41 protein-coding genes and 1 tRNA gene are annotated in these 43567 nt (G+C 59.6%); 23 read left to right on the top strand and 19 right to left on the bottom strand.

Annotation, left to right across the window (positions count from 1 at the left end; translation table 11 throughout):
* Nucleotides 1-52: 52 nt before the first annotated feature.
* From CWI66_RS12125 to CWI66_RS12075, 11 genes are all read right to left on the bottom strand, one after another.
* Nucleotides 53-2389 (bottom strand): hypothetical protein, encoded by a 2337-nt coding sequence (locus CWI66_RS12125; RefSeq protein WP_232710887.1) that lies wholly within the window; start codon nt 2387-2389, stop codon nt 53-55.
* Between the two features lie 429 nt (nt 2390-2818).
* Nucleotides 2819-4255, bottom strand: coding sequence for a hypothetical protein (locus CWI66_RS12120; protein ID WP_100731814.1), 1437 nt, complete (start codon nt 4253-4255; stop codon nt 2819-2821).
* Entirely contained in the window at nt 4252-5544 is a 1293-nt protein-coding gene (locus CWI66_RS12115; protein ID WP_100731813.1) for a tyrosine-protein kinase family protein, read from the bottom strand. Before CWI66_RS12115 ends, CWI66_RS12120 begins: the two co-directional genes overlap by 4 nt.
* Nucleotides 5541-5957 (bottom strand): SAM-dependent methyltransferase, encoded by a 417-nt coding sequence (locus CWI66_RS12110; RefSeq protein WP_100731812.1) that lies wholly within the window; start codon nt 5955-5957, stop codon nt 5541-5543. Before CWI66_RS12110 ends, CWI66_RS12115 begins: the two co-directional genes overlap by 4 nt.
* 512 nt (nt 5958-6469) lie before the next feature.
* Nucleotides 6470-6556, bottom strand: a tRNA-Leu gene (locus tag CWI66_RS12105).
* 75 nt (nt 6557-6631) lie between these two features.
* Entirely contained in the window at nt 6632-7801 is a 1170-nt protein-coding gene (locus CWI66_RS12100; RefSeq protein WP_100731811.1) for a M20 aminoacylase family protein, read from the bottom strand.
* A gap of 34 nt (nt 7802-7835) precedes the next feature.
* The gene (locus CWI66_RS12095; protein ID WP_232710885.1) at nt 7836-9509 is read right to left on the bottom strand and encodes an ABC transporter ATP-binding protein; all 1674 of its coding nucleotides are present in this window, start codon (nt 9507-9509) and stop codon (nt 7836-7838) included.
* The gene (locus CWI66_RS12090) at nt 9506-10399 is read right to left on the bottom strand and encodes an ABC transporter permease (protein WP_084812742.1); all 894 of its coding nucleotides are present in this window, start codon (nt 10397-10399) and stop codon (nt 9506-9508) included. The genes CWI66_RS12095 and CWI66_RS12090 overlap by 4 nt, the downstream gene beginning before the upstream one ends.
* Nucleotides 10399-11340, bottom strand: a complete 942-nt coding sequence (locus CWI66_RS12085) for an ABC transporter permease (protein ID WP_058579874.1) — start codon at nt 11338-11340, stop codon at nt 10399-10401. Before CWI66_RS12085 ends, CWI66_RS12090 begins: the two co-directional genes overlap by 1 nt.
* A 99-nt stretch (nt 11341-11439) precedes the next feature.
* Complete coding sequence (locus CWI66_RS12080; RefSeq protein WP_198517567.1) at nt 11440-13050, bottom strand: ABC transporter substrate-binding protein; 1611 nt, start codon at nt 13048-13050, stop codon at nt 11440-11442.
* A 30-nt stretch (nt 13051-13080) separates the two neighbouring features.
* Entirely contained in the window at nt 13081-14607 is a 1527-nt protein-coding gene (locus tag CWI66_RS12075) for a M81 family metallopeptidase (RefSeq protein ID WP_100731809.1), read from the bottom strand.
* A 147-nt stretch (nt 14608-14754) separates the two neighbouring features.
* Between CWI66_RS12075 and CWI66_RS12070 the strand changes: the two genes are divergently transcribed.
* From CWI66_RS12070 to secF, 6 genes are all read left to right on the top strand, one after another.
* Entirely contained in the window at nt 14755-15696 is a 942-nt protein-coding gene (locus CWI66_RS12070; protein ID WP_084812743.1) for a LysR family transcriptional regulator, read from the top strand.
* Nucleotides 15697-15810: 114 nt separating this feature from the next.
* Complete coding sequence (gene queA / locus CWI66_RS12065; protein WP_100731808.1) at nt 15811-16842, top strand: tRNA preQ1(34) S-adenosylmethionine ribosyltransferase-isomerase QueA; 1032 nt, start codon at nt 15811-15813, stop codon at nt 16840-16842.
* A gap of 53 nt (nt 16843-16895) precedes the next feature.
* On the top strand, nt 16896-18023 hold the full coding sequence (gene tgt, locus CWI66_RS12060; protein WP_100731807.1) for a tRNA guanosine(34) transglycosylase Tgt: 1128 nt from the start codon (nt 16896-16898) through the stop codon (nt 18021-18023).
* Nucleotides 18024-18097: 74 nt separating this feature from the next.
* Nucleotides 18098-18424 (top strand): preprotein translocase subunit YajC, encoded by a 327-nt coding sequence (gene yajC / locus CWI66_RS12055; protein ID WP_016914910.1) that lies wholly within the window; start codon nt 18098-18100, stop codon nt 18422-18424.
* Nucleotides 18425-18558: 134 nt separating this feature from the next.
* The gene (secD, locus tag CWI66_RS12050) at nt 18559-20412 is read left to right on the top strand and encodes a protein translocase subunit SecD (protein WP_016914911.1); all 1854 of its coding nucleotides are present in this window, start codon (nt 18559-18561) and stop codon (nt 20410-20412) included.
* A gap of 48 nt (nt 20413-20460) precedes the next feature.
* Nucleotides 20461-21387 carry a protein translocase subunit SecF gene (gene secF / locus CWI66_RS12045; protein WP_100731806.1) on the top strand — a complete coding sequence of 309 codons (927 nt, stop codon included), beginning with the start codon at nt 20461-20463 and terminating at the stop codon, nt 21385-21387.
* A gap of 83 nt (nt 21388-21470) precedes the next feature.
* Here secF and CWI66_RS12040 read toward each other — a convergent pair whose 3' ends face one another.
* Nucleotides 21471-22265, bottom strand: a complete 795-nt coding sequence (locus CWI66_RS12040; RefSeq protein ID WP_100731805.1) for an inositol monophosphatase family protein — start codon at nt 22263-22265, stop codon at nt 21471-21473.
* A gap of 140 nt (nt 22266-22405) precedes the next feature.
* On the opposite strand from CWI66_RS12040, the gene trmJ reads away from it, so the two are divergent.
* The 15 genes from trmJ to CWI66_RS11965 all read left to right on the top strand — a co-directional run bounded on the left by trmJ (nt 22406) and on the right by CWI66_RS11965 (nt 36540).
* Nucleotides 22406-23161 carry a tRNA (cytosine(32)/uridine(32)-2'-O)-methyltransferase TrmJ gene (trmJ, locus tag CWI66_RS12035; protein ID WP_100731804.1) on the top strand — a complete coding sequence of 252 codons (756 nt, stop codon included), beginning with the start codon at nt 22406-22408 and terminating at the stop codon, nt 23159-23161.
* A 118-nt stretch (nt 23162-23279) separates the two neighbouring features.
* The gene (cysE, locus tag CWI66_RS12030) at nt 23280-24143 is read left to right on the top strand and encodes a serine O-acetyltransferase (protein WP_100731803.1); all 864 of its coding nucleotides are present in this window, start codon (nt 23280-23282) and stop codon (nt 24141-24143) included.
* A 76-nt stretch (nt 24144-24219) separates the two neighbouring features.
* Nucleotides 24220-24687 carry a Fe-S cluster assembly transcriptional regulator IscR gene (gene iscR / locus CWI66_RS12025; RefSeq protein WP_100731802.1) on the top strand — a complete coding sequence of 156 codons (468 nt, stop codon included), beginning with the start codon at nt 24220-24222 and terminating at the stop codon, nt 24685-24687.
* A 31-nt stretch (nt 24688-24718) separates the two neighbouring features.
* Entirely contained in the window at nt 24719-25909 is a 1191-nt protein-coding gene (locus CWI66_RS12020) for an aminotransferase class V-fold PLP-dependent enzyme (RefSeq protein WP_100731801.1), read from the top strand.
* A 28-nt stretch (nt 25910-25937) separates the two neighbouring features.
* Complete coding sequence (locus tag CWI66_RS12015) at nt 25938-26264, top strand: HesB/IscA family protein (RefSeq protein ID WP_016914918.1); 327 nt, start codon at nt 25938-25940, stop codon at nt 26262-26264.
* A 168-nt stretch (nt 26265-26432) separates the two neighbouring features.
* Nucleotides 26433-26858 carry a nucleoside-diphosphate kinase gene (gene ndk, locus CWI66_RS12010; RefSeq protein WP_016914919.1) on the top strand — a complete coding sequence of 142 codons (426 nt, stop codon included), beginning with the start codon at nt 26433-26435 and terminating at the stop codon, nt 26856-26858.
* A gap of 81 nt (nt 26859-26939) precedes the next feature.
* Nucleotides 26940-28118 carry a 23S rRNA (adenine(2503)-C(2))-methyltransferase RlmN gene (gene rlmN, locus CWI66_RS12005; protein ID WP_026001827.1) on the top strand — a complete coding sequence of 393 codons (1179 nt, stop codon included), beginning with the start codon at nt 26940-26942 and terminating at the stop codon, nt 28116-28118.
* 101 nt (nt 28119-28219) lie between these two features.
* Nucleotides 28220-28951 (top strand): type IV pilus biogenesis/stability protein PilW, encoded by a 732-nt coding sequence (gene pilW / locus CWI66_RS12000; RefSeq protein ID WP_081195250.1) that lies wholly within the window; start codon nt 28220-28222, stop codon nt 28949-28951.
* Nucleotides 28952-28991: 40 nt separating this feature from the next.
* Nucleotides 28992-29909 (top strand): RodZ domain-containing protein, encoded by a 918-nt coding sequence (locus CWI66_RS11995; RefSeq protein ID WP_081195248.1) that lies wholly within the window; start codon nt 28992-28994, stop codon nt 29907-29909.
* Nucleotides 29910-29917: 8 nt separating this feature from the next.
* On the top strand, nt 29918-31033 hold the full coding sequence (gene ispG, locus CWI66_RS11990) for a flavodoxin-dependent (E)-4-hydroxy-3-methylbut-2-enyl-diphosphate synthase (protein ID WP_081195246.1): 1116 nt from the start codon (nt 29918-29920) through the stop codon (nt 31031-31033).
* A 68-nt stretch (nt 31034-31101) separates the two neighbouring features.
* Complete coding sequence (gene hisS / locus CWI66_RS11985) at nt 31102-32418, top strand: histidine--tRNA ligase (RefSeq protein ID WP_100731800.1); 1317 nt, start codon at nt 31102-31104, stop codon at nt 32416-32418.
* An 83-nt stretch (nt 32419-32501) separates the two neighbouring features.
* Nucleotides 32502-33161 (top strand): YfgM family protein, encoded by a 660-nt coding sequence (locus tag CWI66_RS11980; RefSeq protein WP_100731799.1) that lies wholly within the window; start codon nt 32502-32504, stop codon nt 33159-33161.
* Nucleotides 33161-34342, top strand: coding sequence for an outer membrane protein assembly factor BamB (gene bamB / locus CWI66_RS11975; protein ID WP_100731798.1), 1182 nt, complete (start codon nt 33161-33163; stop codon nt 34340-34342). Before CWI66_RS11980 ends, bamB begins: the two co-directional genes overlap by 1 nt.
* Nucleotides 34339-35742, top strand: coding sequence for a ribosome biogenesis GTPase Der (gene der / locus CWI66_RS11970; protein ID WP_081195238.1), 1404 nt, complete (start codon nt 34339-34341; stop codon nt 35740-35742). The genes bamB and der overlap by 4 nt, the downstream gene beginning before the upstream one ends.
* Nucleotides 35743-35919: 177 nt before the next feature.
* Entirely contained in the window at nt 35920-36540 is a 621-nt protein-coding gene (locus CWI66_RS11965) for a hypothetical protein (protein ID WP_100731797.1), read from the top strand.
* Here the strand turns inward: CWI66_RS11965 and CWI66_RS11960 are convergent.
* Entirely contained in the window at nt 36531-37418 is an 888-nt protein-coding gene (locus CWI66_RS11960; RefSeq protein WP_100731796.1) for an ATP-binding protein, read from the bottom strand. The genes CWI66_RS11965 and CWI66_RS11960 overlap by 10 nt on opposite strands.
* Before the next feature lie 98 nt (nt 37419-37516).
* Between CWI66_RS11960 and CWI66_RS11955 the strand changes: the two genes are divergently transcribed.
* Together CWI66_RS11955 and CWI66_RS11950 are read left to right on the top strand one after the other, a co-directional pair.
* Entirely contained in the window at nt 37517-38320 is an 804-nt protein-coding gene (locus CWI66_RS11955; protein WP_100731795.1) for a M48 family metallopeptidase, read from the top strand.
* Between the two features lie 26 nt (nt 38321-38346).
* Nucleotides 38347-38604 (top strand): hypothetical protein, encoded by a 258-nt coding sequence (locus CWI66_RS11950; protein ID WP_100731794.1) that lies wholly within the window; start codon nt 38347-38349, stop codon nt 38602-38604.
* Here the strand turns inward: CWI66_RS11950 and aroE are convergent.
* From aroE to CWI66_RS11920, 6 genes are all read right to left on the bottom strand, one after another.
* Entirely contained in the window at nt 38601-39422 is an 822-nt protein-coding gene (aroE, locus tag CWI66_RS11945) for a shikimate dehydrogenase (protein WP_100731793.1), read from the bottom strand. The genes CWI66_RS11950 and aroE overlap by 4 nt on opposite strands.
* Complete coding sequence (gene hemF / locus CWI66_RS11940) at nt 39419-40396, bottom strand: oxygen-dependent coproporphyrinogen oxidase (protein WP_100731792.1); 978 nt, start codon at nt 40394-40396, stop codon at nt 39419-39421. Before hemF ends, aroE begins: the two co-directional genes overlap by 4 nt.
* A gap of 92 nt (nt 40397-40488) precedes the next feature.
* A complete protein-coding gene (locus CWI66_RS11935; protein ID WP_100731791.1) occupies nt 40489-41046 on the bottom strand; it encodes an L-threonylcarbamoyladenylate synthase in 558 nt (185 codons plus the stop codon).
* Between the two features lie 47 nt (nt 41047-41093).
* The gene (gene dprA, locus CWI66_RS11930) at nt 41094-42290 is read right to left on the bottom strand and encodes a DNA-processing protein DprA (protein ID WP_100731790.1); all 1197 of its coding nucleotides are present in this window, start codon (nt 42288-42290) and stop codon (nt 41094-41096) included.
* Between the two features lie 112 nt (nt 42291-42402).
* Nucleotides 42403-43281 (bottom strand): peptidoglycan-binding protein, encoded by an 879-nt coding sequence (locus tag CWI66_RS11925; RefSeq protein ID WP_100731789.1) that lies wholly within the window; start codon nt 43279-43281, stop codon nt 42403-42405.
* Nucleotides 43282-43402: 121 nt separating this feature from the next.
* On the bottom strand, nt 43403-43567 hold a 165-nt coding region (locus CWI66_RS11920; protein ID WP_198517565.1), incomplete at its 5' end, for a transposase.

The following is a 43567-nucleotide window of genomic DNA, read 5'->3' as shown; positions in this document are numbered from 1 at the left end:
CGAGGCATAGATCACCGAAAAATGCTGATATTCTAAATCAGCCCGATCTCCATCAGCAATTGTTAACGCACCCTAGGTCAAAATTATCAAGCCTGCTCAGCTGTGAAAATTGAGCCGGTGTAATTATGGATTCGGTCACACTCACACGCCCCGCCTCATTCAACTGAGGATCAGCACTGGACGCGCTAATAACGTTTTGGAAGCTATCCAAAACAGTCCAGTCAAGCAGCATCTCTCGCGTCAAACCATCTTCTTCGGCATTAACTGCACGGTCTATCAGCAAACGTGTTGCATCAATCAACTCCGCTGCTTCGCGAAGCGTCAAGTCGTTTTTGAGCAGTAGAGTATCTGGGTCAAGAGTATAATTCGCAGGCATTTCAGATGTATTAAGCGCCTGCTCCAAACGATAAGGCACTATCGTGTTGCCCAACACAAAGTTATCCAGCGTGTTTAAATCTGCAAACTGGTCAGGCCTAATGGTGTCGTTGGTTACCATGACACGTGTGGCACCCAATACCGCTGGGCGCTCAAGACCACCTGTCACCAATACATCTTCTACACGTGCGCGAATAGCCCACGTATATATATCTTCAAGCGCGATGGGGGCACTATCAGCATCGTAGTCACCTTCCAGAATTTGCTGCACAAGCACCAAGCGGTCAGCTGCCACCGTTAGCCCGAGATTACCGGACGCAAAGGGCTGGTCCGGATTAAGCAAATACTGAGAGGGTAATTCGTTATTTTGTGACAGCGTAACGGCTTGCTGTAACGTCAAATAGGGTAGGTCGGCACGGGTTTCAATAGTGTCGGATAGACTGCTATCAGGATTTTGCGCATCACGCTGTGCATCGCGCAGCGGGTTACGCACACCTTCACGATAGGCCTCTACATTCAGATTTTCACCCGCCGCATCAATGGCATCCAGCGCCTGCGTCACTTGGCCTGCAATTGTCGGCAAACCCAGTAAATCGGCCATTTCCTGATTACTGAGTGGCGCATCGACATCATCAGCCTCATTAAACGCCTCAGCCAGCAGAGACAGAGCATCCTCATTACTGATACCTGCCGTCGCAGCCATGGCCAACAAACTCGAAACCTTGACACCGGCAATAAGCAAGTCTGCGTTCGGCGACGACTCAGCCAGTGGGTCAGTGTTCACCAGGTCAATACGCTGGTCGAGTCCTAACGCCGTTTTAATAGCCGTTTGGGCGTCCGCATCATTCAAATTAAACTGCTGAGCCAGTTGTACCATCATAGTGGTGAGCGGTGTAATGACGGTCGCCCCCTCAGGTGCCCGCAGCTCACCGACAAAAGGCAGACCGGTCGAGATATCGACCCCGCCAGTCGCGGTCAAGATACCGCTGCCCTGCAAGCCCTCAAAAAAGCCTTCTCGATTGGTCGTCACACTATTAGCGTCAAGCGCTCGTGTAACGGTAGCGCCTGAAATATAGCCATCAATGACATAACCGCTCACCGTTACAGGCGGCTCTGGCGTTGGTTCTGGCTCTGGTTCTGGTGCTGGCTCAGGTGCTGGCGAGCTGCCACCGCCGCCACCACCGCCTGCAGCCGCCGCACCTACCGCAATGGCACCACCACCGATATAAAGCCATGGCGGGATATCGGCAAACGAGCTGACCGGCGCACTGTTCGAGCCAGTGGTCCCCGCCGCGGCAGCGGCGCCCGATGGTGCCGACGTAAACGAGGCGCTGGGCACGAACAGTAAATTACCGAAGTCTTCTCCAGCGGCGATGCCTTGCTGCAAGGCATCGCTGGGGCTGATCAACAACAGGTCACCCTGCTCGACCACCGCCCAGCGTGGCACCACGACCTGCGACCCATCGGCCATCGTCACCAGAGCGTTCCCGTCAGGCAGCAGCTCCCAGGTTTGCACATCCGGTAGCTGACTGAGCGGCACCAGAAGACCGCTGTCATTACCGAGCTGCTGCATGAGAGCGTCCACATCGACCACGACGCGCCCGTTGGCCAGCGCCACGTCCGCCGCCATCAAGTCGATACGCTGGCCGCTGTTCATCATCAGCGTCAGGCTACCGTTGGGCTGGCGAATGACTTCTGACACTCCTTGCAGGTCATTCACTGGCACCATTTTATCGGCCAAGGCCTGCTGGGCGAGCAAGGGCAGGACGAGCGTGGCGGCCATGCCACCTTGCTTGAGAGTCTTCTGGTTCTTTTCCATCCAGCGGCGCACGAAGGCCACGCGCTCATGGGGATCTGCCGGTACTTCAATGCGCGATACGTCGCTGCGGGTGTCGGCAAGTGCTTGCCAAGCGCCCTGAGCCTCTACGCTGCTGACCCTGACACCATTGAGCAAATGACCGTTCACAACGCCGGGCTGTGTCGACTTGAGAATATCGGCTGATGACATCGCCATTGAGCACATCTCCACTGAAGGTTCGCAAGCGCTCATGGCGAATGCGTTTTCTAATTAGTTAGGCGACCGTCGCCCCGGCAGCCTCACGGAAAGGCGCCATTCAAATGGGGTCAAGTATTTCATAAAGAAGTAGGAAAGAAACCTGAAAAAAGAGGGGGTAATGCCCTATTTAAGAGCATTCATTGACTTCAAACCGCAAATGCAGTGCTGAGGGCTCCCCCGGAGTCTTGCGCAGGTTTGCCATATCTACCCTGTGCGCTTGGGTGACCGTGCCATGGCAACCAGACGGCAGTCAGCAGAAGTCAGCCCTCTCGTCCATACACGACACTCATTTGGCGGTTTCATCCTTTCACGCAATGTCGTCACGTAAGGAATTAGAGTCCACTGATAAAACCGTTAATCGAGCCGCTACGCTGCGAAACCAAACAGCTACTTCCTCGGTTTTACACCACCGCGACGCCCTAGGCCAAAGCCAACGCGGTATAAGTCAGGCATATCAATGCGGCCGTCCTTGCGTTCTTCGAACACCCCCAAGGTTAGCAAATCCTCTCGTAACCCTGGCCATCCTCTTTCCACATGCTGCGGAGGGAGCCGCCCCCCCATATTAGCTTCTTGCATTCCTCCGGGATAAGTTTCCTCCCAGCGTTGCTGGATGGACTCAAACGCAATCGGCACTGTTAAGCCTTGCAATGGGGTGAGAACCGCCTTAACCCAAGGATAATCCTCAGCAAATTCATTAACACGGATTTCGGAGGCCTTCTGCACCCCACGCTTGATACTTTCAAAATGCAAAGCATGCTGATGATCCGGATAGCGATCCAAGGTGTCTTCCGCCGCTTGGCGAATTGCTGCAATAAAGGAGCGCGGCGAGGTTCTCCCCTGCCCATCCGCCAGATGCCCCACCGTCCAAATATAGGGCACGCCTCTACGTCGGTCTTTACCCATCCAAGGGCCAGCCAATGCATCAAACAGGGCGCGTTGCGCGGGGCTCTCTCGCTTAATCTCATCGCCAGGAAAAAAGTGACTATTGTCTTTGCGTGGCTCGTTCCCTAAGGTCCTGGTGTAAATATTCCGAAGAACTTCACCGTATTCGCCTGGCCCATTCAGGAGGTATTGCCACAGAAGCCCATGCAAATCATGCCGTGCCCACGACAACTCAGCCCTGGTTGCCTGGAGTTTAGAAGCATCTGGAAAGTCCGTTACGGTGCGTTCAAGCTGATCTTCACGCAAGAAAATCTTGGCAGAGAGATGAGGATAAGGTTTTAACCAAAGTGCTACACGTAACAAGTCACGCACGATTTGGTCCATGACATGCCAGTCATTGCTTAGCCTGTCCAAGGCATCGAACAAAATGATGCCATCCCTTTTCTCCCCCCCTATTTTGTCACTGGCCAAGATCATGAACCGTGAAACTTTTTCCGGGTTATTCTTGACCCACTCAACACTTTCATCCCAGCTCTCATGAGGGATCGTTTCTTCAATGAAATCTGCAACCCACCGCATAATCACAGCACGCCAAACGGTATAAGGATCACTTCCCAGTTGCATCAAGCGCGCAAAAGTTTCTGCATCGGGGTAATGGTTGGGCTCGGGGCTTTCCGCAAAGCCTATACGGATTTCTGCCCGGTCAAGCTGCGGTATGGAAGAGCCAAGACGTTGGCGTAGCACCTGATCATGAAGTGCCGCGGTCCAAACTGATTTACCCACACCGCGGGTTCCCACTACCAGCTGACACTCTGGCCTCAGAGCCTTGAGATGGGTCGGCGGTACATATAGATGCTCCAGTGGTGGAGCACTGCCATTGTATGATGTCTCTAGTGGGAGCGCCTGTAATATGGCTTCTCGAATCGTGCCTAGTGAGGTCATTGTATGTCTCCCGAGAAGTCATTTAATCCATCAACCAATGTTCCGTAAATGGATCTTACCTCCTGACGATCTATTTGTTCCAAGCGGGTATGTAAAGACGTCAGCGCTGCAAAACCACGGTGCCATTTGATTGGCCAAGGATAGTGCGGAGCCACTTCATCACTGTCGTCAAAGTTCCATAATTCATCAGTAGTCGCTCCGGGTGGAACTTCATCGTAAAGAGCATCAGAGAACAGATCCCAGCTACGCTCTTTTAAATTCGCGAAATACTCAATCGCACTGGTTTCTGGAATCATGGCCCCCACCAGTTGCAAGCGTTCACGGATGTCTCGCACCACATCGGCCTGATGCCAATAGCTGAACAAAATTCGATAGCCGGACCAGGTTTGCTCCCCGTCAATAGCAAACAAAAGGACCAGACCGGCTCCGAGGTCGGTGACACAACTAGACGCCACCTCATCAATGCCTGAGCGGGAGTCTATCAAGATGATATCAGGCTGCCAGCGTTGCTCCAGCTGGTCCAGCAAGCGACTCAGTCGTTGTGACCAGCGCTCTTGTTTGCCCTGCTCATTTATTTTTGGCATCCAGACCCGGCCAAGCTTGGCGATATAGTCCCCCGGAGCACTACCATGGGCAGGGACCACATAAATCTCGCCATCATGAGCCAGCTCGCTGGTGGCCACCATGTCCTCAAACACGGCCCCACCATTATTGACAAGGTCTTCTACCAACCAATCGGTAATACCGTAAGCTGGCCGCTTATCAGCAGGCAACAAACCGGATGAAAGCCCCGGAGACTCCAAGTCCAGATCCAGTACCAACACCCGCTTGCCAGATTCAGCCAGCGACCAAGCCGACGCAGCCAGTGAGGTTGAACGACCTACTCCTCCTTTGATGGAAAAGAACACGACGCGAGGCACACCATCGGAAACGGGGGCAATGCTGGCCCAACGTCCTTCGCTTGCCAAGCGGTCAACCACAATAACGCCCTCAAACCCTTCCAGCGTAAATCCCGGCACGTCAGTCAGCACAGAGGTCATGTCATCCTCAAGCAGAATCATCTGCTCTGCCGGGAAGGCATGTGCACCGAGCCGCTCTGCTAACTCCTTTACGATTGAGCGGCATCCAGCCCACGTCTCCGTTTCACGCTCAACATTGGCGGACACAATCAGTCTCACGCGCCCGTTGAGATCCCGGTTTATAACGACCGGTTGGATACGGGCAATCAGCGCGGCGTGAGGAGCCAGCACCGTCTTCACGACCGGCAGGATTTGGTCAAAAGTCATCATATCAAGCCCTCTTGTTGAGCTCTCCGGATCCGTTGCCGTACCTGCTCAGCACCGCTTCGGTGAGGCTCGACATGTGCCTGATCAAAGTGACTTTGATTTGCGTAGCGTTGCGAGACCTCCCAATCTTGAAAGGGGTTATCTGCAGACAGGCCATAGCAGGCCCCCTGATGATGGCCGCTACGATAGGCCTCGTAGCGAGTCCAAATACCGTCGGCATGTCTCCGGTCTTGTCCTTGCTCCGGCCTGTTTTTATCGGTATCGAATTCCATACCAAATGCCAGCATAAGCCGTTTCAACCCACATTCGGCAGCCATACCAAACAGGTGGTCAGCATTTGCCCAGCGTCCGGCCTCAAATAGCTGCTCGGCGTCCTGCCAGTGGCGGTTGTGTGCATCCAGGAAATCGCTTTGCATCCTGCCTCCCTAAATATGGCTGCTCTCGTTCTCTCAAATTCTTGAGACGCGCACCAAGCCCTTCGGCGTCAGTGCGCCCCATTCCTTCTGAAATTTGTCTTGCCATAAATACTTGCACTTCAACAGAAAACGGGCAAATCACCATAAAGCCCAACGGGTCTAAGTGGAGCCACGAAATCGCATCTTGCAGTTTCACCTCGACCAGCTAGCGCTTCCTTACATTCATCATATCGCAGGTAAAAGAGCTAGATGTAGTGGCCAGTCAAGACTAGATAGTCACTCAAAGTCTCCTTCTGCCCCAACGGCAGCGATGCCAACATTACGCGAGCAGGGAAGAGCACTACACCATGACCATGCGTTATGCACACCTGTCGCCCGACCATTTGGCCGATGCCATCAAGTACGCGCCGCACATTCCGATGGACACAAAGTGGACAACCGAAGGAAAAGAGGACTAGAAAAACGAGGCATTCAGAGACGAAAAAAGGGGCCTAAGCCCCTGATTCTAAATATGGTGCCGGTAGCCAGACTCGAACTGGCACACCCGTAAAGGCGGCGGATTTTGAATCCGCTGCGTCTACCAATTCCGCCATACCGGCAATGGAGGCGAATTATACAGACACTATTCCTCGCGTCAATAAAAGCATGTGGTTATCAGCTAGATCCGTAAAAATTCATGCACCGGGCGACAGCCGTTTTTCAATCAGTCTTGAAAATAGGCTGGCCCCAATCGGCAGAATATCGTCGCCGAGTACGAAGGCCGGGTTATGCACCGGGATATTGCCGCTGTGGCCCACCCAGCAGTAGGCACCAGGGACAACCTTGAGCATGTCGGCGAAGTCTTCGCTGCCCATCAATGGTTTGTTATCAGTGCTGACATTCTCATGCCCGACCACTTCGCGGGCAGCCTCAGCGAGTAGCTCTGTCTGCAGGGGTGCGTTATCCAGCACGCTGAACACATCGCGAATCTCTATATTGATATCAACTTCATAGCTTGCCGCCATGCCAGCGACCAGCGTGCGCATACGCTCACGGGTTTGCTCGCGCACGCTGTCGGAAAAGGTTCTTACGGTGCCGGCAAGGGTGACCGTCTGAGGAATAACATTATAGGCCGACCCAGAGTGCACCTGAGTGATCGAGAGCACTACGGGGTCGTGGGGGTTGATATTACGGCTGACGATGCTTTGCAGCGCCTGAATCAAAGCGCCACTGACTATCACAGGGTCGCGGGAGTAGTGTGGCATCGCCCCGTGGCTGCCGCGCCCAGTTACGGTGATATCAAAGAAATCGGCACCTGCCATGGCGGGGCCAGGGCACAGCGCGACTTCGCCTGGGCCATGCAAAGGTGAGTTGTGAAGCCCATAGATTTCATCGCAGGGGAAGCGCTCAAAAAGCCCTTCTGCAATCATGCGTCGAGCGCCCCCCAACCCCTCTTCCGCTGGCTGAAAAATTAGCACGACAGTGCCAGCGAAGTTACGGGTTTCGGCAAGATAGCGGGCGGTACCCAGCAGCATGGTGGTATGCCCGTCATGGCCACATCCGTGGAAGCGTCCAGGTGTTTGTGAGCTAAACGAGAGACCACTCTCTTCCTCCATGGGCAGTGCATCCATATCGGCGCGTAGCCCGATGCGCTTACCCTGGCCAAGGCGACCGTGGATCAAGCCAACCACCCCGGTGGTGGCGATCCCGGTGTGAATTTCATCGACGCCGTACTCTTTCAGCAGGCCCGCGACGATGGAAGAGGTTCGCTGCTCTTCAAAGCCAATTTCGGGGTGGGCGTGTAGATCATGGCGGATAGCGCGTAGCTCATCGCCGTACTCTTCTATGCGAGCAATCGTAGTCATCTTGTTCTCCGTTGGGGATGACAAATCATCATTCTTAGGGTGTCTCAACTGGGCTGAGCAATGGTTTGAGCGGTGCACCGGCGGCAAAATCCCAGCTACGTCCCGGTGCGGCTTCCATTAGTTGCCGTGTGTATTCAGCCTTGGGCTGGGCAAGCACCTGGGCCGCTGGACCATATTCGATTAGTCGGCCACGCTGCATCACCAGCACGTCGTCGCAAATTTGCGCGGCCACGCGCAGATCGTGGGTAATAAACAGCACGGCAATCCCCAGCCGAAGTTGGATCTCATTAAGCAGCTTGAGTACCTGGGCTTGCACCGAAACATCCAGCGCGGAGACTGCCTCATCGGCGACGATTACCTCGGGCTCCATGGCCAATGCCCGGGCGATAGCGATACGCTGGCGCTGGCCACCCGAAAACTGGTGAGGGTAGCGGTCAATGGCATCAACCGGTAGGCCTACCAGTTCGAGCAGTTCACGCCCGCGAGCCAGCGCCTCTCGGCGTGGTGTACCGTAGTTGGTCGGCCCTTCGATCAGGCTCTGCCCCACCGTCATACGCGGGTTAAGCGAACGATTGGGATCCTGGAAGATCATCTGAATGCGCTTGCGGTGCGGCTTGAGCATCGATTTAGGCAGCTCAGTAATCTGCTTACCGCTGACCCTGATATTGCCGCCTGTTGGGGTAATAAGTCGCATCACACAGCGCGCCAGCGTCGACTTTCCAGACCCCGATTCCCCGACGATACCTAACGTTCGCCCACGTTTGAGCACAAAGCTGACATCATCCACGGCGCGGGTCGGCGCGACGGGCTTACGCAACCAACGCATCAGACCCTGGTTAGCGTTGAACACTTTCTCAAGCGACTGCACTTCCAGCACCGTTTTATTGCTGGTGGCCTCCCGCGGCGGGCGTGGTAGCAGACTAGGCACTGCGGCAAGCAGGCGTTGGGTGTAAGCCTCTTGAGGGTTACCCAGCACCTGGTCAACAGGGCCACTTTCCACCAGCTGGCCATGATGCATGACGCATACCCGGTCAGCGATATCCACCACCACGCCCATATCGTGAGTGATAAATAGCACCGCGGTGCCATGCTCGCGCTGGAGCTGTTTAATCAGCGCCAAAATCTGATGCTGAGTTGTCACATCTAAGGCGGTGGTAGGTTCGTCAGCAATCAGCAATTGAGGCTTAAGTAGCAACGCCATGGCAATCATGATGCGCTGGCGCTGGCCGCCCGAGAGCTGATGAGGGTAGCTTGTATAGATACGTTCAACGTCGGGAAGGTGGACTTGTTCAAACACCTCAAGCACTCGGGCTCGGCGCTGCGGGGCTGTTTGTGAGGTGTGCTGGCACAGCACTTCGTCCAGCTGGCGGCCTACGCTTAACACCGGGTTAAGTGCGGTCATCGGCTCCTGAAAGATCATCGCCATATGCCGCCCGCGCAGGGCTAGTAACTGGGCCGGTGTGGCGGCGAGCACATCCTCCCCGGCAAGCCGAATCTGCCCACTGCGCGCGACCAGCGCTCCGGGGGGCAGCAGTCCCATTGTGGCAAGCGAGGTGACCGATTTACCCGAACCGCTCTCCCCCACCAGGCACAGCGTCTCGCCAGCGCTAATGGCGAATGAGATAGCGTCCAGAATACGCGTAGGCTTATGCCCAGCGGTTTCGACAACCAGGTTTTCAACCTCAAGTATCGGGGTGTCCGCCATCATGACATCCTCCGTTTCATCTTCGGATCGAGTGCATCGCGTGCACTATCGCCGAGCAGATTAATCGATAGAATGCAGGCCGATAGCAGCAGCCCGGCCCAGAAGATCAGCGAAGGCTTAAGCTGAAAGTAAACCCGCCCTTCGGACATGATATTGCCCCATGAAGGTGTTTCAGTGCCGATCCCCGCGCCAAGAAAGGAGAGAATAGCTTCGGTAAGAATGGCAGAAGCACAGATATAGGTGCCCTGCACGATCAGCGGGGCCAGGGTACTCGGCATCAAGTGACGCCACAGCAGCTTCGGTGTGGAGGTGCCCATCAATATCGCAGCCTCCACAAATGCCTCTTCGCGAGTTGCCAGTACCCTCGAGCGGACCAGACGCACCACTTGGGGGATCTCGGGAACCATAATCGCGATCATCACTGTCCATAGGGAGGCGCTGGTGAGCGAGACAATGGCAATCGCCAGCAGGATGCCGGGGATTGCCATCAATCCATCCATGATGCGCATCAATATCGCGTCAAGGGTACGGAAGTAACCCGCCAACAAGCCTAGCGGTAAGCCTATAGCCACACTTGTCACGGCCACTCCTAGCCCGACAGTTAGCGACACGCGGGCGCCATAGACAATCCGTGAGTAGAGATCGCGTCCATAAGGGTCGGTGCCGAGCCAAAACTCACTCCCCATGGGCTTCAGGCGGTTAGCGGGCGATAGCGCCAGCGGGTCATGATTCGCTAGCCAAGGTGCAAACAGGGCGACAGCTACGATCAAGATCAGCACAAGGCCAGCGGCCAGGGTAACTCCCTGCGGGCGAGTCTGGCTTAGCCGCGACAGTAGGCGGCTAACGCCGCGCCCTTCGGGGGCGACGGTAAAGTGGGAGTGCGAGGCATGCATCAGTAGCGAATCCTCGGGTCGGTGATCGCGTAGGAGAGATCGATCAGTAGATTGATAATCACGTAGAGCCCGGCAGTGAGCAGAATCAACGCCTGGATCACCGGGTAGTCGCGGGCCAGTACAGCGTCCACTATCAGCCGCCCTAGGCCAGGAATATTGAACACACTCTCGGTGACCACGACCCCAGAAATCATCAGGGCAAAGCCGGTACCAATCACGGTTAGAATCGGTACCGCCGCATTACGCAAGGCATGGCGAAAGAGCACCGCACGCTCGGCAAGCCCTTTGGCGCGGGCGGTACGGATATAATCCTCGTCAAGAACTTCAAGCATACTGGCGCGGGTCATACGCGTGATAAGCGCGATATAGATCGAAGAGAGCGTTAGCGCTGGCAGCACGATGCGACTGGCAAAAGGGGCAATTCCCTCGCTAAGACTTCGAAAGCCCTGCACCGGCAGCCAGCCCAGCTCAAGGGCAAACAGCTGAATCAATAAATAGCCAATCACGAATACCGGCACCGAAAACCCCACCACCGAGGCCGACATCACCAGGTTGTCGAGAAAGCGCCCATGGCGCCAAGCGGCAATGACCCCTAGCGGAACAGAGATAACCACGGTAAACAGTATCGCTACCACCGCCAAACTGACGGTTGGCTCTAGGCGCTGCCCGATCATTGTTAATACTGGTGTCTGGGAAATCAGCGATGTCCCGAAATTGCCGCGTACCAACTCTCCAAGCCAAACAAAGAACTGGATATGCAGCGGCTGATCAAGCCCTAATGCCGCCCGAATATTGGCGAGTTGAGCGGGGCTTGCCATATCCCCAGCAATAATGGCTGCCGGATCTCCTGGCGAGAGACGCAGCAGTAGGAAGACAAACAGCGCTACCACCAACATAACGGGGATCGAGGCTAAAATACGGCGAATGAAGTAAGCGAACATGCGGTGCCTGCTATAGGTTGTGGATAGGCATGGTCGAATAACAAGGCCAGTGCGCAGGTTCACTAGCGAACGTAATGTCCCTCGCGCACTGGCAAAACCTTATTCGCTCTTAGTCAGATTCCAGAACACGGGCACAGGCCCTTTGAGCACACCGTCGAGCTGGTTGGACCAGGAGGAGACCGAGCGATAATCGCCTAGAGGCACATAGATAACCTGTTCAAGCGCATGGACTTGTATCGCCTCTGCAATACGCTCTCGCTCTTCGTCACTCTCAGCCATGGCGAAATCCAGGCGCATGGCTTCCAGCTCTTCATCCTTGGGCCAGCCGAAGAAACTACCCTCTCGCCCTTGGGCGTTGAGCATCGGGTTGACGATAGGATTCCACACTTCCGGGATAATCCAGTTGGTGAAGAACATGTTCCAACCTCCATCCGCTGGATCATTCTGGCTGGCACGTCGCGTCACCAGCGTCTGCCAGTCCATCGGCTGCATTTCGACATTAAAACCGGCCTGACGCAGTGCTTGAGCAGCCACCACCGGCTGGGGAGAGACCGTTGCCACATCAGTAGGCTGTAGCATGACTACCGGGGTGCCGTCATAACCCGCCTCTTCCAGTAGCTCGCGAGCCCGATCAAGATCGCCAGTGGCCATCCAGGTATCGGTGCCAGCATCACTGCCTAACGGCGTCGTGCAACCAAAGAAAGAGCCACATGCTTCGTAGTAATCAGCATTGCCAACCAAGGCCGCAAGCACATCCTCTTGATTCATCGCCAGCATCGCCGCCTGGCGAATACGCACATCGTCAAAGGGCGGATAGAGGAAGTTCATCCGCCCCATGGTTTGGCTGCCCATCTCGCTGAGTGTCTCAAGGATTAGGTCGTCATTGGTTTCAAGCAGCGGCGCCAGATCAAGCGGCACCTGCTCAATGAAATCGATATCTCCACTGCCCAAGGCGTTAATAGCCGTTTGTTGGTCGGGCATGGTGATCCACTCGACGCGGTCAACATTGACCACCTTGCCGCCCGCCGTCCAACTTGGCGGCTCATCACGGGGCACGTACTCCTCGAACTTGGTATATACAACCCGATTACCAGGCTGGAACTCGTCAGCAACAAAACGGAAAGGGCCAGAACCGATCTGCTCAGGAATTGCCTCTTCAGGACTTGTGCTCGCCAGGCGCTCGGGCATCATGAATGCGGGAACAGAGGAAGGCTTGGCAAGCAGCTCGAGTACATAGCTAAACGGCGAAGATAAGGTCAGGGTGATGGTGCGTTCGTCGCTGGCTTCAAGCGATTCGACATGGTTCATCAACATCAAACCACCGGAGTCGCGTTTTGCCCAGCGCTCAAGAGAGGCAACACAGTCGGCAGCGGTGACCGCCTCGCCATCGTGCCAGGTAAGTCCGTCGCGCAGCGTGAAGGTATAGACCAAGCCGTCATCAGAGATTTCCCAGTCAGCCATCTGAGGCTGTGGCTGGAACTCTTCATTCATGCCGAGCAGGGTATCGAACACCATATAACCGTGATTACGGGTGATATGCGCCGTGGTTAGGATTGGATCAATGATCCGCACCCCTGAATGCATAACTGCGTTGACGGTTTGCGCCTGGGTCTCGGCAACAAATGACATTGCACCAAAACTGAGCAGCGTCGCACTAAGCAGGCTCCGAACCATGCCAGGAGACGATTTAATCACTACTGTAGATTGCATCGTGATACCTCTTTTTTCTTGGTGATAGAACTACTCTGAGTGGCCAACCAAATTAGATTGCGAAGCCTCATCAGGAGGAACAAAAGGCTCTCCCATGGGACGAGTTCGGATACCCGGCTCCAGGTACCGCCAAGGCAGCTCGCCGGGGTCAGCCGCCATTGGGCCAGGCGATTTGGCGATCAAAATAGCCGCGGCGATCGGCTGAAAATCGGCACGAAAATGTACCGAGCTTTTGAGCACTAAAATCTTCTTTACCTCAGGCTCAATACCCACCATGCGTAGCAGGTTGCGATCTAGTAGTTGGCTCTTACGACTGGTCACTAAGATCGCCACGCCGCCTACTTTTAACTGCGCACTGGGGCCAAGATCGACCTGATTGCCGTGCATCATTGGGCCGTCGAAACGACAGCGGCCATCGCTCAGGCGCACCACCTCGAACTCGGCTTCCAGTGGTGCATCGCCAACACTTGGTTCTCCACCCAACGCAAGCAAAATCCGTGCCCCCTCACCCACGGCATGTGCTTTTGCAGCCGCCGCCGGGTCACAAATCAACCCTAAGGCGGCGTCTTGGGCATCCGCTTCCACCAGCGCACGCAACATACCGGTGGTGGTTGCATCGCCCCCGGCACCCGGGTTGTCCTGGGTATCAGCAATAACCACTGGTCGGTTTTCACCATTAGCAAGCCGCATTGCTTCAGCAACGGCCTCTTTAGGCGTCAGAAAAGGGACTTGCCAGCGCGCTTCAAGAGTGACGATCTCGTCAGCAAGCCGCGCTACGTCAGCCTCTAGCCGCTCACGGTCGGCCCCATACCCCCAAACGACTGGGCCGCATTCAGCAAAGTCCGCTGCGGGAAAGCCGGCAGCGAATGAACACACGCCGTTACTGCGCTGGTCATGTTCGCTAAGCCCGTGATAGACACTCTGAGCTGGTTCAAGAAAGGTACTGCCAGCGGAAATAGGAATAAGGAAAGGAATGCGCCGCGACGAGAGATGTAACGTCTCGCCATCGAAGATGCGTTTGAGCAGCGCCATGGTGCGGGCGCCCGTTTCAGCCATATCCACATGTGGATAAGTGCGGAAGGCCACTAAGCCAGATGCCGCTTCAAGCATGCGCTGGGTAACATTGGCGTGCAGGTCAAGACTAGCCACTATCGGTAGTTCACTGCCCACGATCTCACGCAGTCTAGCCAACAGTTCACCCTCGCCATCAGCGAGATGTTCGCAAACCATTGCGCCGTGTAGGTCGAGATAAATAGCGTCAAAAGTATCAGACGAAGCAGCGAGGGTTATTTCACCGGCAATACGCTCAAAAGCATCTTTAGTGACATGCGCCGAAGGGCTTGCTGCGGCCCATATCACGGGTAACAATTGATGCCCCTCGGCTAAGGCTGCCGTGATAAATCCACCAATCGGTATATTTACCTTTTCGAGCTCAAGTAAAGCTTCATCCCGACATAGCGCGGGAAAACCTCCCCCTTGAACAAAACTCTCGTAGACAGCTTTGGTAGGCGCGAAAGTATTGGTTTCATGCTGAAAACCCGCGATCAGAATTTTCATCCCTTCTCCTAGACTTAAGTATATGACGCAGTGCAGCAGTCACATATTTTTCACTCTAGGCGTGGCATAGACAGACAAGCAATGACCGATGCATTATGAAACTGTTGCCCTTTGAGCAACACTGCTTCCCAACCACCGGTACTTGGCATGTCATCTCACGCACCGTTGAATAATGAAGGGTTTAATTCGCGTCGAATGCGCTACGCCTTTGAGGCGATGACGCAGGGTTCTATTCGTCGCGCGGCGGACAAACTGGATATCGAAGCTTCCGTTATCAGCCGTCAAATCGCACGCCTGGAAGCGGAGCTGGGGGTAAGGCTGTTGGAGCGGCATGGGCGAGGTGTACGCGCTACAGAAGCGGGGGAGTTACTGCTTGATTTTCATCGAGAGCGCCAAGCCGCTGAATCTGCACTGCTCAGTGATTTTTCCGAGCTCGACAACCTCAGCCGAGGATCGCTTCGATTAGCAATTAGCGAGGGCTACAGCGCCACGCTTATGAGCGAAGTGGTCAATCATTTTTCCCAGCAACACCCAAAACTGCACTTTGAAGTGACCCACGCGAGCGTAAACCAGGTCGTCACGCGGGTTATGGAAGGTGATGCGCATATAGGGCTGGCCTACTCTCCACGCCTTTTACCTGGTGTTCAATCAATAGCCTCGGCTCGCCAACCGGTATGCGCAGTAATGCACCCTGACCACCCCCTGAATCAGCTGCCCTCCCCCCTCTCACTGGATGATATTCTCCAATATCCACTGGGGTTAATATCCAAGGGATACGGTCTGCGTCAATTAGTCGACACCGTGGAAATAATCGATAAACGCCACTTCACCCCAAGCCTAGTCAGCAACTCGCTAGCAACCCTCAAACAGTACGTAAGCGCTGGGCACGCAGTAACTTTTATGCCGGCGGTGGCACTCAAACATGAACTTGCACGGAGCCAGCTTGTAGCGCTACCTATCGCCCATCAGGTGTTTATCGAGGCCGAATCACACCTCATCGTGCGTCAGCATCGCCCCCTATCGCTCGCAGCCTCTCGATTAATCAAAGAAATCTGTCGGATTTACCCCTTTTCCACCACCTCAATATAAACCTATGAGTGATACGCCTGACTTCAAACAAGTAGTCGAGTATCCTGTATGGACTTTTTTTCCGGGTATAATGCTCGGCTCTCTTCACTCTCCTAGCGAAATGTCTCCATCTCCATGCAACGCTCCGATTTTCATTACGAACTACCCGACGAGTTAATTGCTCGTTACCCTTCTGAGCAGCGTAGCGACTGCCGTTTGCTGTGCGTGGATGGCCAGAGCGGTGCGTTGGAACATCGCCGCTTCCCTGATTTGCTCGAGCTTTTGGAACCGGGCGACCTGCTGGTGTTTAACGACACCCGCGTAATTCCGGCGCGCCTGCATGGTCATAAGGCCAGCGGCGGCAAGGTGGAGATGCTGCTTGAGCGCCCACTGGATGCCCACCGTGGCTTGGCGCATATCCGCTCGAGTAAATCGCCGAAACCCGGCACCGAGCTGATTTTCGAAGGCGATGTTCACGCCATCGTAGAAGGCCGTCGTGATGCGCTATTCGAGCTGCGCTTTTTGGGCGATACGCCAATGATCGCGCTGCTTGAAAAGCACGGCCATATGCCGCTGCCGCCCTACATTACCCGCGAAGACGAACTCAGCGACCGTGAGCGCTACCAGACCGTGTATGCCCGGCGTGACGGCGCAGTGGCGGCACCAACAGCGGGTCTGCATTTTGATCAGCCGCTGCTGGACGCCCTTGCCGATAAAGGCATTAACCGCGCCTTTGTGACGCTGCACGTGGGCGCAGGCACCTTTCAGCCCGTGCGCGTCGACAATATCCTCGAACACCACATGCACAGCGAGTGGATCGAGGTCACCGAAGCCACCTGCCAGCAGGTGCGTGATACCCAGGCGGCCGGCAAGCGCGTGGTGGCGGTAGGCACCACCAGCGTGCGCTGCCTGGAGAGTGCCTGCATGAAAAGCAGCGACGGCGAGATCGCCCCGTTCAGCGGCGATACCGATATCTTTATCTACCCTGGCTACCAGTGGCGCTGTGTCGATGCACTGATCACCAACTTTCACCTGCCCGAGTCGACGCTGCTGATGCTGGTGTCGTCCTTTGCAGGCTATGACCACATCATGCACGCCTACCGTACGGCGGTAGAAGAGCGCTACGCCTTTTTCAGCTATGGCGATGCCATGCTGCTCACCCGCTAGCGCTGTGCCACCCGATAGATCAACGAGCGATTGTGATGCGAAACGAATGCTTTATGCGCTTTGAGCGCCTTGCGGAAGACGGCCGTGCGCGCCGGGGCCGCCTTCACTTCCCACGGGGCACGGTAGAAACGCCAGCCTTCATGCCAGTGGGTACCTACGGCACCGTCAAGGGCATGACGCCTGAGTCGGTGAAAGAGATCGGCGCGGAAATCATCCTGGGCAACACCTTCCACCTCTGGCTGCGCCCGGGCACCGATGTCATCGAAGCCCACGGCGACTTGCACGACTTCGCCCAGTGGGACAAGCCGATCCTCACCGACTCAGGCGGCTTTCAGGTCTTCTCGCTGGGCGAGATGCGCAAAATCACCGAGCAGGGCGTGCACTTCCGCTCGCCGGTGGACGGCAGCAAAGTGTTCATGGGACCGGAAGAGTCCATGGCCGTGCAGCGCTCGCTGGGCTCTGACGTGGTGATGATCTTCGATGAGTGCACCCCCTACCCGGCCACTTTCGAAGAGGCCGAGAAGTCGATGGAGCTGTCGCTGCGCTGGGCCAAGCGCTCACGCACGGCTCACGGTGACTCGCCTTCGGCGCTGTTCGGCATCATTCAGGGCGGCATGTACCCTGAATTGCGCGAACGCTCACTCAAAGGGCTGCTAGATATTGGTTTTGATGGGCTGGCGATTGGCGGCCTGTCAGTAGGTGAACCTAAAGAGGAAATGATTAAAGTCCTCGACTACCTGCCTACCTGGATGCCCGATGAGAAACCGCGCTATTTAATGGGCGTTGGTAAGCCAGAAGATTTGGTTGAAGGCGTGCGTCGGGGGGTGGATATGTTCGACTGTGTGATGCCGACCCGCAATGCGCGTAACGGGCACCTGTTCACCTCGGACGGCATCGTCAAGATCCGCAATGCCAAGCACCGTTTCGACACGCGTCCACTGGATGAAGAGTGCGACTGCTACACCTGCCAGCATTTTTCCCGTGGCTACCTGCACCACCTGGACCGCTGCAACGAAATGCTCGGTTCGATGCTCAACACCATCCATAACTTGCGCTACTACCAGCGCGTCATGGCTGATTTGCGCGCAGCAATCGAAGCGGGTACATTGACGACCTTTGTGGAAGGCTTCTATGCACGGCGCGGCTTGCCGGTGCCTCCCCTTGCGGGACCTGAAACCTGATAACTAACCGCCATCGGCCATACTGAGTGGCGTCAACCGGTTCACCCATTGTTCTAACTCAGGAGTTCTCTGCAATGCTGGATTTCTTCATCTCACCAGCCCATGCCCAGGAAGCCGCCGCTGGCGGTGGTATTGCGCAAATCGTCATGCTCGTCGGCTTTGTGCTGATTTTCTACTTCCTGCTGTGGCGCCCCCAGGCAAAACGTGCCAAGCAGCACCGTCAGCTGGTCTCCAGCCTGGCCAAGGGTGATGAAGTGGTCATCGGTGGTGGCCTGGTAGGCCGCGTGACCAAAGTCAGCGATGAGTTCCTGACCCTAGAAGTATCGGAAGGTACCGAAGTCAACGTGCAGAAGAATGCCGTGGCTGCCGTACTGCCCAAGGGCACCATTAAGTCCATCTAACGCTCGCACCTCCCCCTGCCGACTCCGTGCCAGCCACCCCGGCAGGGGTGACATGGTAGCGTCGATGGTGAACGTTGCTGTGCACAACTTGTCTGTGCACAGCGATTCCGTTTGTAATTGAAGGCAGGGCTTGCATGCTCAACCGTTACCCCCTGTGGAAGTATCTGCTGATACTGGTCGTCCTGGTGGTTGGCCTTATCTATTCGCTTCCCAATCTATTTCCCGCCGATCCCGCCATTCAGGTGAGCGATGCCCAAGGCAACATGCTCGATGAGCGGCAAATCAATCGCGTCGAACAAGCGCTGACCGACAACGACATTGCCATCAAGGCCGTGGAAGAGGTCGACGGGCAGTGGTTGATTCGTTTGCAGAGCAACGATGACCAGCTGAATGCGCGTGATATCGCGGCCGACGTGCTGGGTAGCGGTGCCACCGTTGCCTTGAACCTGGCGGAAGCCACGCCCGGTTGGCTGCAGGCCTTCTCCGCCACACCCATGACGCTGGGTCTGGACCTGCGCGGCGGCGTTCACTTCCTGCTGGAAGTCGATATGGAAGCGGCCCTGACCCAGCGCCTGGAAGTCAATGCCAGCGCCATTCGTGAACTGCTGCGTGGCGAGCGTATCCGCTACCGCAATACGGAGATCGCCGAGCGTTCGCTGTCCATCGATTTTGCCAGCAGCGAAGATCGCGACGCAGCTCGCCGATTGATCAGCCGCGACTTCCCCAACTTCGATTACAGCAACCAGGGCGATGGCCGAGCCTCCCGTCTGGTCATGTCACTCAGCGACGCAACGGTCAGCGAGATTCAGGACTATGCGGTCAACCAGAACCTGACCACCCTGCGTAACCGTGTCGACGAGCTGGGCGTAGCCGAGCCAATGGTACAGCGCCAGGGCCCCAGCCAGATCGTGGTCGAGCTGCCCGGCATTCAGGACACGGTGGCGGCCAAGCGCATCGTCGGCGCCACGGCCAACCTGGAGTTCCGTCTGGAAGCGCGTAACGACACGCCCGACATGGAAACCGAGCGCTTCGACTTCCGTAACGACAGCGGCCGTTCTGCGGACCTGATGCGGGACGTGATCATTACCGGTGACAGCGTTTCCAGCGCCAGCCACAGCTTCGATGAAAATGGCCGCCCACAGGTCAACATCAACCTGGATGGCACCGGCGGTACATTGATGAACCGCGCCACGCGCACCAACATCGGGCGCAACATGGCGGTGCTGTTCATCGAGCACAAGAGCGAAGACCGCGTCGAGACCGACCCGGAGACTGGCGAGCAGACCATCATTCGCGAGCCCTACACGGAGCGCGGCTTGATCAGCCTGGCGACCATCCAGAGCGCACTGGGCAACAGCTTCCGCATTACCGGGCTCGACTCGCCCACCGAAGCTGCCGAACTGGCCCTGCTGCTGCGCTCAGGCTCTCTGGCTGCGCCCATCTACTTCGTGCAGGAACGTACCATCGGCCCAAGCCTGGGTCAGGAGAACATCGAGCGCGGCCTGCTCTCGGTTCAGATTGGCCTGCTGCTGGTGGTGATGTTCATGCTGATCCGCTACAAGGTGTTCGGCATCTTCGCCAACGTGGCGCTGGCGCTCAACCTGACCCTGCTGATTGCCGTGATGTCGATGCTGGGGGCCACCCTCACCCTGCCGGGCATTGCCGGTATCGTGCTGACCCTGGGTATGGCGGTAGATGCCAACGTACTGATCTTCGAACGTATACGCGAAGAGTTGCGCAACGGTCTGTCGATTCAACAAGCCATTCATGCGGGTTACGAGCGTGCCTTCACCTCGATCGTGGATGCCAATATCACCACCCTGCTGGTGGCCATCATCCTGTTCTCGATTGGTACTGGCCCGGTCAAAGGCTTCGCGGTAACGCTCTCCATCGGTATCCTGACCTCGATGTTCACGGCCCTGCTGGTCACGCGCGCCATGGTCAACCTCACCTATGGCAGCAAGCCCGTCAAGAAGCTCTGGATCTGATCTCGTGAAGCAGACATACGCGCTCCGCACAGAATTGAAGAGGTGGTAATGAAACCCCTATCGCAGCTACGCATCGACTTCATGGGACGACGCAACCTTGCGTTCATCGTCTCGGCGGTGATGCTGATCGTCTCTATCGGTGCTATCGTTGTTCAGCAGCTCAACCTGGGGCTGGACTTCACGGGCGGCACCCTGGTCGAAGTACGTTACGGTGCCGCACCGTCGCTGGATGCCATTCGCCAACTGCTGGAAAACAGCGGTTTTCAGGATGTGTCCGTGCAAACCTTCGGTGCTTCCACCGAAATCCTGATTCGCCTGCAGCAGGCCTTTGACCCCGACATCGGCAGCGAAATCGTCGGGCTGCTGCGCGCCGATGGCGCTGACGTCAATCTGGTGCGCGCGGAGTTCGTGGGTGCTCAGGTAGGTGAGCAACTGCGCGACCAGAGCGGCATGGGCATGCTGGTGGCCCTCGGCGTCGTGATGGTCTACGTGGCCTTGCGCTTTCAGTACAAGTTCGCCGTCGGCGCTCTGCTGGCGCTGATGCACGACGTGATCATCGTGGTGGGTGTCTTCGCGCTGTTCCAGCTCGACTTCAACCTGACGGTACTGGCCGCACTGCTCGCGGTCATCGGTTATTCCCTCAACGATACCATCGTGGTGTACGACCGTATCCGCGAGTCCATTCGCACGTCGCGGATCGACAACATGGGGCAAATCATCAACGAAGCGATCAATGCCACGCTCTCGCGTACGCTGGCAACGTCGGGTACCACCATCCTGGTGCTGCTGGCCTTGCTGCTGCTGGGCGGCGACATGATCGAAAACTTCGCTATCGCTTTGCTGATAGGCGTGGGTGTGGGTACCTTCTCTTCCATCTATATCGCTGGCGCCCTGCTGATTCCGCTCAAGCTTTCTCGGGAAGACCTGATCCCGACCAGGAAAGAAGTGGATGAAGAGGAAGAAGAGCTGCCGTAAGGCACGAATGCTCCCTTCAGAAAAAGGCCTTGCCGCTTACGCGACAAGGCCTTTTTCATATCACCAGGGAACTGACATTACGCTCAGAAATGCGGCGCCAGCTGTTTGATCAGTGCTTTATAAAGGCGCGGACCAGCGGCCATCAGTTGGCCTTCTGCGGTCACGGTGGGCTGGCCGTTGGGCGTGCCCATCAGCGCGCCGGCTTCTTTCAGCAGCAGCGTACCGACCTGCATGTCCTGCTCTTCCAGGCCCAGAACGAACACGCTGTCGACGCGGCCAGCGGCCAGTTCGCAAATGTCCAGCAGGCCAGAGCCCGTGGCGACCAGGGTTTCCACCTGGGGGGCCAGTTGCTGCGTCACGGTCAGGTAGGCAGGCAGATGGCTGGGGCGCAGCCAGGCTTCCGGCAGGCTCATGGCCATGCGGGTACCGGGAATGGCCGTGGGCTTGCTCACGCGCATACGTTTGTCGTTGTGCTGGGCGCCACGGCCACGGCTGGCGATGTATTCGTCATCGCCAAAGGGAGAGACCACCACCGCGTGTTCGGGGCGACCTTTGATCAGACACACCACTGAGAGTGCAAAGCCCTTGCCTGCCACGGCCAGGTTGGAATAGCCATGCAGGGGTTCGATCTTCCAAACGATCTCTTCGCCTTCGCCTTTACCCGCCTGATGGGGGGTATAGCGGCCGGAGAAGCCATGCTGCGGATAGCCGCGCTGCAGTTGCTGAACGATGGTGGCTTCGGCCTTGCGGGCCGTGTCTTCCAGCAGGCGGTCGAGATTGAATTCTTCGTGGGCGTTTTCGATACGCTCACGGACACGCAGAAAATGTTCAACCGCGCTACGCGCAGCGCGCAGCGTAAATTGGACCATTGGATTCATGATCGGGCCTTGTCACAGTGATGTTAAAGAACGGGGCAGGCGCAGGACACCTTAATGGCGGGCAATTCTATCAGAGGCCCCTCGGGCATGCCATCGACTCGTGCTAAACTGCGCCTTTTACGTCGTGAACCGGGCTTATCATGCTTGACCGCATTCGAATCGTTCTTATTGGCACCAGCCATCCTGGCAATATTGGCGGCGTGGCGCGCGCCATGCACAACATGGGCCTGGCGGATCTGGCGCTCGTTGCCCCCCGCTGCGACGTGCTCACCCAGGAGAGCATCTCCCGGGCGTCAGGGGCCGACCATCTGCTCCATCAGGCAACCATTCATGCCACGCTGGAAGATGCCGTGGCCGACTGCACCCTGGCCGTGGGTGCCAGTGCCCGCTCACGTACGCTGCCCTGGCCAATGATCTCCCCCCGAGCGCTGGCCGAGCGGCTGCCCACGGAGTGCCGCCCTGCCAATGCGCGCATCGCGCTGGTGTTTGGGCGCGAGGACAGCGGCTTGACCAATGCCGAGCTGCAGCGCTGCCATGCCCACGTACACATTCCCACCAATGCGGATTTCAGCTCGCTGAACCTGGCGGCGGCGGTACAGGTACTCGCCTACGAGTGTCGCATGGCCTGGCTGACGCAAGCCGATGCGCCCCCCGCTCAAGAGGATGACGAAGAGGCCGCGCTGGCGTCCCACGAAGAGCTGGAGCGGTACTTCGAGCACCTGGAGCGCACGCTGATCGCCATCGAGTTTCATGATCCCGCACAGCCGCGCCAGTTGATGGCACGCCTGCGCCGCCTGTACCTGCGTGCTCGCCCCGAAAAAATGGAGATGAACATTCTGCGCGGCATCCTGTCGGCCACGGAAAAGGCCGCCCAGCCGAACACAACGCCGCGCTGAGAGGCGTTATCGTCGCCCCATGGCCTAAACTTGAAGTTATCCCGTGGCGCCCCCACATTTGGGGGCCGACTCATACACAGCCTGCCCCGCTGCCGCTTTTACGCCCAAGGACACTCCCATGTTTCAACGCCTGCGCGAAGACATCAACAGCGTATTCGACCGCGACCCAGCGGCACGCAACTTTCTCGAGGTCTTGACCAACTACCCGGGCCTGCATGCCCTGCTGCTGCACCGTTGTGGCCACTGGCTATGGAAGAAGAACTTCAAGTGGCTGGCGCGCACGCTGTCGACGTTCTCCCGCTGGATGACCGGCATCGAGATTCACCCCGGCGCCACCATTGGTCGGCGTTTCTTTATCGATCACGGCATGGGCGTGGTGATCGGCGAAACCGCCCAAGTCGGCGACAACGTGACGCTCTATCAGGGGGTTACCCTGGGCGGCACCAGCTGGAATAAGGGCAAACGCCACCCCACCCTGGAAGATGGCGTGATCGTCGGGGCTGGTGCCAAAATCCTGGGGCCGTTCACGGTTGGGGCCGGTGCCAAGATTGGCTCCAATGCCGTGGTCACCAAAGAGGTGCCCGCAGGCGCAACGGTGGTCGGCATTCCCGGCAAGATCGTCAAGCGCGCCGAGCCCGATATCGAGGAAGCGCTGGATATCGACCCGGCCCGACGCGAAGCCATCTGCCAGAAATTCGGCTTCGATGCCTATGGCGTTAGCCAGGACATGCCCGACCCAGTGGCACGCTCCATGCAGGCCATGCTGGACCATATGCACGCGGTGGACGAGCGTATCGAGCGCATGTGCTCTACCCTGCGCAAGCTGGATGCCAGCTACCGTGACGGCCAACTGCCCGAACTGAGAGATGAGGACTTCGCCGACATTCTGGATGAGGCCGATACCGGCTGCCCCGGGCTGGGCAAGACGCGCAGTGAAGCAGTGGATACCGCTGATGACGCCAACCGCCGTCCCAATAGTTGACCAAAGCACTCAGGATTTCCATAATGGCGTTACACTTGCCGCCAGTGCGCTGAGGCTCAGCGACGAGGTACCTGTTATGCGCTTGACGACCAAAGGCCGATACGCCGTTACCGCCATGCTGGATCTGGCGATCAATACGCCACAAGGCCCCACCAGCCTTGGCGATATATCCCAGCGCCAGGAGATCTCGCTCTCGTATCTGGAGCAGCTGTTTGCGCGGCTGCGGCGCAGCGGGCTGGTCTCCAGCGTGCGTGGTCCGGGCGGCGGTTATCTTCTTGCCAGACCTGCCGCCGAGATCAGCGTGTCCCAGGTCATCGATGCGGTCAATGAAACCGTCGATGCCACCCGCTGCCAGGGGCTTTCCGACTGCCAGCAGGGCGACACCTGCCTGACCCACCACTTGTGGTGCGAACTTTCGGGTCAGATACGCCACTTTCTGGATGACGTGACGCTGGCGCAGCTGATGCAGCGCCCGGACGTCATTCGTATTGCCGCTCGACAGAAGCAGCGCGCCGACGCCGGGATCCTTGCTTCGTCCCCCTGACGCCACTCACTGCCCGTTGGAAATCAAGCCCATGACCGCCACACCCTCACTGCCCATTTACCTCGACTATGCCGCCACCACGCCGGTAGACGAGCGTGTGGCCGAGGTAATGACGCGCTACCTGACCGTCGACCAACTGTTTGCCAACCCGGCATCGCGCAGCCACATGCTGGGCTGGCAGGCAGAGCAGGTGGTGGAGCAGGCACGGCGCCAGGTGGCCGACCTGATTCATGCCGACCCCCGCGAGATCGTGTGGACCAGCGGTGCTACCGAAGCCAACAACCTGGCGCTGATCGGCTTCATGCGCGCCAATCGCCAGCGCGGCATGCACCTGGTCACTTCGTCCATCGAACACAAGGCCGTGGTGGATACCGCCAGGGCGCTGGAAAGCGAAGGCTTCGAGGTCACCTGGCTCAAGCCCCAGCGGGACGGGCGCATCACCCCCGAACAGCTGCGCGAGGCCATGCGCGATGACACCGCCCTGGTGTCGCTGATGGCAGTGAACAACGAGCTGGGCAGCATCAACGACATCGCGGCGCTGGCCGCCGTGGCCCACGACTTTGGCGCGGCCTTCCATACCGATGCCGCTCAGGCGGTAGGACGCATCCCGCTGGACGTGGTCGAACAGCACATCGACTTGATGTCGCTGTCTGCCCATAAAGCCTATGGCCCCAAAGGGGTGGGCGCTCTGTACGTGAAACGCCACCCGGACATACGTGTCGAAGCGCTGATTCACGGCGGCGGTCACGAGCGTGGTATGCGTTCCGGCACCCTGCCCACCCATCAGATTGCGGGTATGGGAGAAGCCTTTGCCGTCATGCAACAGCAGCAGACCCAGGATCAGGCCCATGTTGCCACCCTTCGCGAGCAGTTGCTGAATGGCCTGAGCACACTGGACGGCGTCATCCCCAACTCGCCCCAGCAGCACGGGGTGCCCAATATTCTCAATCTCGCGTTCGAGGGCGTCGATGGCGAAGCGCTGTTGATGGCTCTGCGCGACGTCGCCGTGTCCACGGGCTCCGCCTGCAATTCGGCCAGCGTCGATCCCTCTTACGTCCTGCTGGGCATCGGTACGCCTCGTCGGCTGGCGCTCTCCTCGCTGCGCTTGAGCTTTGGGCGGTTTACCCAGCCAGCCGATATCGACCACGCACTGACATTATTGCACCACGCCGTCAGCGGCCTGCGTGCTTCGGCGCGCCAGACCACTACGCCTGGCCGCTGACCGACCGACTTTTCAAGGAGAGTGCTCCATGGCAACGCTTAACATTTCCCCCGCCGCCGCCGAGCAGATCCACCGCGTCCTCGAAGAGCGCGGCAAGGGGCTTGGCCTTCGGGTATCCGTCAAACCCAGCGGCTGTTCGGGCTACAGCTACGTGCTCGACTTTGCCGACGAGGCTCAGCCGGATGACGTGCACTTCGAGTCCCACGGGGCCAGCGTCTATGTGGCCACCGATGCTGTCGAGATGCTGGACGGCAGCGAAGTGGATTACGTCAGCGAAGGGCTCAATCGCTTCTTCCGCTTCAACAACCCCAACGTCAAGGATCAGTGCGGCTGCGGTGAAAGCTTTACCGTTTAAGCACTCTTTGACGTCACTCATCGGTATTCATCCCCTGCGTGAGACGCTATAATCGCGGCCACTCGGCCTGCGGCATAGCCTATGGACGCAGCCGGACATACTTCTCTGTGCCGCCCAGGCTTGCCGGGGCGGCAATTTCTGCTTTATCCCTTTCCAGGAGATTTCTGCATGGCGATTGAACGTACTCTTTCCATCATCAAGCCCGATGCCGTGGCCAAGAATGCCATCGGTGACATCATCGCACGCTTCGAAAAGGCTGGCCTGAAAGTGGTCGCGGCCAAGATGCTGCACCTTTCCGAAGAGAAAGCCGGTGGTTTCTACGCCGAGCACAAAGAGCGCCCTTTCTTCAAGGATCTGGTCGGCTTCATGACCTCTGGTCCGGTCGTCGTACAGGTGCTGGAAGGGGAAGGCGCCATTGCCAAGAACCGTGAACTGATGGGGGCTACCAACCCGAAAGAAGCCGCTCCGGGCACCATCCGCGCCGACTTCGCGGAAACAATCGACGCCAACGCTGTCCATGGTTCCGACTCAGCCGAAAGCGCTGCACGCGAAATTAGCTACTTCTTCGGTAACGACGAAATCTGCCCGCGCTAAACCAGCGCTGCCGTTTCAACATTCGTTGCCGGCCATTTTTGCGGGGGCCTGGCCCCCGCCTCTTTCTGAACGCTGACCGCCATGACTACCACTGCCGCCCCATCATCACCGTCTTCCCTCGCCACGCCTGACCTTGCCTCGCAGGCGGAGCCCGCACGCCAGAACCTGCTGGGGCTTTCCCGTGAGCAAATGGAAGTCTTCTTTTCCTCCATTGGTGAGAAGAAATTCCGTGCCACCCAGGTCATGAAGTGGATCCACCAGGAGGGCGTCGATGACTTTGCCGTGATGACCAACCTGTCCAAACCGCTGCGCGACAAGCTCGCTCAGGTGGCCGAGATTCGCGGCCCAGGCGTCGTGTATGAAGGCACCTCCAGCGACGGCACGCGCAAGTGGGTGCTCGAAGTGGAAGATGGCAGCTATGTCGAGACGGTGCTGATCCCGGCAGAGAACGGTAAACGACGCACCCTGTGCGTATCGTCACAGGTCGGCTGTTCGCTGGATTGCAGCTTCTGCTCCACGGGCAAACAGGGCTTCCAGCGTAACCTGACGGCTGCAGAGATCATTGGCCAGGTGTGGGTAGCGCAACGCAGCGTCGGCCCTCGGCGGGACACCGCCAACCGTCCGGTGACCAACGTGGTCATGATGGGCATGGGCGAACCGCTGTTGAATTTCGACAACGTCGTGCCCGCCATGAAGCTGATGCTCGACGACAACGGCTATGGCCTCTCCAAGCGCCGCGTCACCCTGTCCACCTCGGGCGTCGTGCCGATGATGGATAAACTCGGCGATGAGATCGACGTCAGCCTGGCGATTTCGCTGCACGCCTCCACCGATGAGCTGCGTAACGAACTCGTCCCGATCAACCGCAAGTACAACATTCGTGCCTTGCTGGATGCCTGTCATCGCTATTTGTCCAAATGCCCGGACAATCGTCAGGTGACCATCGAGTACACCTTGATCAAGGACGTGAATGATCAGCAGGAACACGCCGAACAGCTGGCCGCGCTCCTCAAGGAGCTGCCCTGCAAGATCAACCTGATTCCCTTTAACCCGTTTCCCAATTCGGGTTATGAAAAGCCCTCGCGCAACCAGGTCATGCGTTTTCAGCAATGGCTTTATGACCTGGAGTACAACGCCACTGTCCGTACCACCCGTGGGGATGACATCGATGCCGCCTGCGGGCAGCTGGTCGGACGCGTAAAGGACCGCACCAAGCGCAGTGCGCGCTATATTCAATCGGTTCAACTGGATGCAGACTAAGGCCGCTGTCTTGACTTCCACACAACACAGCGCTTTGATGGACACGTTTTTTTACTAACGTCATTAGTGTGAGCAAGGCCGCACTGTTCAAGAGGACATACATGATCGGTCATCGCAGGTGCTTCTCCTTTTTCAGAGTGCCCATGCTGTCCGTCCTTGCTGGCAGCCTGCTGCTGGCAGGCTGTGCAACCTCGACGCCCACGTTCAATGAAAGCAATCCCGACGCCGCCGATGCCTATGCCCAGCTGGGAGTGGCCTACCTGGAGCGTGACAATCTGCCCCGCGCCCTGAACGCGCTGGATCGTGCGCTGGAACTGGATGCCCGCCACCCAGAGGCACTTCAGGCGATTGCCCTGGTCTATCAGCAGCAGGGGGAGCGTGAGCTGGCCAACCGCTATTTCCAGCAGGCCCTGAACGTCTCGCCCTCGTTCACGCGAGGACGTAACAACTACGCCGCATTCCTGTATCAACAGGGGCGTTACCCGGAGGCCTGCGAGCAGTTGGAAATCGCCTCCGAAGATGCACAATACGCCAGTCGTGCCCAGCTATTCACCAACCTGGGTCAGTGCTACCTGGCGACTGGCGAATTTGACAAGGCGCGCGACCGTTTGCAGCGCGCCCAGAGTATCGACCCGCGCAATACACGCGGGTATTTAATGTTAGCCGAACTGGAAGTTTCGCAGGGCCGCTACGATCAGGCCTGGGAGCCACTGCAAAGCTACCTGCAGCTGGCAGGCCCCGACCCGGCAGCGTTGGAAATGGCGGTAGATATCGCCCTCGCCCGTGGCGACACCGCTACGGCAGACGAATACCAACGCCTGCTGACTCCTTGATCACTGCCCTGACCACCTAATTTTTGAAGGATGCTCAGCCATGAGCGAGACACCGTTACACGATAGCGTTACCCCCACCAGCACCGCTGGCGAACTGCTCTCACGCCAACGCGAAGCGCTGGGGGTGCCCATCAGTGATGCTGCCCGTGTACTCAACCTGCGCACCGCTGTGGTCGAAGGCCTGGAAAAAGACAACTACGAAGAAATTCCCGTCACGGCCTACCGCCGCGGCTACCTACGCTCCTATGCAAAATATCTGGGGCTTGATGAACGGCTGGTACTGGAGGCGTATCAAGCGCGCCACGGGGGCAGTGAGTCCGAACGCAAGGTCACGCCCGTTGCCGTCACCCGCCCACCGTCAAAGGTGGGCGCCTGGCTATTCAAGCTGGTCACCCTGTTGGTGATCGTGGGCCTGATTGGCGTTACCGTCGCCTGGTGGCAGAGCCGTGGTGGCAGCGAACCCCCGAGCATGGGTACGTCTTCCACGCTGGAAGAGGATGCCGCCGACACTACAACGCCCCCACCCGCCGAACCGGTGGTCGAACCTACGCCGGTGGTGATTCCGCCCATGATCGACGAACCCCAGGTCAGCATGGATGACGAAGTCGCCGACACCGACGCCACCGATGCCCCAGCCAAGCCCGCGACCGATGTCGCCGAGGTACAAGCGCCGGAAGCAGAGGCAGAAGACACCGCGCCGGAGCCCATCGCCAACCCCAACCTGCTGGAGTTGACGTTCAACGAGCAGTCCTGGACCGAAATTTTCGATGCCAACAACCAGCGCGTTTTCGTTGGTCTGCAAGCGCCTGGCACCACGGCCAGCGTCGAGGGTACACCGCCTTTTCGTTTGACGATCGGTAATGCCACCGGTGTCGAGCTGCGTTATCAAGGCGATACCGTCAACCTGGCGCAACGTGCGGGTGCCAACAATGTTGCCCGCTTTACCTTGGGAGAGTGACCCGCCCTATGCACGCCCCTTCTCCGATCAAACGTCGCCCCTCGCGCCAGATACAGGTTGGCAGCGTTGCCGTGGGCGGCGACGCCCCGATTGCCGTTCAGAGCATGACCAACACCAACACCCTGGATGTGGATGCCACGGTGGGCCAGATCCAGCAGTTGGAAAAAGCCGGTGCCGACATCGTCCGCGTGTCGGTTCCCGATATGGATGCCGCTGAAGCCTTCGGCAAGATCAAGCAGCGGGTCGACGTACCGCTGGTGGCCGACATCCACTTCGACTACAAGATTGCCCTGCGAGTCGCCGAGCTGGGCGTGGACTGCCTGCGCATCAACCCCGGCAATATTGGCCGCGAAGATCGCGTCCGTGCGGTGGTCAGCGCGGCCCGCGAACACGGCATTCCGCTTCGCATTGGCGTCAATGCCGGCTCGCTGGAAAAGGACCTGCAAAAGAAGTACAGCGAGCCTACGCCCGCCGCGCTGGTCGAATCGGCCATGCGCCATATCGACTACCTGGATCGGCTCGACTTCCAGGAGTTCAAGGTCAGCGTCAAAGCCTCGGACGTGTTCATGGCCGTGGCTGCCTACCGCGACCTGGCCACCCGTATCGAGCAGCCGCTACACCTGGGCATTACCGAAGCGGGTGGCCTACGCTCGGGCACGGTCAAGTCATCGATTGGTCTCGGCATGCTGTTGATGGATGGCATCGGCGATACCATTCGCGTCTCGCTGGCCGCCGACCCGGTGGAAGAGATCAAGGTCGGCTTCGACATGCTCAAGAGCCTGAAGCTGCGCGCCAAGGGCATCAACTTCATCGCCTGCCCCAGCTGCTCACGGCAGAACTTCGATGTCATCAGCACCATGAACCAGTTGGAAGAGCGCCTGGAAGACATCATGACCCCGCTGGATGTCTCGGTGATTGGCTGCGTGGTCAACGGCCCTGGCGAAGCCAAGGAGACCGACATCGGGCTGACCGGTGGATCACCCGCCAACCTGGTCTACATCGACGGCAAACCTGCCAGCAAGCTGCGTAACGACCATCTGGTGGATGACCTGGAAAAGCTGATCCGCGACAAGGTACGCCAGAAAGAGCAGCAGCAAGAGAACATGATTGCACGCAGCGTTTGACACCTGCGTTGCCTGCAACAGGCGGCACGCCTTGCGCCTCGCGCTGCCGCCCAGACAAGGAGTTTTCATTGAGCAAGTCCGCCGCTAAAAAGATTCAAGCCATCCGTGGAATGAACGACCTATTGCCCAGCGACAGCCCTCGCTGGCAATTTTTTGAGGCCAAGGTACGCCACTTGATGCAGCGCTACGGCTTTGAAGAAATCCGTACGCCCATTGTGGAGCAGACCGCCCTGTTTGCCCGTTCCATCGGGGAAGTCACCGATATCGTCGAAAAAGAGATGTACACCTTCGACGACCGCAACGGCGACAGCCTGACCCTGCGTCCGGAAGGCACCGCCAGCTGTGTCCGCGCTGCCATGGAGCATGGCCTGCTGCACAACCAGACCCAGCGGCTTTGGTATCAGGGCCCGATGTTCCGCCATGAGCGGCCCCAGAAAGGACGCTACCGTCAGTTCCATCAGGTGGGCGTGGAAACCTATGGCTTCGACGGCCCGGACATTGATGCCGAAGTAATTCTGCTCTCTGCCCGCTTATGGCAAGAGCTGGGCCTTCTCGAACATGTCACTCTGGAACTCAACTCTCTGGGCTCCAGCGACGCCCGCGCAGCCTACCGCGACAAGTTGGTGGCGTACTTCGAACAGCACCATGCGCTACTGGATGAAGACTCCAAGCGTCGCCTGACCAGCAATCCGCTGCGCATTCTGGATTCCAAGAATCCCGACATGGCCGAGATGCTGAACGCCGCGCCACAGCTGATGGATCACCTGGACGACGCCTCCCGGGAGCACTTCGAGCAGCTCAAGGCCATGCTCGACGCGGCCAACATTCCCTACGTGGTCAACCCGCGCCTGGTGCGGGGCCTGGACTACTACTGCCGTACGGTGTTCGAGTGGACCACCACGGCGCTGGGCAGCCAAGGCACCGTCTGTGCCGGTGGCCGCTACGATGGGCTGGTCGAGCAGCTGGGCGGCAAGCCCACACCTGCCGTGGGCTTTGCCATGGGGATCGAGCGCCTGATACTACTGCTGGAAACGCTCAACTTGGTACCTGATGAGGCCCTAGGCGGCTGCGACGCTTATCTAGTGCCGATGGATGACAGCGCCACCGTGGCAGCTCTCACCCTGGCAGAACAGCTGCGCAGCGCACTGCCCGACCTGCGCCTGCAGCTGCACTGCGGCGGCGGCAGCTTCAAGAGTCGCATGAAAAAGGCCGACAAGAGCGCCGCGCCCATTGCCATTCTGCTGGGTGAAGACGAGCTAGCTCAGCAAACGGCCACCCTGAAATTCCTGCGTGATGACCGTGAGCAGCAGCAGGTCGCCCAGGCCAGCCTTGCCAGCACGCTGAGCGACCTGCTGGCCGCCACACCAGGCAACGCGACCCACTAAACGCTGCCCACCGAGCGTCTCGGGTGGGCGATGCATACCTGTCAGCCGCTGCGGCGGCTGAGTGATTGAATAGGAGGCCGCCCGTGGCGGATCTGAGAAGCGAAGAAGAACAGCTGGACGTTGTCAAGCGCTGGTGGAAAGAGAACGGTACGTCGCTGATTGCCGGCGCGGTGCTGGCTGCCGCCGGTGTGTTCGGCTGGAATGCCTGGCAGAACTACCAGGAAGGCCAGTCGGAAGCGGCCTCTGCCCGCTACCAGCAGCTGGTGACCATCACGGCCGCCAACTCGCTGGAAGAGGAGCAGCTCGCGGCAGCGAGGGAGCTGATCGGTGAACTGACTGACCAGCATGGCCGCACCCTGTATGCCGAGCTTGCCCAGCTGCTGGAGGCCCGCCTGGCCGTACAGGAAGGCGATCTGGCCGCAGCCAAAGCAGCCCTCGAAAGCGTCGCCGACGGCTCATCACGCCGCTATGTCCAGAGCCTGGCCTGGCTGCGTCTGGCACGTATCGAAATCGCTGAAGGCAACCCGGAAGCGGCCTTGGCGCTGCTGGACCAGCCGATCACCGACACGCTGGCCGCCCAACAGGCCAACGTACGCGGCGATGCTCACCTGGCGCTTGGCCAGCCCGAGCAGGCTCGCGAAGCATGGCAAGCCGCGCTGGAGATTGCCCAAACGCAGAACCAGCCGCTTTATGGCGTGCAGTTCAAGCTCGACGATATCGGCGCCGAGGAGGCGAATCAGTGATGACCAACAGCCTGTTAAAACCATGTTTTTCCACTGCGCTGATGCGTGCCACGCTGGGCGCCGTTGCGCTGGCCTTGCTGGCGGGTTGCGCCAGCAAGGGTGAGCCTGCCTACACCCCCAAAGAGCTGCGTAGCTTCAATGAAACCTCATCACTGGATAGCCAGTGGCGGCGCAGCGTTGGCGACGGTTTTGGCCGAGCCCGCTACCCGATTGCACCGGCACGCGAGGGTAATACCGTGTTTGCCGCCGATGCCAACGGCCTGGTAGCCGCCTTCAATGCCCAGAGCGGTGAGCGTGAGTGGCAAGTCGAGCTGGACACTCCCATCTCCAGTGCACTCAACGCCATTGCCGGCCAAGTTTACCTGGGCACCCGCAACGGTGAAGTGATTGCGCTGAGCCAGCGTGACGGCAGCGTGAGCTGGCGTTCGCGGGTGTCCAGCGAAGTGCTGGCCGCTCCCCAGGCCAACCAGCAACTGCTGCTGGTGCAGAGCATCGACGGCCAGATAACGGCCCTGGATCGCGCCAGCGGTGAAGAGCGCTGGGTCTACACCAGCTCTCAGCCTGCGCTGACACTGCGCGGCACCGGCACGCCCATGGTCATCGATCCGGTTACCTTCGTCGGTCTGGCCAATGGTCGCCTGGCCACCCTGGACAACCGCAGCGGCCAGCCCCTTTGGGAAATGCAGATTGCCACACCACGTGGCCGTAGCGATGTCGAACGTCTGGTGGACCTCTCTGGCCAGCCGGTACTGAGCCCGGATGGTCGCCTGTTCGTCACTAGCTACAACGGCCGGGTGGTGGCGCTGGAAGCCACTCAAGGCGGTACGCTGTGGGAAGCCAACATTTCCAGCCGCCACACCCCTATTCTGGTCGGCAACCTGCTACTGGTGGTGAGCGACAATAGCCACGTCATTGCTCTGGATGCCAATAGCGGTCAGGAAGTATGGCGTAATACGGATCTGGAAGATCGCTGGCTGACGCCGCCCGCCTTTGCGGATGGCCGTCTGGTGGTGGGTGACTTCGAAGGTTATCTGCACCTGCTGGATGCCCGTGAAGGCAATCTGGTAGGACGTACCCGCGTCCACAGCTCCGGTATCAGCGTGCGCCCTGTCACTGAAGGCAGCACCATTCATGTCCAGGCCAACAATGGTCGCCTGGAAACCCTGGAAGTCACTCCATGACACCCGTCATAGCGTTAGTGGGTCGACCCAATGTGGGCAAATCGACCCTGTTCAACCGCCTTACCCGCTCGCGCGACGCGCTGGTGGCGGACTTTCCCGGCCTGACCCGCGACCGTAAATACGGCAACGGCATGCTGGGCAACAAGGCCTATACCGTGATTGACACGGGCGGCATCAGCGGCGACGAGGAAGGCATCGACGCCGCCATGGCAGAGCAGTCACTGGCCGCCATCGACGAAGCAGACATCGTGCTGTTTCTGGTGGATGCCCGAGCGGGGCTCAACGTGGCCGACGAGGCCATCGCCAATCACCTGCGTGTCAATCAGAAGAAAACCTGGCTGGTGGTCAACAAGACCGATGGGCTCGAAGAGCACTCTGCCATGGCCGACTTCTGGAAGCTGGGCCTGGGCGACCCGTGGCCCATCGCCGCCGCCCACGGGCGCAACGTGTCGCTGCTCATCGATACCGTGCTGGAACCCTTCCCCGAGCGCGACCCGACCATTCCTGCCGACACCGGCACGAAAGGCATTCGTATCGGTGTGATTGGCCGCCCGAACGTGGGCAAGTCCACGCTGGTCAACCGGCTGCTGGGTGAAGACCGCGTTGTAGTGTTCGATGAAGCAGGCACCACTCGCGATGCCATCGAGATCCCCTTCGAGCGTAACGGCCACCCCTATGTGTTGATCGACACGGCCGGGATACGTCGACGCAAGAACGTGCGTGAAATTGCCGAGAAGTTCTCCATCATCAAGACGCTGGACGCCATCAAGGAGAGCCATGTGGCGGTGATGGTGCTGGATGCCCGCAGCGGTCTGGTCGAACAGGATCTGCACCTGCTGGACTACGTCCTGACCACGGGCCGCGCCCTGGTGCTGGCAGTGAACAAGTGGGACGGGCTGGAAAGCGAAGCCAAGGAGAAGATGCGGGCGGACATCAAGCGCCGCCTGGGCTTCGCCGACTACGCCGAGCTGCATTTCATCTCGGCGCTGCACGGCACCGCCGTTGGCGACCTCTACCCCTCCATCGAGCGGGCCTTCAAGGCAGCCAATGCCCACTGGTCCACCAACCGCCTGACCACGCTATTGCAAGATGCGGTCAGTCAGCATCCGCCCCCCATGGTCAATGGTCGGCGGATCAAGCTGCGCATGGCCCACCAGGGCGGCAGCAACCCGCCCATCATCGTGGTCCACGGTAACCAGACCGAATCGCTGCCCGAGGCCTACCGCCGCTACCTGATCAACACCTTCCGCAAGGTGCTGAAGGTACGCGGCACGCCCATGCGCTTCGAGTTCCGTTCAGGCAGCAACCCTTTCGACAAGATGGCAGGTGCCAGCGACAAGGAGAAAGCCAAGAAACGCGAGCTGAACCGCACCAGGGAAGCCCGCAAGAGCCGCCGCTAGGCGCTGCTCGAAAACTGGCCCCGCCTGCATCGCCCGCCTATATGGCGGGCGATGGCTTTTCGGTTTTTGCGACCAGCGCAACGCTCGGTGCCAACAAATCCGCTTGACAGCCATGGGCGGTGGCCCTCAAATAGCGGCGCTTTCGAGCATCCGCTACACTGACCTTTTGCCCTTTCTCTGGGGGAAACACATGCACCATGCCCTTCGCCGTGGCCGCAGCCTGATTCTGCTGCTGCTCTACTGACCGGCTGCCTTGCGCTGCCACAAACCGGCCTGTTTGCCTTCCGGCTGGCCGTTACTTCTCTGGGAGTCGAAGAGGTACGCATCGGGCCATACAGCGTGAATGCCGGCCTGGATACCAGCGACCTGACTCGCTTACTGGCTTCGAGCCTGGGCGCTGGCAGCCTGCCAGTGCAGGCCACCCTGGCCATGGGCCTGGGGCTACCGGCAGGCATGCCCGCCGTGGAAATGTCCGGGTTTCGCTGGACGCTGGACATGCCGGGCGTCGACCCCGTGCAGGGGCAGTATCAACAGGACGTGACCCTCACCCCAGGCGACGACGCCAACCTGCGCCTGCCGGTGGCGTTCGATATTCTGGCCACCGACACCCAGCGCATGACGCCCATGATCGAGCTGGTCAGCCAGTTGGCAAGCCAGGGGGAACTGCCCCCCGGTAGCGAGCTGGCCATCACCCCCGGGGATCTGCGCGGCCTGGGCATGACGCTGCCCTCCGGCCTGCTGACGCCGACCATCCGCTTGAACGTCGGCGCCGATGGGCAGCTGATTCCTCAGCGCTGATCGACGCGCTGACGCTCCTCTTGCAGCCGCTTGCGGCCCACGTACTGGGCCGCAAACTGCCACGCCGTTCGGCCGCTGCGCCCACCGCGCAGGGTGGCAAAACGTACGGCTTCCGCCCGCGCGCCATCGTCCCAGTCGTTACCGCTACCCGTGCGGTTGACCCAGTGCTCACACACCTCCAGATAAGTTGCCTGGTTGAACGGGTGAAAGCCCAGCCACAGCCCGAAACGGTCTGACAACGAGATCTTCTCCTCCACGGCATCGCCATGGTGCAGCTCTTCGCCTACCAAGCGGCTTCCCTGATTGTCTTCCATCGACTCCGGCAGCAAGTGCCGACGGTTGGAGGTGGCATACAGCAGCACGTTCTCGGGAGGGCCGGTCAAGGCGCCGTCCAGCACGCTTTTCAGCGCCTTGTAGGCATCATCGTTGCCTTCGAACGACAGGTCATCGCAGTACACCACGAAGCGGTGGGGCTGATGGCGCAACTGCTCGACCAGCCGTGGCAGGCTCGCCAGGTCATGGCGGTCGACCTGAATCAGGCGCAACCCTTCACTGGCCAGAGAGTTGAGCAGCGCACGCACCACCGACGACTTGCCGCTGCCGCGGGAGCCCCACAGCAAGGCATGGTTGGCGGGCAGCCCCTGCAGAAAGGCGCGGGTGTTATCGACCAATGCCAGTTTCTGCCTCTCGATGCCCAGCAGGTCGTCCAGCGTCATGCCATCTCGCGGCGGCACCGGCACCAGTTGGCCGCCCAGCGGGTGGCGCTGCCAAATGGCCGCCACATGGGTCTGCCAGTTCACCGGGGTGGGCACTGGCGGCAACCAGTGGTCGATGTGATCGAGTAGCTGCGTCAAGCGCTGGCTTAATTGCGCATCCATGGTGGCCCTCAGAGGTAGGTTATGATAAGAGTTGATTTACCGCTGTCAGTGGTTATCTTGTGTGCAAGGATCCCTTCTCGTCTATTAGGAAACCGTCTATGCGCTGGCTTCGCCCCTTTGCCGTCACCGCTTTGTGCGCCTCTCTGGCTGCCTGCTCCACGTCCCCCACCGGCCGTTCGCAGCTACTGCTGCTCTCGGACGACCAGCTCAATCAGATGGGGCAGCAGGCGTTCGCGCAGTACCAGCGCGACGTGCCTACGGCTAACCAGGCGAGCCACCGCTACGTCCAGTGCATCACCAACGCCATTGTCGACATTCTGCCCGGCGAACAGCGCAATCTGGATTGGCAAATTCGCGTGTTCGAGTCCGAGCAGCCCAACGCCTTCGCCCTCCCAGGGGGCTACATGGGCGTCAATACCGGCATGCTGAACGTGGCCACCAACCAGGATCAGCTGGCATCGGTTATCGGCCACGAGATCGGCCACGTGCTGGCACGCCATGCCAACGAGCGCGCCTCGACCCAAAGCGCCACTTCGCTTGGCCTGTCGGTCATTTCCAGCGCCTCCGGCATGCAAACCCCGGCGGGCCAGCAGTTGATGGGCGTGCTCGGCATGGGCGCCGAGTACGGCATTGCGCTGCCCTTCTCTCGCCGCCATGAAAGCGAAGCCGATGTCATCGGCCTGCAGCTGATGGCACAGGCAGGCTTCGATCCTCGCGAAAGCGTCACTCTGTGGGAAAACATGCAGGCCGCGTCCAGCGGTGGCGCGCCCCCCGTCTGGATGTCGACGCACCCAAGCCAGGGGCAGCGCATCCAGGGCCTGCAGGCCAACATGGAGCCCGCCATGGCCAGCTTCGAAGAAGCTCGCCAAAGCGGCCGCACGCCCAACTGCCCACGCCCCTGATATACGCTCCTGACATTGAGGTTTAGATGATCCGACTGGGTTTACTGCTGCTGGTACTGCCGATTCTGGTGCTGCTGAGCGTCTATTTCTGGGAACTGGGCGACGTGCGCGCCTGCCATCTCGAAGGGGGCTACTGGAACTACCTGGAAAGCGCCTGCCGCGAGACGCCCCAGCCGTTCGTCTCCTGGCTGGAGCGTTCTCCCTTGCTGGTGAACGGCGGCATGCTGCTCTCCGTGGTGGGGCTGATGATGTGCATGGTGGGGTTCTACACCAAACCCCGCTAGCCACCCGTCAATGAGTGTCGAAGCCGCGTGCGCACCTGAGACGTCTCGGGGCGCACGTTGCGCCACAGGAAGAACGACTCGGCGGCCTGCTCGACCAGCATCCCCAGGCCGTCCAGCGGCTGTGCGCCCTGCGCCTCGGCCCAGCGCAGAAAGACCGTGGGCTCGGCCCCGTACATCATGTCGTAGGCCCAGGCACCTTTGGCAAACAGTGTCTCCGGCAGCGGCGGCAGCTCGCCTGATAGGCTGGCACTGGTGCCGTTGATCACCAGATCGAACGGCCCCTCGATGGCCGCGTAACCACTGCCGCTGATTGGCCCCAGGTCGGCGAACGCAGCGGCCAGCTGAGTGGCTTTTTCAGCCGTCCGGTTGGCCACCTGCAGGCAGGCAGGCTTTTCCGCCAGCAGCGGCTCCAGCACACCCCGCACGGCACCGCCAGCCCCCAGCACCAGCAGGCGTTTACCCTTCAACGTCACTCCCTGATAGGCAAGGTCACGTACCAGCCCGACCCCATCCGTGGTATCGCCATAGGTGCGGCCATTGCCGCCGACGATCAGCGTATTGACGGCCTGCGCGCGCTTGGCCCGGTGGCTGAGCGTGTCGCACAGCGCAAAGGCATCGCCTTTGAAAGGCACGGTCACATTGGCACCGCGCCCGCCCGCCGCCACGAAGGCCTGCCAGGCACGGGCGAAGCCGTCGGTGGGTGCCAGCTGCGCGACGTACTCCATGGCCTGCTCGGTCTGGCGGGCAAACTCAGCGTGAATCATCGGAGATTTGGAGTGCTCGATGGGGTTGCCGAACACGCAGTAACGGTCGCTCATGAGGTCTCTCCACGGGGCTGGCGTTGCGATTGAGTCTGGGCCTGAGCTTGAGACGACTGGCCCGCTTCACCCAGCCAGTCACGCGGCACCAGGTAATCGTGCAGTTGCGCTTCGCGGCTGCCCGGCTCGGGAGTGAAAGCGTACTCCCAACGGGCCAGCGGCGGCATGGACATCAGAATCGACTCCGTGCGCCCGCCGCTTTGCAGGCCAAACAGGGTGCCTCGGTCCCATACCAGGTTGAACTCCACGTAGCGGCCACGACGGTAAAGCTGGAAGTCGCGCTCGCGTTCGCCCCACGCGTCCTGCTTGCGGCGCTCGACAATGGGAAGGTAAGCATCCAGAAAGCTATCACCCACCGCGCGCTGAAACGCAAAACACTCTTCAAAGCTGCCTTCGTTCAAGTCATCAAAAAAGAGTCCGCCGACGCCGCGGGTCTCCTCGCGGTGCTTCAGATAGAAGTAGTCGTCGCACCACGCTTTGTAACGCTCGTACACCCCTTCCCCGAATGGAGCGCAGGCATCACGCGCCACGCGATGCCAGTGCACCACGTCCTCGAACACGGGATAGTAAGGCGTGAGATCGAAACCGCCGCCAAACCACCAGACTGGCGGCTCGCCCTCCTTCTCGGCAATGAAAAAGCGCACATTGCCGTGGCTGGTGGGGATATGCGGGTTTTCAGGATGCATGACCCAGGAAACCCCCACCGCATGGAAACTGCGCCCAGCCAGCTCCGGGCGGGCGGCCGTGGCCGACGGGGGCAACTGAGCACCAAAGACATGCGAGAAATTGACGCCGCCCTTTTCGAACACCCGCCCATCGGTCATGACCCGTGAGCGACCGCCGCCGCCCTCTTCACGCTGCCAGCTATCCTCCCTGAACGTGGCCTGGCCATCGGCGGCGCTCAAACCGGCGCACAGCCGATCCTGTAGATCCAGAAGGTAGTGTTTGACGTCGTCGAGGTGTTCGTGGGCCACGGGAGCTCCTGGTGAGATGAATCGTGAATGGTAAGTCATCAACCGTTGATGTCGAGACGCTGATGTCGAGGCACTAGTGGCGCGCTAGTGACTCAGGCACGCATCACCTGGCCGGTCAGCAGGTCTCTGATGGTGCTGGGCTTGGCATTGCCTCCCAGCTCTCCGGCCACGATGGCCGCGACTTCCTCGCCAAAAATGGTGACGACCTCGTCGGCGCTCATGGCGGGTGGGTCACCGGCTCGATTGGCCGAGGTGGACACCAGCGGCCCGCCAAAGGCTTCGCACAGTGCTTTCATCAGCGGGTGGTCGGTCACGCGCAGGGCCACGCTCTGGTGAGCGCCGCGCACGAGGCCATGGCTACGGCCATTATCGGGCACCAGCCACGTATTGGGGCCAGGCCAACTGGCGGCCAGCGGCGCATGCAGCGCCAAGGGTAGCTGGCTCAGCCAGGGCTGGAACTGTTGAATACTGGCCGCCACCAGAATGACGCCCTTGGCCGGGTCACGCTCTTTCATGCGCATCAGGTGCGCCAGCGCCTCGTCATTGTCCGGGTCACAGCTCAACCCCCACACGGCTTCGGTAGGGCAGGCAATCACTCCCCCTTCCCGTAGCGCCTGCACCGCTGCTTTCACGTCAACCGCCGTTTTCATGGACGCTCCTACTGGCTATCGAACCATCAGATCAAGAAAGCAGCATCTTACCATGCTGCGGTCAGCCGAACCCAGCCACCCGCACGCTGGGCCACCTGCCCTTCCAGCTCCAGCATCAACAGCCGCTGCTGACACTCACTGACCGACAGCCCCGTGCTCTGCACCAGCCAGTCGATGGGCGTGGGGGAAGGCCCCAGCGCGTGCAGCAGGCGGTCAGGCGGCGCTGTCTGGGCAGAGTCTGTCTGGGCAGGGTCTGTCTGGGCAGGGTCTGTCTGGGCAGAGGGCGCTGGCGACATCGGCGCGGGGGCCACAGGCGAGGCCTTCTCGGCAGGCGCTTCCTCCGAGGGCGTTAGCATCGGCCAATAATGCGGTGCCCAGTGCTGAAGCTCGGCCAGAATGTCCTCCACGTGGCGCACCAGCGTCGCGCCATTGCGCAGCAGCTGCAGGCAACCACGGGCTTGAACATTATGCAGCGACCCCGGCAGGGCAAACAGCTCTCGCCCCTGCTCCAGCGCCAGCCGGGCACTCACCAGCGAGCCGCTTTTCTCGGTGGCTTCGACCACCAGGGTTCCCAACGAAAGCCCCGTGATGATGCGGTTGCGGCGTGGAAAAAAGGCCGGACGCGCCACGGTGCCCGGCGGGTGTTCGGAAAGCAGCAGCCCGCCGGGCTGGGTGCTCAGCTGCTCGTGCAGCTCGCGGTGGCGCGCCGGATAAATGACGTCCACCCCACACCCCAGCACGGCGATCGAATGCCCACCGGCGGCCAGCGCGGCGCGCTGGGCAACGCCATCGACGCCCAGCGCCATACCGCTGACAATACACCAGCCACGGCTGGCCAGCTCACGGGCAAACGCCTGGGCATGGCCACTGCCTTCGGCGGTCGGTTTGCGGGTACCTACCATGGCCAGGCCCGGGCCCTCCAGCGCCTGCAAATCCCCTTGTGCCCACAGCACCACGGGCGGGTCCGGCAATTGGTTCAGCAGCGCAGGCCAAGCCGGGTGGTCGCGGTGCAGCAGATGACGATGGGGCGCCTTGCCCAACCACACCTCGGTCTCTTCCACCACCTGCTGAAGCGGGCTGCGCTGAGGCTGCGCCAGCCATAACCTGAGGGCATTGGCCGCCGCACTGGGCAGCGCCGCCAGCCAGCCCTGTGGCCACTGGGGCGAGCGGGCCACCAGCTGTGCAATACGGGCTGCGCCCATGCCGGGCAGTGCATTGATTACCAGCCACTCCCTGGCGTCCATCGCCACCTCCTTTTCATCGTTCGAGTACACCTGCGGCGTGACAGGTCATGTACGAAAGCCAGGCTATGTATGAAAACCAGGCCATGTACGAAAACCAGGCTGAGTACGAAAACTAGTGCTGGGGAGTTCTCACCACGTCACCCACGGCCAACACATTGGAAGCCTGCATGACCAACGCATAGCTCATGTGACTGTAGGGTTTGAAGATCATCACGAGACCCGCTTCGGTGGCGGGCAACTGAATCAGCTCCTGGGTGCGCGGGTCGTTGACCACTTCGCCTTGCTGATCGACACGCAAGACATGGCCGGGCTGCAGGCCATCCTGGGTGCCCACATCCAACGCCACGACCTGCAACCGGCCAATGAAGCGAACGCCGCCGGGCACGGCCACGATCCGCCCAGCCACCTGGTTCAGCGGCGCCCTGGGAGTAAAGGCCTCGCTGACCGGAATATCTTCCAGCGGCAGCAGGATGTCGTTGCTGCGCACTTCCTGGTTGGCACGCAGTACTTCGACACGTGAAATATCGCCTTCACTGCTGATGCGCTGCGCTTCGCCGATACTGATCAACTCGTCGCCCAGCAGGGTGCCGTCCGCCGCCAGATAAGGCTCGCCGGGGCGATAGATCCCCAGCCGCTGGCGGGCGGGCAGCTCGCCACGCACATAGAGCGTATCCCCGGCACCGCTGATCAGCCGCTGGTTGTCGCCACCCACCACATAGGCCAGCTCCTGAACATCCTCACCCGGCTCGACCACCCGGTGATCGCGCAAAAAAGAGCGCACCACGTCCATGGGAATGGGCGTGATCGCTTCCCGCTCGGGAACGCTGCGCATTTGTGGCGATAGCCGAACCACGCTTTGGCCACGCTCCAGCGTCAGGCACGACTGTCCATCACTGCGCAGCCGCTCCCAGGCGTGCGCCACTGGGCTCAGCGCCAGCACCGCCAGCAGCACCCCAAACACGCTGTGATACAACGGCTTTCTAGCCACCATCCGTTCTCCCCTCGTTATCCCCTCGTGATCCCCTGGAGATGGTTTGAAGCAGTTGCGGGGGCGCCACGGCGCGGCGCGTGCCCAGGAACGCTTATCGAACATCGCGAAAAACCTCGTACTTCTAGTGCGAGGATGGATAGCGAGGGGCGCGAGAGCGCCCCTGGTCCGGCCTCGATTGTTGCTCAATATACTGCTTGACCATGCTCAGAGGGGCGCCTCCGACACTTCCCGCAAAGTAGCTTGGACTCCACAGCGAGTTCTTCCGGTAGGCGGGCTGCACCAGTTC

It is taken from the genome of Halomonas sp. 141 (genome assembly GCF_002810305.1).
Lineage (GTDB): Bacteria > Pseudomonadota > Gammaproteobacteria > Pseudomonadales > Halomonadaceae > Vreelandella > Vreelandella stevensii.
Note: the sequence above shows the minus strand (reverse complement) of the source record. Positions and strands in the feature narration are given on the sequence as shown.

Excerpts from the sequence above, each read along its gene's own strand:
- CWI66_RS12125 (WP_232710887.1), bottom strand. The coding sequence starts at position 2,389 with ATGGCGATGTCATCAGCCGATATTCTCAAGTCGACACAGCCCGGCGTT.
- CWI66_RS12120 (WP_100731814.1), bottom strand. The coding sequence starts at position 4,255 with ATGACCTCACTAGGCACGATTCGAGAAGCCATATTACAGGCGCTCCCA.
- CWI66_RS12115 (WP_100731813.1), bottom strand. The coding sequence starts at position 5,544 with ATGATGACTTTTGACCAAATCCTGCCGGTCGTGAAGACGGTGCTGGCT.
- CWI66_RS12110 (WP_100731812.1), bottom strand. The coding sequence starts at position 5,957 with ATGCAAAGCGATTTCCTGGATGCACACAACCGCCACTGGCAGGACGCC.
- CWI66_RS12100 (WP_100731811.1), bottom strand. The coding sequence starts at position 7,801 with ATGACTACGATTGCTCGCATAGAAGAGTACGGCGATGAGCTACGCGCT.
- CWI66_RS12095 (WP_232710885.1), bottom strand. The coding sequence starts at position 9,509 with ATGATGGCGGACACCCCGATACTTGAGGTTGAAAACCTGGTTGTCGAA.
- CWI66_RS12090 (WP_084812742.1), bottom strand. The coding sequence starts at position 10,399 with ATGCATGCCTCGCACTCCCACTTTACCGTCGCCCCCGAAGGGCGCGGC.
- CWI66_RS12085 (WP_058579874.1), bottom strand. The coding sequence starts at position 11,340 with ATGTTCGCTTACTTCATTCGCCGTATTTTAGCCTCGATCCCCGTTATG.
- CWI66_RS12080 (WP_198517567.1), bottom strand. The coding sequence starts at position 13,050 with ATGCAATCTACAGTAGTGATTAAATCGTCTCCTGGCATGGTTCGGAGC.
- CWI66_RS12075 (WP_100731809.1), bottom strand. The coding sequence starts at position 14,607 with ATGAAAATTCTGATCGCGGGTTTTCAGCATGAAACCAATACTTTCGCG.
- CWI66_RS12070 (WP_084812743.1), top strand. The coding sequence starts at position 14,755 with ATGTCATCTCACGCACCGTTGAATAATGAAGGGTTTAATTCGCGTCGA.
- queA (WP_100731808.1), top strand. The coding sequence starts at position 15,811 with ATGCAACGCTCCGATTTTCATTACGAACTACCCGACGAGTTAATTGCT.
- tgt (WP_100731807.1), top strand. The coding sequence starts at position 16,896 with ATGCGCTTTGAGCGCCTTGCGGAAGACGGCCGTGCGCGCCGGGGCCGC.
- yajC (WP_016914910.1), top strand. The coding sequence starts at position 18,098 with ATGCTGGATTTCTTCATCTCACCAGCCCATGCCCAGGAAGCCGCCGCT.
- secD (WP_016914911.1), top strand. The coding sequence starts at position 18,559 with ATGCTCAACCGTTACCCCCTGTGGAAGTATCTGCTGATACTGGTCGTC.
- secF (WP_100731806.1), top strand. The coding sequence starts at position 20,461 with ATGAAACCCCTATCGCAGCTACGCATCGACTTCATGGGACGACGCAAC.
- CWI66_RS12040 (WP_100731805.1), bottom strand. The coding sequence starts at position 22,265 with ATGAATCCAATGGTCCAATTTACGCTGCGCGCTGCGCGTAGCGCGGTT.
- trmJ (WP_100731804.1), top strand. The coding sequence starts at position 22,406 with ATGCTTGACCGCATTCGAATCGTTCTTATTGGCACCAGCCATCCTGGC.
- cysE (WP_100731803.1), top strand. The coding sequence starts at position 23,280 with ATGTTTCAACGCCTGCGCGAAGACATCAACAGCGTATTCGACCGCGAC.
- iscR (WP_100731802.1), top strand. The coding sequence starts at position 24,220 with ATGCGCTTGACGACCAAAGGCCGATACGCCGTTACCGCCATGCTGGAT.
- CWI66_RS12020 (WP_100731801.1), top strand. The coding sequence starts at position 24,719 with ATGACCGCCACACCCTCACTGCCCATTTACCTCGACTATGCCGCCACC.
- CWI66_RS12015 (WP_016914918.1), top strand. The coding sequence starts at position 25,938 with ATGGCAACGCTTAACATTTCCCCCGCCGCCGCCGAGCAGATCCACCGC.
- ndk (WP_016914919.1), top strand. The coding sequence starts at position 26,433 with ATGGCGATTGAACGTACTCTTTCCATCATCAAGCCCGATGCCGTGGCC.
- rlmN (WP_026001827.1), top strand. The coding sequence starts at position 26,940 with ATGACTACCACTGCCGCCCCATCATCACCGTCTTCCCTCGCCACGCCT.
- pilW (WP_081195250.1), top strand. The coding sequence starts at position 28,220 with ATGATCGGTCATCGCAGGTGCTTCTCCTTTTTCAGAGTGCCCATGCTG.
- CWI66_RS11995 (WP_081195248.1), top strand. The coding sequence starts at position 28,992 with ATGAGCGAGACACCGTTACACGATAGCGTTACCCCCACCAGCACCGCT.
- ispG (WP_081195246.1), top strand. The coding sequence starts at position 29,918 with ATGCACGCCCCTTCTCCGATCAAACGTCGCCCCTCGCGCCAGATACAG.
- bamB (WP_100731798.1), top strand. The coding sequence starts at position 33,161 with ATGACCAACAGCCTGTTAAAACCATGTTTTTCCACTGCGCTGATGCGT.
- der (WP_081195238.1), top strand. The coding sequence starts at position 34,339 with ATGACACCCGTCATAGCGTTAGTGGGTCGACCCAATGTGGGCAAATCG.
- CWI66_RS11960 (WP_100731796.1), bottom strand. The coding sequence starts at position 37,418 with ATGGATGCGCAATTAAGCCAGCGCTTGACGCAGCTACTCGATCACATC.
- CWI66_RS11955 (WP_100731795.1), top strand. The coding sequence starts at position 37,517 with ATGCGCTGGCTTCGCCCCTTTGCCGTCACCGCTTTGTGCGCCTCTCTG.
- CWI66_RS11950 (WP_100731794.1), top strand. The coding sequence starts at position 38,347 with ATGATCCGACTGGGTTTACTGCTGCTGGTACTGCCGATTCTGGTGCTG.
- aroE (WP_100731793.1), bottom strand. The coding sequence starts at position 39,422 with ATGAGCGACCGTTACTGCGTGTTCGGCAACCCCATCGAGCACTCCAAA.
- CWI66_RS11935 (WP_100731791.1), bottom strand. The coding sequence starts at position 41,046 with ATGAAAACGGCGGTTGACGTGAAAGCAGCGGTGCAGGCGCTACGGGAA.
- dprA (WP_100731790.1), bottom strand. The coding sequence starts at position 42,290 with ATGGACGCCAGGGAGTGGCTGGTAATCAATGCACTGCCCGGCATGGGC.
- CWI66_RS11925 (WP_100731789.1), bottom strand. The coding sequence starts at position 43,281 with ATGGTGGCTAGAAAGCCGTTGTATCACAGCGTGTTTGGGGTGCTGCTG.